The sequence below is a fragment of the Lysinibacillus sp. FSL K6-3209 genome, from assembly GCF_037976175.1.
Classification (GTDB): domain Bacteria; phylum Bacillota; class Bacilli; order Bacillales_A; family Planococcaceae; genus Lysinibacillus; species Lysinibacillus sphaericus_D.
In genome coordinates this window covers 1,668,675-1,726,345 of record NZ_CP150264.1, presented here as the reverse complement: position 1 = coordinate 1,726,345, position 57,671 = coordinate 1,668,675, and the positions used below count along the sequence as shown (strand labels likewise).

Sequence of the window (57,671 nt, the reverse complement as noted above, 5' to 3'; positions counted from 1 at the left end):
GTCAGAAAGGCATCTGGATGAAATTCTCCATTTGAACCATCGACAATCCCTGCCTGATACAATTTCGTAATAGCTTCATAATATGGATGACTCGGCAAAACATCCTTAAATGGTACCGTCTCACGTATTGGTTCTAGCTCAAAAGCACGTGCAAACATAACGGCAATATGCTGACGTTTAATGTAATCATTCGGACGAAATGTTTTATCTGGATAGCCAGTAATAATTCCTTTTCTCGTCATGTCCTGAATCATCTCCCATGCCCAATGCGTTTTCGGAACATCAGAGAAAATAATTTCTTGCTCGATCTCTGGTTTTGATGGCTCAGTTTGTGGCGTTTCCACAGGATTACTTGGTTCCTTTGATGGCGTTTCTGGATTCTCTGGTACAGACGGCGTTGTTGGTGTCGAAGATTGACCATCGCTACCAGATGAACTATTTACAAACCATTTTGCATAGAGCGTTGTATCTTTTGTCACCACATCTATCAGGAAGTCCCATTGTGTTGTCAAAGTATCGCTCTTATACCAACCAGCAAACGTATAACCTGTTTTCGTTGGCGCTGTTGGGACTGTTGCTTTTTCGCCATATGTTGTAGGGATTGGGGCTACCGCAGTACCACCATTTGTGTTAAAGGTCACCGTATAGCTTTTTGCGTCCCATTTCCCATACAGTGTTGTATCCTCTGTCACTGTTTCGGTCGCAAAATCCCACTTAGAAGTCATCGTTGCATCCTTATACCAGCCAACAAATGTATAACCTGTTTTCGTTGGCGCTGTTGGGGCGGTTGCTTTTTCGCCATATGTTGTAGGGATTGGGGCTACCGCAGTGCCGCCATTTGTGTTAAATGTCACCGTATAGCTTTTTGCTTCCCATTTCCCATACAGCGTTGCATCCTCTGTTACTGTTTCGGTCGCAAAATCCCACTCGGTAGTCAACGGTGCATCCTTATACCAGCCAGCAAATGTATAACCTGTTTTCGTTGGCGCTGTTGGGGCGGTTGCTTTTTCGCCATATGTTGTAGGGATTGGGGCTACCGCAGTGCCGCCATTCGTGTTAAATGTCAGCGTATAACTATTTGCGTCCCATTTTCCATACAGCGTTGTATTCTCTGTCACTGTTTCGGTCGCAAAATCCCACTCGGTAGTCAACGTTGCATCCTTGTACCAGCCAGCAAATGTATAACCTGCTTTCGTTGGCGCTGTTGGGGCAATGATTTTGTCGCCATAAGAAATGGTTAAGTCTATTACTGGACTTCCACCATTGACATCAAAGCTGACCGTAAATGGTTTTGGCAATAATGTAACGGCTGAACTTGTTATTTGACCTAGTCCTGTTGCGTCAAATGATAACTGTGCGCCAGAAACATTCGCTGCATTCACTGACCTTAAATCGGAAAAGCTGACGATTCCCGCATTTGCTTTCGCTGTTAGCGTCCCCGTTAACATCCATGCGCCTGCGTCTTTTTTCGCCACGGTTATAACTTTTGTATAATCGTTGACACTTATATTTTCATAAGCATCATAAAGCGTCACTACAGGTTGTTGACTAAATATCCCTCCATTTATTGTGGGAGCTTTAAGATCTGTCGTTACCTTCATGCTAGCTGCACTTCCCGCAACTGGCGTAATCGTTAACGAATTTGTAGTAGCGGTGCTTACACCTGACACTATAAATCCGATTGACTGTGTCGTTGCTGCATTCAATTTCAAACTCACTGTAGCTACTCCGTTCGTGAAGCCTAAAGCGACTAATTGACTTGATGAAGTCAATGGTTGTCCATTTAAGTGACCAATTGAACCATTTGGTGCTTGATTGTAGCCAAAAATAGTAACATTTTTTATGCCATTAAATGTTGTATCTATATCTCCTAATGCATTTTTTACAGATAACGTAATCATATTATCGGAACCTACTGTTGGCGTATTGGATGCCACCGTAGCGTCCACTGTTTGTGCAGGTTTTGGAGTGAATTGTACACTAGTCGTGGCAGCAATGGCATTGCCATTAACAGTTGCACTGATTGTACTCGTACCAGCAGTACTAGGAGCAGTTAGAGTCGCTGTATAGGTACCATTGTTATGATTTGTGACAGTACCAATTGTCCCTAGTGTTGACAATATAGCTACTGTCGCTCCACCAGTTGTAACATCATTTCCTTGCGCATCTTTCAACTTCACGGTTACAGTCGTCTGGCTTGTTCCGTCCGCGAGCAGCGAATTATCATTAACAGTAACGGTGCTCTTTGCTAATGATGGTGGACCTGAGACAAATTGCACGCTAGCCGTTGTTGGTATCGCGCTACCACCGACACTTGCACTGATGCTACCAGTACCGATTGTCGTTGGAGCAGTTAGAGTTGCCGTATAGGTACCATTGTTATGATCTGTCACAGCACTAACCGTTCCTAATGATGACGCAATCGTTACAGCCTCTCCACCAGTAGTAATATTATGTCCTTGTGCATCTTTTAACTGGATAGTGACAGTCGTCTGGCTTGTCCCATCCGCTACAAGGCTAATATTATTGATTGTCACTTGACTCTCTGTTGGGGATAGTGCGTAATCAGGAATCATATACGTTTTGAAAGTGAAATCCATTCCAATTGCTGGGGCGTACCCTCTTAAATACGCATCATTGTGACTTGTAAACCACCCAAAACCAGCACTGCCACCGTTTTCAGTAGAAACAACCATTCGATACATCGTTTCCCTCGTCAAATATGGTAATATGCTTGAAAAATCAACCGATGTCCAACCCGAGCCGAATGATGCTAATTGTGCAGAGCCAAGGGGTGTCGATAAATCCCCCTCCTTATAAATACTTACTTTTAATGCCCCAGGAGAACTCATGCTATCAAATATGCATATATCAATCTTGCTTAGTTGCCCAGAATAGAAAGGCGTAAATGTTTGATAGCGTGGATAATCTGAATTAACCCAAACATTACCAGAATAACTCGTCTGCTCTTGATCCAAAACATCAGAAGTAGCGGCTTTAGCACTTCCCCCAAAAAATAGAACTATACTTATTGTAACTACTACAAGTAATACAACCGATAGCCGAAATTGCTTTTGATTGTTCATCCGTGTCCCCCACTCTTTAACCTAAAATTGCCAGTTAAATATTTATCTTTTTTCTACTTTTTAATAATACTGATTTATGGCCTAATAGAAAATATTTTTTTCAGATTCGCGCTCAATTTTTTTGATTTTTTTTATTATTGTTAAAATTGTAAAACTACACAAATTATGATGCTAGCATTTATTAACAGCGTAAAAAAACACGCTACAAAGAATTTCATCCCTCTTTGTAGCGTGTGCTATTTTATAAACTAATAATTTCCGCTTAGCAATTGAAGCAGTTTAATAACTTTACTTTTTGAATTAATGATAGATTCTTGCGGACCGATACAGGATGGGCAACCGGATTTACAAGGGCATGCTGTAATATGATGCTGTACCTTTGTCACTAAATCCTCCCATAAATCATACACTTTTTCACTTAAACCAATTCCACCTGGATATTTATCGTAAACAAAAAACGTTGGTTGGTCATTGTGCGTTGCTTTTACTTGGGGCACAACCGCGACATCACTACTATCGCATTGAATAAATAATGGTATAAAGGCATTCATCGCATAGGCTACACCCATCATTGCATCTGTCAGCTCTTCTTCAGTCCACTTTTGCGGCGACGAAAACGAGAGCCAAGAAGAACTGGTATGCATTTCATCAGGTGGTAGATGAATCGGGCCAGAGCCAATATTATCATGTGTACCAAAGCGAATTTTCTTAAAGATGGTAGCTTGTGCGACTAATCCTACATCGCCGAAGCTAATAGTCCCACCTTGATAGTTGCGACTTCGATCTTCTTCAAGTACTTTCATCTCAACTGCTAAATTCGCGTCTGTGTAATAATCAACATCTACTTCTCGCACAAAAGCTTTTTTTTCTTCCCAATCAAGTTTTTCTACTTGATATTGAATGCCCTGATGCAAATAGATTGCTTCTTCATGTAATAATGTCATAGCACTATGGCGATCCATTTCCCCAATGACTTTCGTACGAGCAGGTACTGTCATATCAATAATTACAACATTTTCTTGAGATGCTGAACGGAGGCTTATATCATGTGCAGGAAACCGATCACTCATCCAATGCCATTTTTCACTCGTTTTAAAAATAACACCTTCTTCTGCTAAATAGTCGAGCAGTTCTTGTATGTCATATTCTCCGTACGTATCGCTTGTTGTAAAAGGTAACTCAAACGCCGCACATTTAAGATGATCCATTAAAATCAACATATTTTCAGGGTATATCCGTGCCTCCTCGGGGTCGCTCCCTAGTAAAAAGAGTGGATGATCTACCACATATTGATCTAGTGCCGTAGACTGTGCAACATAAATAATAAGCGCCTCGTCTTGACGTCGGCCAGCACGACCCGCTTGTTGCCATGCACTTGCGATATTTCCCGGGTAGCCCGTCATAATACATGCCTGTAATTGACCAATATCCACCCCTAGCTCCAGCGCATTTGTACTAACTACGGTTTGAATCGTACCATCACGAAGCCCACGTTCTATAACACGTCGCTCTGAAGGTAAATAGCCCCCTCGATAGCCACGCACAGATTCGTCTTGTAGCTTATTGCGCGTCAGTTCTTTCAAATACGTCACAATCATTTCAACACGCACACGACTTTTAGCAAAAATAATCGTTTGAATGCCAGCTATATAAAGTCTTTTGGCAAGATCACTTACCTCTAAAACCGCACTACGCCGAACGCCAAACGTTTTATGGATAATCGGTGGATTGTAAAAGAGAAATGTTTTTTTACCAACCGGAGCACCTGAATCAGCAATTAAAGTGTGGGTATCATTTGTTAAATTTTCAGCTAATTCTTTTGGATTTTTTATCGTTGCTGACGTACAAATAAAAACAGGTTTACTACCGTAAAATTCACAGATACGTTTCAACCTGCGAATTACATGTGCCACATGTGAACCAAATACACCTTTATATGTATGTAATTCATCAATAACGATATACTGCAAATTTTCAAAGAGCGATACCCACTTTGTATGATGCGGTAGTATACCTGAATGTAGCATATCTGGATTGGTCATCACAATATGCCCTGCTTTCCGCACCTTTTGCCGAATGCCAGGAGCCGTATCACCGTCATACGTATAGCTTAATATGTCCTCTCCACTCTGTTCAATCAGTTCATTTAAATCATTTTTTTGATCCTGTGCTAACGCTTTCGTTGGAAATAGATAAATTGCTCGTGCATTGCGGTCTTCTAAAATTTTTTGTAATACAGGTAAATGATAGCAGTAAGATTTCCCAGATGCTGTCGGTGTTACAGCAGTAAAGGATTTACGACTCGATGCCAAATCAAACGCTTCCCGTTGATGTGTATACAATTGTGTAATTCCTCGGGCATGTAATGCCTTAACAAGTGCAGGATGTAAATTCTCTGGGAAAGGCGCGTTTTTAGCATCGCGGCCTTCTAAAGTGTGCCAATGAATGATCCGCTCTTTTAATTCGTCATCATAGCGCCATTCATTTAACAATGCACTAATTGTCCGTTTTTTCGATAACATTATGTTGCGCCTCCTTCACTAAGCGATAAAAATTATTTAACGTATAGGAAGTAGAATGCGTTGCATCTAAAAAGCGTTTTTTACTTGTTTCTTTATAAAAAGATTGCACAACAAATTGCTCCATTGATTCAACCGCTGAAGCAATTTGTCCTATATGCATATATTTCGGTCTGTTTTTTTCAATCCAAGCAGTCGCCTCTTGCTGCCACTCTTTCAGCAGTTGATGGATGACATCCGCATGCGGCTTGACCTCTGCAAAAAAATCTGGTGTCCGATCCTCCTCGCGCATTTGCCAAAAGCGTGCAACACATTTTTCACATTCATCTATTAATATGGAAGTTTGCTGTATTAATAACAATTTCGCACCTCATCTCTTTCATTGTACCTTTAGCTAATGATTGTGTGATTATCATGTCCAACCAATAATTTACTGTGTCAAATGTAGATAAAACATAAGTTCAGGTTCATATGCCTTATTCTTATCTTTACGACATACTCAAACTACCTGAAAGCGTCTTGTCGTCATTCTTAACACTCGCTAAAAGCATTAAATGATTGCATCTAATGAATCATTTTTATAGGTATGAGGTTAGTGTACCAAAGTCTATCATTTTTCACTACTAATAGGCGAACAAGCATTCTTTACTTGCCAGTTCTTTTCTGCTAAGCTTACTTTCTGGCTAACAGATTTGAGCTGCATAAAAAATTGCAGGCTATGTGCATTATTTTCTAATGACACCCTCGTGATAAGTAATTGATTGACCAGATCCAACTGTGCAACTAATTGTCCTAATTTGTTCAATACAACGCCTCCTTTTATCTTTACTTATGTATTCCTCGCATGTATAAAATAACCTTCATGCGTGACAAAAAAAGCGTAAGTTAGCTGAAAGAAGAAGTATTTCGATAAATTTTTAATAAATGCTACCTATGAGTAGCATTCGTAAATGTGCTGATAAAAGACTCTATTTCAACGAATCTAGCAATAAACGAAAGCATTACTATGACAATTTCTATGACGAATGCAGTTGTTTCCTTGGCGAATTTTCTACTTTAAACAGCGAATCATGCCACGGATTAGCAATTGTCATCTAACTTTAGAGCAATGTGCTGACTGTGATGAAGTTCTACAAAAATCATGGTAAACTATTGTGTATAATAGCAGTATTATAGAGGGTGAGCTAAGTGACAATTCGTTATCCAAATGGGAAAATCTATACCCCTGCACAAGCTATTCAAAAAGCAGAAAAAAAGGGGAGAAAGAAGGACTTCTCCTATAGTAATCGTGGGAAAACGCTTGAAGATGAAATTAATGAAGCAAACGACTATTATTTAGAAAGGCAACTTGCGATTATTCATAAGAAACCTGTTCCCGTACAAATCGTCAAAGTAGAGTATCCATCACGAAGTGCTGCCGTTATTCGTGAAGCTTATTTCCGAACGCCCTCTACAACTGACTACAATGGTGTTTGGAATGGGCATTATATTGATTTTGATGCAAAGGAGACCGCCTCGAAGACGAGCTTTCCACTAAAAAATATACACACACATCAAATGAAACATATGCAGCAAGTGAAGGAACAAAATGGTGTGGCATTTATTATCGTTCGTTTTTCAGCTTTTGAGCGGTATTTTTTAGTGCCATACGAAGTTTTACAAAAGGCCTGGCATGCAATGAACAATGGTGAACGTAAATCGATTCCCTTTTCAACCATAGAAAAGGAAGCTTATGAAATTCCAACAAGCTATTATCCACGTATCGATTATTTACCTGTTCTCCAACAGTTTATTGAAGCAACAAGTCATGGCTCTGAAAGTGAGGAGATAAAAAAATGAGTGAACGTCGTCAAACACGCGGGGAGCATCAAAAAGCTCTCGCTCAAAAAAATAAAAAGAAAGCGCCGAAAGCAGCGAAATCTTCGCCTAAAGCTTGGTTCAAGCGTATTGTTCTAACAATACTTATTATAGGGCTTGTTGGCTTAGTCGGCGGGGCAGGTGTATTTGCCTATTATGCAAGTACAGCTCCAGAACTTGATGAAGATTTATTGAAGGACCCCGTTTCCTCTGAATTTTATGATAAAAACGGTGAAATTTTTGCCACAATCGGTGCGGAAAATCGAAAATACGTAAAATACGAAGATATTCCAGAAGATATGATTAACGCCATTCTAGCAACAGAAGACGTTCGCTTTTTTAAACATCATGGGATGGACTTTTATCGTCTTGGTGGTGCAATACTTGCCAACTTCCGTGATGGTTTTGGGGCACAAGGGGCTTCAACATTAACACAGCAAGTTGTCAAAAATTCATTTTTACAAAATGAGAAAAAATTAAAACGTAAAGCACAAGAAGCATGGCTTGCTTTCCAACTTGAACGCAAATATTCAAAAGAAGAAATATTTGAAATGTACTTTAATAAAATGTTGATGTCCGGCCGTATTTATGGCTTTGGGACAGCAGCTCAATATTTCTATGGTAAAGAGTTAAAAGATTTATCATTGGATGAAGAAGCGCTACTAGCTGGCTTAGTTCAACGTCCAAACGCTTACAATCCATTAAAAAATCCAGAGCTGGCAGAGAAACGCCGAAATACAGTTTTGGGCTTAATGTACCAGCATGGAAAAATTACTAAAGCTGAAATGGAAGAAGCGAAAAAAGTTGATGTGCAAGCAGGTCTTTCAGACGATGCTACACGCCAATCATTTGCTGGTTCTAAATACGATGCCTTCCTAGATATCGTCATTAATGAGCTAGAAAATAATGGCGATGGTTCTGCTATGGCTGAAGGTATTAAAGTTTACACAACACTCGATCCGAATGCACAGCAAATTGTCGAAAACATCATGAACGACGATAGCAATTTCCCAACAGAGAAAATTGAATCGGGCGTTGCTGTTGTTGATACAAAAACGGGTCAAATTCAAGCAGTTGGCGGTGGACGAAATTACGGCAACCGTACATTTAACTATGCAGATGACTTAAAGGTTAACCACCCTGGGTCAACAATGAAGCCATTACTTGATTACGGTCCAGCAATTGAATATTTAAAATGGTCAACAGGTAAAACACTTGTCGATGATCCAATGAAATATACAGGTACAAACCAAACGATTACAAACTGGGATGGGAAGTATTTAGGTGCTATGACAGCACGTAAAGCGTTATATGCTTCTCGAAATGTGCCAGCTGTTAAAACGTTTAAAGAAGTTGGCGCTGACAAAGCGAAAGAATTTATCGGACGCTTAGGAATTAAAGCAGAAAATGCTTACGAGGCAGATGCAATTGGTGGTGGTGACATTACAATGTCCCCTATTCAAATGGCAGCATCTTATGCGGCATTTGGGAATAACGGTGTATACACTGATCCTTATGCCATAACGAAAATTGTTTACCGCGACGGCAAATCAACGAAAGACTATACACCAAAATCTACAGTTGCTATGGAAGATTACACGGCTTATATGGTCACAGATATGTTACGTGATGTAGTCAGCAATAAACCAGATGCATCAGGTACAGCCGCGAATGTTTCAGGCTTAGATATTGCTGGTAAAACAGGTACAACTAACTATTCAAATGATGAATTTAATAAATATAATTTACCAGATACGAGTGTGCCAGATTCATGGTTTGCTGGTTACACTACTAATTACTCAATCGCTATTTGGAGTGGTTACGAAAAACGTTCAGATCCAATCACAACATGGGATGAACGCCGTTTACCACAACATTTATTTAAAAATATTATGAAAGACCTTTCTGCGAACATTGAAACTGCACGTTTCAAAAAACCAAGCTCGGTTGTAGAAGCGACGATTGAAGTAGGCTCTAGCCCATTGAAACTAGCTAGTGATTATACTCCAAGTGAATTGCGCCAAACAGAACTATTTGTTCGTGGTACAGAACCTACAGAGGTTTCAAATGAGTATGAAGCACCTGAACTTTCTACACCTTACAATGTAAGTGCAAGTTTAGATTTAGCAGGTCAATCTATTAATATTGGCTGGGAACATGATGCCATTCTTGACCCAGAAACAGATGAACCAATGGCTACTACTTTTGAAGTATCTGCTACACGTGAAGGTGGCGAAACGGTAGTGCTTGGTACTACTGACAATAAAGGTTTAACTGTTAGCAACACATTAGAAGATGGGAAATACACGATTTCTGTCGTAGCGATTGTAGATGGTACACGCAGTGAACCAGGAACGACATCTTTCGAGATTTCGAGCATGCCTGATGAGGATTTAGGTACCGAAGATCCAGATAATCCAGATATTGAACAACCTACACCGCCTGATCAAGGCAATGGTGAGGACAATGGCAATCCTAACGGCAATGGCAACAACGGCAATAATGGCAATAACAACAACGGTGGTAATAGCGGCAATAACGGTAACAATGGAAATACTGGCAATGGCACTGACAACAATGGCAATAATGCTGGTAGCCAACCTCCTGTAACGCCAACTGACCCCGTAGTGCCAAACGAAGATAACGATAGTGAACAATAGTTAATCTAAACATAACAGGAGTAGAAAATGAAATATTTTCTACTCCTGTTTTTATATTAATAAAAAAGGTTGTCCGTAAGTTCAATCACTTACCGGACAACCTTTTATCTAACATGTATTCTTTAGCGTTTGGTCGCCTGTAAGCGCAAACGTGCTGTTCGTTTTTTCGTTTCTTTAAATAATTCATCTATTTGACGATAACACGCATATTGACCTGGTTTCGTTTTAATAAAAGTTAAACGTTCCACTCCATTTATGGGCATAACTTCTTCACCTGCTTCGTAAACTAAACGTTCAAACAATCGTATAGCCTCTTCCATAAGTCCTTTTGCTTCCCCATTACGTGCCTGATGGGCTGCATGTATTTGCGCTTCTAGCAATGTCCACTCTGTAAACCATTCATCAATTTTTTCTTTTGTGATTGCATCAATATTCATGCTTTGGTCACCAGTCCTTTTTTTAAACGCTTTTGTCCTTCACGACAATCACCTAATAACGGACATGTTGAGCATCCTGGATTTTGTGCCTTGCAATGATAGCGGCCGAAGAAAATTAGCTGATGATGGGTTTTCGACCACTTGTCCATCGGTGTTTTTTTCATAATCGTTTCTTCCACCTCAAGAACAGAGTCTTTCCAACGACATAAGCCTAATCGTTTAGATACGCGCTCTACATGTGTATCGACTGCAAGCGCTGGTATATCAAAGGCTACGGATAGTACAACATTCGCTGTTTTACGACCTACACCTGGCAAGGTAACAAGTTCCTCACGACTTGCAGGAATTTGCCCCGCGTACTCAGTCAAAAGTCGCTCACATAAAAGTTGAATATTTTTTGCTTTATTTCGATAAAGACCAATAGAACGAATATCCTGTTGTAGCTCCTCTAAGGACACCGCTAAATAATCTTCAGGTGTTTTATATTTTTGAAACAACGTTTTTGTTACTTTATTAACAAGTACATCCGTACATTGTGCAGATAATAACGTGGCGATTGTCAGCTCGAACGGGTTGTCATGCACAAGTTCACAATGTGCATTAGGAAACATGCGGTCCATTTCAGCTAGACAATGCTCCCACTGCTTTTTTGTTAACATTCCCTAAAATCCCCCTATTCTCTTTCTTCTAACCAGTTATAAAATGGTACTTTATTTGTCGACTGCGTTTCTTGCTGTAACGTGCGGGATTGCGGTCTATTCAAGTTTTGCTTTTCACGGAACTGTTCGCCTTGCTTATGTGCAGCCTGTGGTGTGGTTATATTTTTCTTTTTCCACTCCAACAAAATCCGATCGATATAGCGAATGCTTAGTTTTCCAGCAAACACAGCCTCTTTTAACGCTTCTTTAATAAGTGAAGGACTGTGCCTATCCTCATCTAACCAAGAACCAATTTTTTCTAGCTCTAAAGGAGATAAAAGACGCCCCATTTCTTCTTCAAATAAACGGAATATCTCGCCCTCTTCTTGCTGAAGCGTAGCTGCTGATTTTTGTTGCTCTTTCAATTCTATAATCTGCAAGATACGTTCCCAAAGAGGATACACCGAATATTTTTCGTACAGCTTGCCAGTTGTTTTATCAACGTCACGAGTAATCTCAAGGAAGCCTTTTTGCATTAGTCTTTGTAAACGCGATGTAATTTCATTACTAGGCATTGTGAGACGATTCATTAAGTCTGTTGGTGTCGGAAAATCATTTCCTTCAACATGAAAGGCAAGTAAATGCAAGACGATAAGCGCCTCATCATCCTCAATATTTAACTCCTTATAAAACTGAAAAAAGAGCTGAGGAATGTGTATCGTTCTCTGCTCGGTCCATGTACGGAGTCGATTATTTTTTGTATTCATGTAGACATGACTCCTTTTTTCTAAGTAAGTAGAAAAGCCGCGTAGAAATTTCACTACGCGACTTTGCAATTGTTTTTGTTTATTACTAACCGATTATGGATATAAGCGGTTTAATAAACGTGGGAATGGGATCGTTTCACGAATATGCTCTGTCCCAGAAATCCAAGCAACTGTTCGTTCTAACCCTAGACCGAATCCAGAATGCGGTACGGATCCTTGCTTACGAAGTTCTAAATACCATGCATAAGCATCTAATGATAAGTTATGTTCTTCAAGACGAGATTTTAATAATTCGTAGTCATGAATACGCTCTGAACCACCGATAATTTCACCGTAACCTTCAGGTGCAATTAAGTCAGCACATAACACAACATCATCACGATCAGGATGTGGTTGCATGTAGAATGGTTTGATGCCTGTTGGATAACACGTAATGAATACTGGTTTGTCAAATGAATTGGCAATAGCAGTTTCATGTGGTGCACCGAAGTCATCTCCCCATTCAATATCATCAAAACCTTGTTCATGTAATAGTTTAATGGCATCGTCGTATGAAATACGAGGGAATGGCGCTTTGATATTTTGAAGTGTAGAAGTATCACGGCCAAGTCGCTCTAATTCTAGCGTACAGTTTGCCAGAACAGACTGTACAATATGCTCCACATATTGTTCTTGTACTTCTAAATTTTCTTCAAATTCCACAAAAGCCATTTCCGGTTCAATCATCCAAAATTCGATAAGGTGACGACGTGTTTTAGATTTCTCCGCACGGAACGTCGGACCGAAAGAGAAAACTTTCCCTAACGCCATTGCAGCTGCTTCCATATAAAGCTGACCAGATTGAGATAAATACGCATCTTCATCAAAATATTTAGTGTGGAATAGCTCTGAAGTCCCTTCAGGCGCTGAACCCGTTAAAATTGGTGGATCCATTTTCGTAAAACCATTATTGTTGAAAAACTCGTAAGTGGCACGAATAATTTCATTACGAATTTTCATCACCGCATGTTGCTTACGAGAACGTAACCATAGGTGGCGGTTATCCATTAAAAATTCAGGGCCATGCTCTTTAGGCGTAATTGGGAAATCAGTCGCTGCATGTAACACTTCAATGCCTGTAACTGCTAGTTCACAGCCAAAACTTGAACGCTCGTCGGCTTTCACCTCGCCAATCACATACATCGACGTTTCTTGCGTCATACCTTTTGCAATCGCAAAAATTTCTTCGCCTACTTCTTCTTTCACCACAACACCTTGCACAAAACCTGAACCATCGCGCAGTTGTAAGAAAGCAATTTTACCACTTGAACGTTTGTTAGCTAACCAAGCACCTAACTTGACTGTTTCACCGATATGCTGTGGCATATCTTGAATCATAATTTTTTTCATAGAAATCCTCCAAAGTTGGTTAGAAGGATTAGTCTTGCCATTTTGATTTTACGAATGCATCAATACGACGGACTGCCTCTTCTAATAATTCTAAAGATGTAGCATAAGATAATCGCATTGTAGTTGGTGCACCAAAGCCAGAGCCCGGAATCACTGCTACGTTTGCTTCAGTTAAAATATCCGCAGCAAATGCATCTACTGAATCATAACCAGTATGAGCCATCGCTTCTGCTACATCTGGTAATAAGTAAAATGCGCCTTGCGGTTTTAATACATTGAAGCCAGGAATTGCACTAATTTGTGGATAAATTTTTTCAAGACGAGATTCAAATGCTTGGCGCATTTCTTCTACAGTGTCTTGTGATCCATTATATGCTTCCACTGTTGCATACTGTGCAGTTGTTGTCGCGTTTGAAGTAGAGTGTGAAGCAAGGTCAGTCATTGGTTTAATAATGTCTGCATCACCTGCTGCATACCCGATACGCCAGCCTGTCATAGAGTGAGATTTAGCTACACCATTAACTACAATTGTACGTGCTTTCAATGCATCTGAAAGTTGTGCAATTGAATAATGCTCAATACCATTGTATACAAGCTTCTCATAAATTTCATCTGACACGATTAAAATATCTTTTTCTTCTGCAACAGCCGCAAGTTCTGCTAGCTCATCACGAGAATAAATCATACCAGATGGATTGCTTGGCGAGTTAATGATGACTGCTTTTGTTTTATCTGTAACAGCTGCGCGTAATTGATCAGCAGTAATTTTATAACCTTGTTCACGTGTTCCTTCAACATATACAGGCACGCCACCCGCTAGTTTCACTTGCTCTGGATACGATACCCAATAAGGAATAGGGATGATTACTTCATCGCCTTCATTTAAAATAACTTGGAATAACGTGTAAAGAATATGCTTTGCCCCAACACCTACGATAACCTCGTTCGGTTTATATGTAAGATTGTTGTCGCGTTGAAGTTTGTCGATAATGGCTTTCTTTAAAACTGGAAGACCGCCGGCAGGTGTATATTTTGTTAAACCTTTTTCCATAGAGTTAATAGCCGCATCTAGAATATTGCGTGGTGTGTTAAAGTCTGGCTCACCAGCACCTAGACCAATTACATCAATACCTTGCTCTTTTAATTCTTTTGCTTTTGCAGTAATTGCTAATGTTGAAGATGGTGTTAAAGTTTTCACTCGGTTTGCTAATAATTTTTTCATTCGGGATCTACTCCTCTTATAAATTCTTAATGCGCTTCCACCAGTCGCCGTCCTTAAACAAAATATAGACATAGTTGAGTTTATCTTGATCGTTCAGGTATGTAATTTCCCAAACAGCTCCAGCCTCCTCATAGCCTAATTTCATATGAAGAACCTTTTGTACATTTCCTTCTTTTTTAAAAACCGATAATGCTTGCTTTTCCGTAATACCATCTTTCAAAAATACTTCCTGAATGGAATCCTCTTCTAGATTCGTTGGAACAAAGACAGCCTTTTTGTCACCGTATTCGTCTACCCCGAATACAGTAACATACGAATTTTTGCCATTATATGTGTAGGACTCCGTGACAATTGCTAGGGCTTTGGCATCAAGCGCCAACTGTTCAGCCTTTTCTTCAATTGAACTAAACGGAGCCTCGGCTTTCCAGAGTACTAAAATACTAATGACAAGTGATAAGGAAACCATAAAGACTGAAATGAAAATCAACCAGTTTTTCATATATTCACCTTATGTTTCACACCTAGCTTTTTGTTTGCTAAGAATGCCTGATATTTTTGCGTGTCGATCACTGCGCACACTTTCATTTTGCTTACCATTTTTGCCAACCTGCTTTCTTTCCTCATACCACAACATTATACACCAAAATCCCGTTGTCGTGTTTGCTAATTTCATTTATTGTACGTTGATAAACCAACGTTTTCAAATGATTAGAGCATCTATTTTCATTTTTTTCTCTTTCATGAAAATAGACAGCCTTTTCCCGTCAAAAGTTCCTATTCTTTTTCACAAAAAGAAAGATTCTTTTTGAGGGAAATCTCTTTTTTCTATATTAAAAAGGACCATTATTGAAAACAAATTTATCCCACTGCCTCGTATTGACAGTGGGAATGATGAAAATAGATTTTTACTAAAATTTACAATGCTACTAAATCTGCAAATTTTTTTTATTGCGCACTAATAACATAGTTGGCGCGCCCGTTATTTTTGGCTTTGTACAAGTTGCGATCTGCTTGCTTAAAAAGCTTTATATATTCATAATTTTTTTGGTCATTCAAACAGGCACCTAAACTAACTTTTAGTGGATAGCTATCATATTCATGTTCTAATTTTAAAGTTAACATGAAGGCATGCAATTCTTTTATACTATCATTTAAAAACAACATACTCTCATGTCGAAGACAAATAATAAATTCATCTCCACCATAACGTATAATCACCGCTTCTTGATTATGCAAAAAATCTTTTAACCCCGTAGCAAGTAGTTGCAACACCATATCGCCAAATAAGTGGCCATATTGATCATTGTATGCTTTAAAATAATCAATATCGAGTACAATTACACCGACATATTGCTGGCATGCCTGTGCCTCATTTAACCAATCATTCAGTTCTATATCAAGAAAATGGCGATTTAGGACACCTGTTAACGGATCAAATAGCGCCCTTTTTTCCAGTGACTCTTTTTGTCGATTAAATTCTAGATTCATCACCTGTTGAAGCAGATTATCTGCACTCATTTTTTCTGATAGCTCTATATAGGCGCGTTGCACATCAAAGATTTCATTACGATAATCCAATTGATAAAGTACGTTTAACAGCATGCGCATCACTTTCTTCGTAACGGGCTTATCACCATAGGATTGCGCTAATTCTATCGCTTGCTTGTAATAGTCTACCGCTTCTTCAAGTCGATGTTGATGCTCGTATAAAAAACCAAAGCCAAACAATGCGGCTACCTTTTCTCGTTTATGATTTTGAATAATTTCAGAATTCAATGTCTGATTCAACAAAGCTTGAGCAGTAACAAAATCGCCCTCTAAAATGTACACATCCGCCATATTATTATGAATGCGAATCTCTTGTAATTTCGCTAATTCAGGAAGTGTCTTCGCAAGCTCCTCATTATAATTTCTTGCAATAAAAGCCGCTTCAAGAGCCTCCATATAACAGCCGTTTTCAACTTCTAAATAGCATAGATTGCTATAGCAACGTACAAGCATTTTAATATCTTTTAGCTGTGTAGCATATTCAATAGACTTTTTTGTCATTTCCACCGTTTTTTCTCTGAAACCAACCAAATCATAGATTAAGGACATGACCAGATTGTAATTCATAAAGTCCTTTTTCGTGCCGTACTTTTGGCAGCACTCCCCATATTCTTGGATATGACGTACCATGCTTAATGTATCACCTAAAGCATGGTGAATTAATATCTTTTGGAAGAATAAATCTAGTCCATGCCTATGATTATCATTTTCTACTGCTACTAAAAGTCCCTGTTCAGCAAGCGTTAAAGCTTCTGTCAAACGCCCTTTCGTCCGCATTTCCAGGATTGTTTTGTTTAATTGTTCTAATGTTAACTCCAATTCATCACCACTTCTCTATGCTCGGATTTTCCCTTATCCATCACACCTTAATGTAGCAGTTAGCCTATTCATTAATTATAAGCGAAGTCCTATACACTCGTCCGTCATTTCTATCATATCCCATAAATTACTAAACATATCGAATGATGAATGTTTTGTCAAAGAGCGTATAGTAATTGCCCGTCCTTTATGCTAGTAAGCCATAATAAGCAAAGGATTGCTCGTTCATCAGCAACCCTTACGCTATCAACTAAAAACGCTGCTTTCGTTTTATGTCTAGTAAATAGATGACTTATTGGCTACTCATTAGCAGATTGCATGAATTTTTGAAATTTAATATTTTTTATATATTAGCACAAATACTTCCATTATTGTCCTCGTTTCTTATTGTTTTTACCCATATGATGAAGTTAAGTTTGTAAAAATATAAGGGACGTGATGTTTTGAATAAAAAAATCAATCCTGCTGACCCAACAACAATTCCCAAATTTGTAGATGTTTTACCGAAACCGATTACCGCAAAACCAAAATTCAGTAGCAGACATCCGAAGAAAGATTATTATGAGTTGCAGATGATGGAAGCGGAGCATAGTTTTCATAAAAACTTTCCAAAATCCACGATTTGGGGATATAACGGGTTTTATCCAGGACCGACCATTGAGGCTTCAAAGGATAAAACAATCTATGTCAAATATAAAAATCAATTGCCGACCAAGCATTTTTTGCCAGTCGATTTCACTCTTCATGCAGCTAATGACTCCCAAGAGGTACGAACAGTAACCCACCTTCACGGTGCCAATGTAGATTGGGAAAGCGATGGACATCCTGAAGCTTGGTATACAAGGGACTATACGTATACAGGTCCTAAATTTAATAAAGAAATACATGAATATACGAACCATCAAGCAGGTACAACTTTGTGGTATCATGATCACGCAATGGCTTTAACGCGCCTAAATGTTTACGCTGGACTTGCAGGTTTTTACCTGCTTCGAGACTCTATAGAAGAACGTTCAAACTTACCATGTGGCGATTATGAATATCCGTTATTAATTGCTGATAAATCCTTTAATGAAGATGGCTCACTATTCTATCCTGAAGGTCCTCCATTCCCAGTGCCTGTGAATCCATCCATTACACCTGGATTTGTTGGGAATACAATCGTTGTTAATGGTAAGGTATGGCCTTATTTGAATGTGGAACCTCGCAAATATCGTTTTCGTTTGTTAAACGGTTCAAATCGAAGAGGCTACGTTATAAGCCTATCCAACGAGCAGCCAATGATTCAGCTTGGCACAGATGGTGGCTTTTTAACTGCCCCAAATAAAATTTACTCGGTTGAATTATTGCCAGCTGAGCGAACAGATGTCATCATTGACTTTTCAACATGTGAAGGTCAAGAAATCACTTTAATGAACGGTGATACCGATTTTTTTGATGAGCATACTAGCGTCATTATGAAGTTTAACGTAAATTGCCCACTTCGATGTGCGGATACGAGTGAAGTGCCTGTAAGACTTGCAATGTCAATGGATTTACATCCTCATCATGCACACATCGAACGCAACTTACCGTTAAGTGCTACTACAGATGACTTCGGAAGACCTATGTTGTTATTAAATGACCGTATGTACCATGACCCTGCTACCGAAAAGCCTGCGCTTGATAGTATAGAAGTTTGGAATTTTATTAATGCTACGCCGTTTATACATCCTATTCATCTTCATTTAATCCAATTTAAAATTCTTGAACGACGACCATTTGACGTGGAACTCTATCAAAATGAAGGAAGGCTAGCATTTACTGGTCCTGCCGAAGAACCGCGTGACTACGAACGAGGTTGGAAAGATACCGTCAAAGCTGATGCAGGGAAGGTCACAAAAATTATTATGCACTGGAAAGACCATATCGGAAATTACATGTGGCATTGCCATTTCCTTGAACATGAGGATCATGATATGATGCGACCTATTCTCGTAATGAAAGATGTGCATCCCGTATCGGAGCCCCATGTTGAAATAGCGCATGTTACAGAAAGCCATAGCACCACAGCAACAACCATTTCAAATCATTCTGACACCACTACCCCATTGTTGAATAATGCTCAAAGTATTACAACAACGACTGAGCCAACACAGCACGCATCTATAATGGCTACCGTTACGAAGGAAACAGCGACTCATGTTGCAACTCATACACAAAATGTCTCACAGTTTGTACCGCAACCTATTTATCCGTCAAAAACAAGCCAAACACAACCCCATACTGCAAATAGATGGCGTAGAAGACGGTCATAGTACCCTACTCCAGCCCATATAATGCCAAATAAAAACGAGGTATTTGACATAAACTTGTCAAATACCTCAATTGGTAAAATAGATATTAACTACCTCACTCATCATTTTTCATTTTGCTCCAATTGGATGACGAGCTATGAATAAGTCTAATCGTAAAATGTTTAAAATGGGTAATATAAATTCCATTATTGTAAATAATCATCGGTTTTTCATTTCCATTTATAGTATACTAAAAATCTAGATAAGGAGGTGAACAGAGTAGATTAAGATAAAATACATATTCTTCACTACCTATCTAGCATTTGAAGAAAACAAAAAAGCGACGACAGCCATCCAAGCCAAAACGTCGCAAGTAGTCATTAGATGGAGATGAAAGCCTCCATTATACTTAGTATTTTATCGAAACCACTAATATATGCGAACGACACTCTTACGAATATTTAACATTGTTATCATCTAAGCACTAACCATTTTAATACCACGAACAACAGACTTTAATAATTTAACGACGTCAGACTATGTTTTTTTAGCGCTGTATGTCTTGATTATTATTCTTTTCATTATTAACACCATATTAGAAGTAATCAATAAACGACGTGATATTAATGAGTAATATCCCTAACGCAGATAATCCGTTATTCATAGATATGGATATAGCTGAAGCATCCGAATTATGTGGAGACTTTAGCACAGAGTAAAAAATAATACGCGTGCATTTTAACCAACAAGTCACATCAAATTTGATGTGACTTAATTGTTTGTCTTCTTTATCCATGATTAATAATTTCTTCTTTATCGAAGTGAGTAATAATAATTACTGTAAAATAATATGGATTCAACAAATAACTTTAAAAAATTATCTCACTTATCATTGCGCTCCAATTGGATGACGGGCAATAATAAGTCTAATTGCGAAAAATCTTCTCCTCGGTACCACTCGAAAATTGAGCGGGTAGGCACCCAGCTATGATGAAAAGCATATTGTAATAATTTGTGATAACCTTCTTTGATTTTTGTAGGATTTTCTTTAAATGGTAATGCTAAGCAAATACAAGCCGGCATATGTTCGATAAAATCAACACCCTTTAATCCATTTAGATTGGAATCTGCTGTCACTCCAAAACCAATTTGTACTTTTATCAAATCTTGTCCTGATAGGTAGTTTACATAATAACTTTTAATGCGTATATTGTTCTGCTTTAATTTATTCGCTCTTTTTGCAAAATGCTCTCCAAACTTCCCTGTTGTCGATTGTTCAATGAACCAAATAATTTTTTCATCTTGTTTATCGATAAGATAAATATCTTCTTGAATTGAATCACTTTCTAAAAAACGTAAACTGATATCTATTAGATCACGTTTTTCCTTAATAGAATGAATCCAATTTTTCATCATGGTTTGACGAGCTATTTCATCATTTTCCTGTAAATAATGTTGAATATCCTGTAGAGGGACATCTGCTATTCGCAAAGAGGTAATTAATTTGACTGTAGCAATTTGATGCTGCGCATATACACGATAGCCATTCTCTCTTCGTTCTACTGGCAATAATAAATTTTTCGATTCATAAAAACGTAACGTGCTTTTTGCAATTCCAGTTCTATTTGAAAATTCTTGAATCGTCATATCATTTAGCAAAGTCATCTCACTCCTTCGCTTTAACAGTAAACCTTAAAGCTACTTGAAGGTCAAGAAAATTTTCAGAATTGTTTGGGTGACTGGCACTGCCTAAAATACTGATAGATTTTTTCTAACTTTTTTTGTTGCCCTCCCTTTTTACTTTCCATATTTCCAAATTCAAAAAACTTCACCTTTTTAATTCCTACAAAATTAAACAATGCTTTTCGCATTAACACTTTATGCGCATTATTCAACCAAAAGAGCGGATAATTTGTCGGACCTTTCATTGTGGACACACAGACAACAGACTTCCCTTTTAACAGTCCTTCTGGAAACAAGCCTTTTTTATCTCTATAAGCAAAATTAGAGGCAAATAGTTGATCGATATACCCTAAAAGCATTGCGGGCGGTCTTCCCCACCAAATTGGATAGATAAAAACAATCTGATCTGCCCATGTAAGTTGTTCTCTATATTTCTCTAAGTTAGGCTCGCGATACATATCACGTCTTCGTTTATGTTCGTGAAAATGTAAAATTGGATCAAATTTTTCCTCATATAAATCTAACACTTGTAATTCGGTTATGTACGGATTTTCATTACAGCCTTTAAGGACTTGCTGTAAAAAAGCATAATTCAAACTTTGATGATTTGGATACGTATAAATGACTAACGTGTTCATAACATCCCCCATTACTTATCATTTGATAAGTAAATAATAGCGGACATTTTTTTAGTTGTCAAATGATAATTGTTTTAAGATAAGTTCTTTGATATCTTGTCAGTAAGAGGTGAGATATTTGGACAAGAATGCATTATTTAATCAATTTGTTACGTTTACCGCAGCCGTCCACCAAGTAACAAGTGACTTAACACAAAACATTAATACGGATGCTATTACGCCTGTTCAATACAAAATTTTAGAGTATTTAAAAGTAAGCCAACCTGTTACGATTACCGAAATTAGTGAATGTCATCATATGTCGTTACCCAATACAAGTCGCGAGCTCAAGAAACTTCAAGAAAAAAATTTAATTGAAAAAATAAGTGATATAGCGGATCGTCGTAAATTTTTTGTACGTCTATCAGCAGATGGTGAACAAATGATGCATGAAGCGTTTGCCCGTATCGAAGAACGCTTTCAACAGCTCATTCAACATGTTCCAGAAGAAGATTTAGAGGAAATCAAACACGCTTTGGATATTTTGCAACAGAAGGTTTTTAAACAAGAAGATAGGCTTTAATATACGTGTGACCTCAAATGCAAACTGATTTGAGGTCACTTTTTTCAAGATTTTTAATTAGTTTAGCGATATAAATTAATAACCCAATAATTGTTAGTGGTATCGAAAGTGCAACTAATGTAGCGGTAACTGCAAATATATCTCCTACAAGTATTTTTGGCATTATTAAAATTCTCCTATTTTAAATTTTTGTAATGTCAAAGAATAAAAAACTTTGACTTTGTTCTACATTAATGATTTTATCGTTGCGATTACTGGTCTTCTATATGTTTTATTTTTTATCTACATAACCTTATCACACTGACAACGATAAATAATTCTTGATTTTAATGTAGGAAGGTATGTAGCCCTTTCACATGATTTATAATTCGGTAAACTACATTTTTAACAGAGGAGGTCAGAATTCCTTTTATTTACGAAAAAGAGTACACCAAAACAAATTTTATTTTTTAAATCCCTACTCTCATTAATAATTAATAATACGAATTCCATCCCAAACCAGTTCTATTATTACCCACATAGAATGATAGACTTCTATTAAAGGAACCTATTTCAAAAATCATGTTAAATTGTGCTGATAATCGAGCTTCATCGTGCCAAGAAGTATTTACGGGTTTAAGTATTCGAAGAGATGGATTGGCATAACTACCCGTTACTGTCCAAACATTGTAGTTTCCAACCCAAGTAATTGAATCATATCCAAAACGATTTAGATAGTAGTTAACATAATAGGACATCCCATAAAAAGGGGTATTATTACTAACCTTTACTGACTTACACTCTGTTCTAACTGTTGTTGTTTGACAACGACCTCCGCTAATACTAGCAAATGGAGTTATTCTTCCTAGTAGCTTTAATTCAGTAATTTGCATTTGGGCTCTAGGGCCATCTGGAAATTCATAAGTTGTTGTAGTAGTGTCACCTTCAACGATAGTATTTGAGCTTACAGCATCCTTAAAACTCATTAAATCTGCATCAGCTAGTTCTCCTTTTTTATACTTTTCGATCAATTGGTTAGCAGTTTTTTCATCGCTTCCCATTTTTAGTTAGTTTGCTTTGATGGTCATTAATTCATGCTCAGAAAGGGCTGGTTCTTTCGTTTGATTTGCATCTAATGGCATAGCTTTTACATGATTAGTTCCAAATCCAATCCCTGAAAGACCAAGAATAACAACTGATGTTAAAAGAATTGAACGAAATTTCATAGTACAGACCTCCCTATATTTATATGTTTTATAATACTTTTATCTTATCAAAGTATAAAAATATACAAAAGTTAAAAATAAATAATAATTAAAAAATTCAAAAAACTTTCATATTATTTAAATATAGAATATCTGGTTATTAACAATGGTATGCAACTATCGGTTTAACATAATTTTTTACACCATTGGAACGGCAAAATAAGCGCACTATGTAGACTAGTTATAAATAATCCCTAATATTCGTCACCCAATGACACTTTCCTTAATAGTCTAAAGATGTATAAAGGAGGTGACTCATGTGGGAGCAGTTTTTGATAAAATTTGGCTTGAACAGCATTTGGCTTCCCTTCCCTTATGGCAACAGACGGCATTTCAAGATTTTGCTTCAATGGTTGCAAATGATGCAAATGCATTCCCTTGTATTCCTGCGCGCACAGGGTTTATTTCAAATCAACTCCGCTATAGTTTCGTTGGCGATCCCCGAGAGTTACAATCAGCTAAAGATTTGGCAAATTGCTTAAAGGAGTATGGTGACTGTGCTCGATCTGCTGGGAAATATACTTCGCACGCCATTTTCTTTGAGACGCCAAAAGATATGCTTGAAAATTATGATGTAGAAGATTACAGAGCTTTATTTTGGAGCGTGCTAAATCATGTAACTGCCTTTGACGAAAAAGAATGGCCTAGTGAAATCCCCGTAAATCCGTCTAATCATACATGGGAATTTTGTTTTAATGGGGAGCCTTATTTTGTCTTTTGCGCAACACCTGCCCATCAATTGCGTAAAAGCCGCCAGTTTTCAACTTTACTGATGGCCTTTCAGCCACGCTGGGTCTTTGAAGATATAAATGACACGACCGTGCTAGGCCAACAACTAAAAAAGTTAATACGAAAGCGTATCGAACAATATGATGCTATTCCAGAACACCCTGACTTAAAATGGTATGGGCAAAAAGATAATTTTGAATGGAAGCAATACTTTTTAAGTGATGATGAACATAGCCCTGCCCAATGTCCGTTTGTAAGAGGAAATTTATCATTCACTTTGCCACAACAACGAAAAAATTAAACGGAGCGATGGTGGCTCCGTTTTTTCATAACAAATAAAGTTGCCAGTGCAATGATGACTAGGAACAGTAAGCTTATGTAAAAACCGAGTCTGCTTGTTTTTTCACCTAACGTGCCAGAAACAGTTACCGCAATTAGCAGCATCCCAACCATATTTTTTACATGTTGCCACTTCGTTAATGTCATAAGTTTTGCATAGGTTACTAAAATAAAAAGCCAATTATAAATTAACATTAATCCCGCTGCTGTTATTAAGTATTCAAAAATCTTTTCTGGAGTTAGGAAGCCGATTGTAATGGTGATAATTAAGCCACCCATAAGGAACAGAAAGGCTGGTAACGGTACTTTCATTTTTCCTTTTTTCGCTAATAACGCTGGTGCATCATGATCTTCAGCTAAAGCCGTTAAAATAGTGACAACAGCATACAAGGATGCAACCATTGTAGAAAATCCCGCGATAATTAAAATACCGGTTATTATATCTGCAACAAATGGGATATTAAAATTTGCAAGGGCAGTAATAAACGGGCTTTCGTCTATTGTGAATGATGCCCAATATACTAATGCAAGGGCACAGACTAGTGCAATTACGTAAATCGTAGTAAGGATGACAATCATTACTTTTCCGGCTTTTGGTGCCTGCTGGGGATCTTTTAAATCGATTACGAGAAGCCCCATCACCTCTATGCCACCAAAAGCAAAAAATGCATAGAGTAAACCAAGCCAAACGCCCTTTACTCCTTCCGAAAAGAAGCCTTGAAAGTTTGCTATAATACCATCTACTTGTTTTGGCTCACTATTCATCCCCTTTATCATTAGGATAGCGGCAACTACAATAAACATTACAACAGCAGCGGCTTTCATTGCCCCAAATACATTTTGAAATTTTTCAAAGCCCTTCATGCCCGTCAGTATAATGAGCAAGCCAAGTGCACCAAAACCTGCTGCGGTGATCCATAGTGGTATGCTAGGAAACCAAAAACGCGTGAAAATACCTAATGCCATTAATTGGCTCCCCATAATTAATAGTTCAGAAATTAAATAGACCCAACCATTACTAAAACCTGCCCAATTGCCAAAAGCTTGTTTTGCATACGTACGAAATGATCCTTTGTCAGGATTGGCAACAGACATATGCACGAGCGCATCATAGACAATGTACGTACCAATGGCTGCTAAAATAAATGGAATTAAAACAGCAGGTCCACTCTTTGCAATGGCCATGCTTGTTCCGAGAAAAAAACCTGTCCCTAACGTACACCCTACACCTAACAGGGACAACTGCCACCAAGCCATTTGGCCTTTGCTTGTTTTTGACTCCATAGAAATCACCTCTATACCTATTTTCGCACCAATGGTAATGTCATACAGCGAATACCACCACCGCCTTTTTCAAGCTCTGTCACGTCAATTTCCACAATATTTTTCTTTTGTAATTTTGGATGCTTTTTAAAATGCTGTTTCGTCGCTTTTTTACTGACTAACAATGTTTCGGGATTGAGATTTAAAAAATTGATATCAGGAATGGTATTATATGTTTCTAACCAATACAACTCAAACCCATGACGATTGAAAAATTGTTCGGTCATATCAAAACGAGTCGAACTTGGTGTAATTACTTGAATAGGAAAATAACGCATAAAACTTTTCGCTATTACGACATCGTTGTTGGCAATATTACAATTCATATCCAAATGCAGTGTATCCGAGCTTCGAGGCAAATCAATAATGCCTATTTCAGAGAAACCTGCTTCAAAAATACTGTTTTTTATCTGCTCTACACCTTGCCTTGTCGTTCTTACACCTATATTAATAAGTACAGCATCACGATTTAACACCATCACATCTCCAAACTCTAATACATAGCTACTTTCCTTAGCGGGCATAAAGTGTTGCGGAAACCATTTCTGAAGTAATGTGTGTGCATGTCCATATTCAGGTCGTCTAATCGAGCTACCCGCTGCACCTGGTAATATTCGGTTACCAAATACACATGCCAGGTCACGCACAAAATAACGATTTAGAAGTTGTTCGCTAAGGTGCTGCGCATCTGCTAATAGATGTGTTGCGTAATCTATTACGTGCACGCCTGCCTGTTGTATAGTCTCTGTCAACTCCATAAAACTTTCCATTGCTTGGGTATGTGAAACAGCCGCACTCCATTGTACATTTTCTGCCATTTTTAAATCGGGTACATCCAATTTGGAAGGCGCACAAAGCATAACCGCAGAAAGCTCTCCGTGCTCCGACCAACAGCTTGGTTGAAATGACATCATGATGGTAATTCCCCCTCTTCGTCGCGATTATTGTTAGCCTTACCAGCAACTTAAAGATTATACGATGCAGCCCTACAAGAAAACACACCATAAATAACGGTGTGTCTGAAAGCGTAAAGAAACTCATAGAATGAAACTGTTTCTGGATTTCCACTACGTTAGATTTATTGTTACCTCAAAAACATTTGGCATACGAGTTGATTGGACTGGAAGGCGCAACACTCCTGCAGGAACTGAAAATCCATATTTACGGCATTGTCGCAAATATTAGTTGAAGCCGTGCCTGAGGATAGGGAGTGCTCAGAACGGAATTCAACGATATGTTATTACGTAAAATACTCTAGTTTCGCATTGGGGAAAAATTTTTTCATATAACTATAAAGATGTTCTTTTATGTCTTCCTCTTCTTCTTTTTGATAAATATATTTACCAATCCCATATTTCCCCCACTTGTATCTTCTCGCAGTTTCATCCAATTCTAATTTTGTCATCGGATAGTTTTTTTCTATTACTTTTTTCGCAGGCTTTGTAAAGCGATGTTGAATAAATTCAAAGGTAATATCATCCCTTACATCATGGGGCAATTCCGCATCTAGACGCTCAAACATATGATAATAGCCTTCCTCCCAACCTTCGTGCAGGTAAATGGGCGCGACAATAAAGCCTAGTGGATAGCCTGCTCTCGCTACTTTTCCAGCCGCTTCAATGCGCTTATCTAAAGGTGATGTGCCTGGCTCAAAGTTTTTAATCACATAGTCCGCATTCACACTAAAACGAAATCTTGTCTTGCCATTATGTTTGGCATCTAATAAATGGTCCACATAATGGAATTTCGTTACAAATCGCAGTAAACCAAACTCACTTTGTCCAAAATGCTCAATCGCTCTTTTTAATGTATGTGTTAAGTGATCAATTCCAACAATATCTGATGTACACGATGCTTCAAAGCGCGTAATTTCAGGTGCTCGTTCTGCCATATAGTTGTCTGCAGCTTCAAGTATTTCCTCAACATTGACATATGTGCGAATATAAGGTTTGCTACCCATCGTTGTTTGCAAATAACAATAATGACAATGCCCCATACATCCAGTGGCAAAAGGAATAGCATATTCTGCTGACGGTTTAGATGTATCAAATTTTAATGTTTTTCGAATACCCACGACGAGCGTTGACTTGGCAATCCGATACTTTTGCAAATCATTGTCTCCAGGAAGATTGCGCACCTGATTATGAGATGTAGTATAACGAATTTCTACGCCCATTTGTTCAAACTTCTCTTTTAGTTCTTGTCCAAGCGGATAGTCGAGCGCATCAGGTTCAAAATAAACGAGCTGAGGTGTAAATGGTTTTCGCATCCTCTACCTCCATCAATGAAAATATTGATGATACGCTTGCTCCGCATCCATCTCACTTGAAAAAATAACAAAGTCATTCGTTAACGGATAGTAAGTTTCAAAAAGAAATAACGCCAATTCATTTGGATTTTCTGGATTGTTAACAACTGCCGCTTCCTGTATATTTGCGACATCTTGAATATGTGGATTGCGGTAAAAGATATAAACAATATCCCCTGCATTATATGATTGCTGTTGCATTTCTTCATCCTCCTTTAGTCATTTCTATTAGTTTGGCTAAAGAAAGTGAAATTATGTTGTGTATTGAAATCGTATTTTCACCTAGCTATTTACTTGATGGAATTATTTCAAAATAGCAAATTCCAAGGCAGATCTTCTTATAATTAGATAAGTAATTATTTCCTTTTTCTACTCTATTCTTTTTATCAATTTCCTTTAACAAGCAGCGTTTACTTCATATCCCTAAGTACCAGTTAGTGCAAGATGTAAAACTGACCACTATTTTTTTTGCAAAATTGATACTTTTAAATAGGCCAAGCCTTTGCTAATGTTATCCTAGCATGCAGCATTGATTTACGAAGTAAGGTTTTGCGCAACTATTCTTTGATATTGAAAAAGCAAATAAGGAAGGTTTACAACTATGCAAAAATCAATAAGCTATTCACATTCACGCACTTTTGATCTCATTCTATCAGCCATGTTAATTGCACTTGTGTTTGTAGCAACACTCACATTGAATATTAAACTACCTATTAAAGCAAATGGTGGATTGGTTCATCTTGGTACAGGTATGCTCTTTATCGCATCTATTCTTTTCGGTCCTAAAAAAGGTGCCATTGCAGGTGCAATAGGCATGGGTTTATTTGACGTTGTATCTGGTTGGACATTGTGGGCACCTATTACAATCGTCGCTCGTGGCTTACAAGGCTATATCGTAGGGAAAATCGCTTGGTCGAACGGTCGCAAAGGAAACAGCATTGCCTTTAATGTTCTAGCTATGATTATTTCTGTTCCATTTATGGTAGCCGTTTATTACGTTGGGGAAGGTATTTTATATGCCAATTGGGTTGCACCATTGACTTCTATTCCTGGAGACTTAGTTCAAAATGTTTTAGGAATGATTGTGGCAATTCCGGTTTGTATTCTCTTAAGAAAAACACCGATTTTCAACAAATAAATATTCGTAGTTCTTTGAGTTGTTCTCGCTGTTAAATCAGCGAGAATTTTTTATTTGCGATACACGCCTGTTCCCTTTACAAATAAAAACACACTCGCTCGCGCGAATGTGTTTTTTCTATTTGGATAAATCTATTTTTTTATTTAATAAGTAAATGGTTACGCCACCAACAGTCATGGATAATAATTCTCCGACGCCAACCGTAAACCATGTCGCCCAAAATGGTAGATCATACAGTATCGTTAACTGGCCTGCAACAGTAAACATCGATAGTGCAAAAATCACTGCTGTGATGACCATTTTCCAACTATCCTGCTTCATATTTTTAGTTACCATTCGGCAAAGAATTAATACTAGAAATGTTGCAATTCCGCCGATAGGCACATCAAGAATCCAAGTCGGTGACATAAAATTTGCTAGTACAACACCTAGGGTTACTGCTACTACATACCGCTTATTGTACAGCGCCAAATAATTGAACATCTCCGACAAACGTAGCTGCACTGCTCCAAAGCTAATCACTGATAACAATACAGTTACAGCCACATACAAGGCTGCAACAAGTGCTACTTTTGTAAGTTCCCTTACAGAAGTACGCGATGAATCTTTTACAATAGATGTATTCAATTTACATTCTCCTTTGTAAAATAGCATGCTGCTATTTTAGTAATAACTACGACCAAAGGAAGAGAGCATGATGCCCTAACTGAAGTGCCGTAGTGTAAGCTTATTTTTGCTTACTTGCGTATTATAGCAGAAGAATGATTCATTGACCAATACTATTTCGTTATCCATCCACCGTCAATTGGTACCACAGCTCCATGTATATAATCCGCGGCATGACTCGCCAAAAAAAGCGTTAAATTCGCCACTTCGCTTGGTTGTGCCCAGCGACCAGCAGGTGTCTCGTTGGCAACCCATTTTGCCATTTCACCATCGCCTTCAAAATCAGCTTTGGTCATAGCTGTTTGAATAGCTCCTGGTGCAATAGCATTCGCACGTATCCCCTCGCGACAATAATCTAAATCTAACTGTTTCGTATAGCCCACAATGGCATGCTTGGATGCTGTATAAGCCGCACCCCCACCTCCTGCAATCAGCCCTGCAATAGATGCCATATTAACGATGATGCCCGATTTCCGTTGTAACATATGAGGTAAAATTGTATTCGTTACAAAAAAAGTACCCTTTACATTTGTATTCATAATTTTGTCCCAAAGCACCTCATCGGTATCTAGTGTTTTGGCAAAACCATCTAAAACACCTGCCGTATTTAGTAGTATATCTACACTCCTAAAGCTTGCCATTACTGCTTGAAAAGCGTGCTCTACATCACTTTTCTTGCAGACACTTCCTAGCGTATATGCAAAGCGCTCTGGGTATAGCTGGTGTAATTGCTCTAACCCCCGCTCTTCTACATCCAAACCAAAAACATGAGCACCGTTTTCTAAAAAAGCAATAGCTTGTGCTTGGCCAATACCTGACGCAGCACCTGTAATAAACACTGTTTTACCATGATATTCTTCAAACTTCATATAATCTCTCCTTTTAAAAAAGTAATCTACTACTAAAAATACTGAAAGAAGAGACATTTTTTAAAGTCCTTCAAGTCGCAATCTGCATGCAATGCGCCAGCTCTTATAAACTATACCGCCTAAAAGCTTAACCTTTATATCAAAAAAATAGCATACTAAGAATCACTTAGCATACTATTATAACCTTTGAAACGACACTGAATTTAGTTTACGATTTTCCAATCTTCTGCCAATAAATCACATACTGTTGGTGTAAACATCGTGTAACCCTCGCCACGCACATTAATTAAAAAATAGGGGTTCAAATTCTCGCCGTCGTGCTCGCTTTGACCTACAAGCTTGACATATAATTCAGCACCGCTCCATCCTTCACGAATCACTTTCTCGCCCGCCTTTAAACGCGGTAATACTTCTTCAAACGTCATCTATACTCATCCTTTATTTTTCATTTCTACTATGCCATACGAAAAAAGTATACTGGATATTTATTTTGTTTACAACAGCAGCCAGTTCATTTATAATTTTCATTCTAACTACTTTTTTGTTAGATTAGTTCCTTCTTTAAGAATATATTGGAAATTTGGAAGCAACAGCAATATTAAATAGGAAGAGCTTCACTACTTTTGCTCAACAAAACAACTCATTCCCTAGCCAATGTAAAAAGAACCTTCAATCCAAAATGGATTGAAGGTTCATAAATTGATTAGTTTTTGTTTAGACCTAGAGCCTCTGCTGTTGAAGTATGAACTTCTTCAAGCAGCGCTGGATTTTGTAATAAAGAGATACCGTAAGATGGAATCATTTCTTTTAGTTTTGGCTCCCACTCTTTAGCTTGTTGAGGGAAACATTTTTGAATAACTTGCAACATAACGTGAACGGCAGTAGATGCACCTGGTGAAGCACCTAATAATGCAGCGATTGATCCATCAGCAGCACTTACTACTTCGGTACCAAATTGTAATGTTCCTTTACCGCCAGCTTCAGTATCTTTGATAACTTGTACACGTTGACCTGCAACGACAATATCCCAGTCCTCACTTTTAGCAGTTGGGATAAACTCACGTAACTCTTCCATACGTTGATCTTTTGATAATAACAGTTGTTGGATTAAATATTTTGTTAAGGACATTTCTTTAACCCCTGCCGCTAATAATGTTGTAATATTATGCGGTTTTACAGAAGCAAATAAGTCCATATTTGAACCTGTTTTTAAGAATTTTGGTGAGAAACCAGCAAATGGTCCAAATAGTAATGATTTTTTGTTATCGATAAAGCGAGTGTCTAAATGTGGAACAGACATTGGTGGTGCACCAACTGCAGCTTTACCGTATACTTTTGCATGATGTTGTTCAACCACTTCTTGGTTTTTACATACCATAAATAATCCACTAATTGGGAATCCACCAATGTGTTTTCCTTCAGGAATGCCTGATTTTTGTAATAATTCAAGACTTCCTCCGCCAGCGCCAAGGAAGACGAATTTTGCTGTATGGTATTCCATTTTACAGCCATCTTTATCATGAACTTTTAATTCCCATAAACCGTCTTTCGTACGTTTAATGCTTTCGACACTATGGTTGTAGTTGATATCTACATCTTTCGCTTTTAGGTGGTCAAATAAAATACGTGTTAAAGCACCGAAGTTAACGTCTGTACCAGTGTCAATTTTTGTTGCAGCAATGGCCTCATTTGCTGGGCGGTCTTCCATAATAAGTGGAATCCATTCTTTCAGTTTTTCTGGATTATCAGAGAATTCCATCCCTTTGAAAAGAGGATTATTTGACATTGTTTCATAACGTTTTCTTAAATACTCAACGTTTTTTTCACCTCTTACCATACTCATATGTGGTAATGGCATAATAAAATCTTGCGGATTTTGGATCAGCTTGTTCTTTACAAGATATGACCAAAACTGCATCGAAACCTGGAACTGTTCATTGACATTAATTGCTTTGCTAATATCAATAGTACCGTCTGGTTTTTCAGAAGTGTAGTTAAGCTCGCATAGTGCTGCATGCCCTGTTCCTGCATTATTCCATTCATTAGAGCTTTCTTCACCGGCGTTTGAAAGTTTTTCAAACACAGTAATATTCCAGTCCGGTGCTAATTCTTTGAGCATTGTCCCCAAAGTCGCACTCATAATTCCGGCACCAATTAAGATGACGTCTGATTTAGTTACTCTGTTACTCATTTTTACCATCCTTATATTTTAAGATTTGCAGAAATGATGTAGGTGTAAACTAGTCACACACCTTTTCTGTATCAACTATAAACTTACAATAGTCTATCACAACTATTTAAAGAATAAAATATCTACTACAATATTATAGTAATAAACTAATCAAAAAGTAGTAAAAAGTGCGAAGTCCGCTCATTATGTCCTTTGTACACATTAAAACAAAGACCTTCCCCCTGTTTTCAAGAGTATGGTGCATTGGTCTGCCGTTACATATCAAATCGGAAAAATGCATCGCCTGAAAGATGTTTATGTTGTATAAAGTCAACTGATTGAATTTTAGTATGCTACTACTAAAATAATTTATCCATCATTTTTTAATGAAAGATATTTTTTAACTTCACTCATACTAAAAGCACTAGAACTTTTAGTCTAAAAGCTCGTAATCGACTCTATTTTACATGATTTGCTAACATTCACAAGGTACCTTCAAACTAATTTTCGCTTTTTCGACGGGATATTACAACATTTTTACTCCAATTATGTAAAAGGCCAAAAGACACACTTCTTTCAACAAACGAAACAATTCACTTCCAATCATCTTCAATAATACAAGCTCAACGACTTTTTTCTCATTTAGCCATGTTTTACAAATCGAATGATTGTCCACCTGTCTCAATAGTTACTGTATACGCTTCCATTAAATCTATCAAGACATAAACCTTGGTTTTATTCATTTCCTCTTGTTTAAGGAAATACTAAACGACTTACAAATATTTTTCTTTATATTGTTATATAACACAATCAAGTTTACCATACAACGACAAAAATTATTAGAATATTTTATTTTTTAAATAATATATACATCAAGTAATTTATTTTCCCCCATATATTTATTGCTAGAAACAGTCTAACCAAAAGGGCAGGTCACTCAATTGTAAGTGACCTGCCCTTTTGGCATTCAAAATATAAATGATTATAAGTTTAAATGTATATTCATTCAACTTTTATATATCGTAAGCCATCTAAAATACTACAGCGTACTTCCTCTCTAGAGCGCAAGAAAAAACGCCAATCCACGGATTAACGTTTTCTATAAATAGGCATCGCACTTTTTCATCGCTAGAATAGATTGCCACAAACAATTATAAGAGTACATATTAGTCTGACAGCACAATGACATTTTCTGCAACCTGCTTTTGGTCAGTAGAATTGGGTATTTCATGTAAATCAAAGGAGACTTTTTGACCTTGTTTCAAAAAGCGAAATGCAGTTGGAAATCTCTCCTTATCGGGTAAAATCGAACTAAAATGAACAAAAACATGATTGTCTTCCTCACCATTAAGCATAATACGTCCATAGCCTTTTTCGTCTTTATACCATTTGACAATTCCTTCTTGTTTCATCTCTATCCTCCAAAATTATTTTTGTGACGTCCCTAAGGTTGCTAAATCGGCTAATGTTAGCTGTTTTACAATTTCATAGCCATTGCCCACACCTTTGGGCTTAATAATAACGGTTCCCATGCTTGAAATTTCACCTATGGGAGTCCCTTTCGGAAAACTGTGCGCAATAATTACTTGATTAGTTCCAAGTGGTGGTTTTACTTCTAAATGTTGTTTGGCATCCTTTAAAATTTGTTGTTGTTCAGTTGTGGAAAAGGTTTCTGCTAATTTAGTAATTATAAACCAAAACGGGTCAATTTGTAGATACATTGTTGGGAAGGCAAGCTGTGCCGTTTCAATTGTTCGACAAAATGGACTTGTTATTATAGGTGAACTAATTGGAATTTGCCAATAACGTAGCATTTGTCCATAGTAAACGGCTTCTTGCCGTCCGTAATCAGATAAATTTCTTTGTGTATAACAGTTTCGAAAATTAACATATGGCTGATCTTCACCAACAGTTGCTTCTCCATGTCTAACATATAAAATCAATCCACCTGCTCTTAGTAAATCAAGGATTGGTTTTTCCAAATGGTTTTTATCCTCCTAACCTGCCCGCTTAGATTTACTGTTAATGTATGACTTATATTAGCTAATACATGCTATTCAAATACAAACGCATTTACTTATCAACAAAAGCCTCCTACGCTAATAAGTAGGAAGCTTAAGTTATTATACTATCCAGTTAAAAAGTGGCTTTACTTCACGCGAAGATTAGCCGTAAAAGAGATAGCAACTGCCCATTTACTTTAAAGGAATGATTACAATCGCCGTTGTCTCAAATTCCCCTGTTGATTGGATAGAAATGTTGCCGTTGTATTTTTTCACAACTTCTTTCACAATAAACAAGCCTTGACCTCTAATTTTTCCTAGTTCAGCTTTTTTCGTTGTAAACCCTTGCTTAAAGATTTGATCTGGGTCCGTAATGGTTGGTCCTGTATTAACAATTTCAAATACATACTTCATTTCATCCGCATGACAACAAATTTTCATTTTGCGGTCACTTTCAGGCAATTCAATTGTCGCATCAATCGCATTATCAATTAAATTTGATAATAATTTAATGATATCAGTCGTTTTTATTTTATCGAAAGTATCCTGCGAAACTGATATATCCATCTCAATATTATGATTTTGAGCAGCTAACTTTTTAGTTTGCAATAAAATGGATAGCCCCGGATGGTTAATATTTAATTTCAATGACTTTATTTCCTGTACCTCTTTAGATAATGATGATAAATACTGTTTCGCTTGATCTGGCTCTCCCAATTGTAAAAGCCCATGCAACACTTGAATATGATTGGTAAAGTCATGTCTTAAGGACGATACAGAGGTAATTAACGCTTTTATTTCAGTTTGGTAGGTATCTTCTGTTACCTCTACTTCTTTTGTCACTTCTTTTTGATACCATCTCTGTAAAAAGAAAAACGATGCAATAACGATCAATATAAATATTCCATTATAAATAAACAAGAATAAATTATTTTCTAATACTTTGCCTTTGATACCATTAAGTTTGTCTGCGCTTATATCAATCCCTAGATAGCCAATAATTTGACCTTTGTCATTCTTAATTGGAGCGCCTACAGAAAGATAGTCTCCGTGTTGAGGGTCATTAATGACATTCGTAACATATGTCAACCCTTGATAAGCTAGTTTGATTTGCTTTTCAGGAACAGTACAAACTTGCCCAATATCAAAGCCTACTGTGAGATGATTGGGAACACCAGCAATCATCGTTTTTGATACTTTAGGATTATCAATTTCTAAAGTATAGACATTTAAGGCCCCTAATTTTTCTCTTGCATCATTTAAGTATCTTCTTATTTCCCAATAAGTTGCATTTTTCACAGGATTATTTGCAAATTGTTGATACAACTTAACATCAATTGATGATGCGATGGAAATAGCCGCTTCTAGGCTCTGGTTAGCGATGGATTCTTCCACCGTCTTTTTCATTTTCACATATGAAGTGAGCACATTTAAACTTGTGAACAATGACAATAAGACAGTCGCTAATACTAATATTAGTTTAATTTTACGATTTTTCATACAAACTGGTACTTCCTCATCTATTGTATTCATTATTTAACGATGTGTAATTACTCCTAGAACAAATTAGTATTTATATAAATAACAATAATATTATACTATAGTAATTTTCGTTTTTTCATGTATATTTTTTAAAGTATGTTGAAAACAATACTTTTATCCAAGTTTATTTTTTCAATTTAGTATTTTTATACAAAAAACGGAATATTTTTTTATTCTTTCGAAAAGCGAAATAGCTACAAAACGAAAGGAGAATAGCCCAACAAATGTTACGCCATTCCCCTATTTATTCTATTAAATTATAAACCAAGCCTAACAAATTAGATAGCCTGAATTATGTTTCCTTTTATGGTTTTCGAAAGAATAGGTTTACCTTCGATAAATTGTTGGAGGGAAAATGATTGTGGCTCACAATTTTCACCTATTCCAACAACTATCTCTAATTGCTTTGGTGAGTATATAACTGTATGGAGCGTACCAAAGTATTCTTGATATTGTTTAACAAATAACGGAGAATCTCCGTTATTGAAATGATGATATACAGACATTGTCGTACGCGCATCTGCTACATAGCGATTTATATAGTTTTTTCGTTGTTTTGAACCTTTAATACAAGCTTTATTTCTTCCTGTCAATTGTTGTGATTCAAAATGATTTGTGCAAATAAGTGGATGTTCCACATAATTCACCCGCTTCATTGGCGTAGCCTCCACCACAATTGCTTTTCCACTTTGATCTGTCATCGAGTAATTGTAGCAATAGCGATGTGGAAGTTTGTTTATTAATACAGTAGCTTCTTCAATATTTCCACACTGTTCAAGTAATATTCTAACAATAGTAGTCGCCAAAAAGCCTTCGCCTGCCCATTCATTATTGACAAAATGCAGCCCTACTACAAGCCCTTTTTCATTCATTCCATCTAACCTACCAATGATTTGCTGGCTAAAACCTACACTAGCATACCCTTCAGACGGTTTAGAAAAAACGAGTCTTGCATCATACATAGCTGGACTGAAATCGTAATTTCTTACATACTTCCCATTGTGTACAAACGAGGTACATCCCATATTTGGAAATGTCATATTATAACCGCTATACATTTTAATAATGGTTTCACATGACTGTTCTAAGCCAAATGCCAAACCCTCCATCTCTTGCAAAAGATTGGGCGAACAATCTAGCAATAGCTCTTTTACCTGCTGTACATTACAAGCAGTAGATAAAGCTAGCAGCTGTTCCTTTTGCGCTAAATGCGCATATGTTGTTACTTCGTTACTTTGTTGGAAACCTATTTCATAGGCATCGCCCCTTAAAGCTACTACGGATACGATTAACTCTTGATATTTATTCATTGAAATACCTCCCATACTGCCAATTGTGACTTCTGTATCATCGTAATCCTTCAAGTAACTGGAAGGTCAAGGGAATTATAAAAGGAATAAAAAAAGAGGCTGGGACAAAACCCTCCTCTGAAAACTAATAAGCCGTTGAAATTTTACATAAAAAGAAGAACCACTTCTGATAAGATAAAAGTACACCACATACCAAATCTTTGAAAGAAGGGTTCTTATGTTCAAAAATTATAACATGAATCAATTAGTTTTGCCTTTAGATTTAGAAATGAAATTACAAAAGAATGACATTGCCTTCCATGTCCATCATTTAGTCGAAAGTATCCCGCCCGAAGCGTTTGAACCATTTCTTCGAAATGAGGGCTGTCCTGCCTATCATCCACGCATGATGCTTAAAATTATCTTATGTGCCTACACGCAATCCGTCTTCTCAGGGCGCCGAATGGAGGCGCTTTTAAAAGATAGTCTTCGGATGATGTGGCTAGCACAAGGGTATGAACCAACCTATCGCACAATCAACCGATTCCGTGTCCACCCAGAAGTCAAAGAGTTGATTCGACAATGCTTCGTTCAATTCCGCTGCCAGCTGGTACAGGAAGAATTAATTAATCAGGAAGCGATTTTTATTGATGGAACAAAAATTGAAGCGAATGCAAATAAATTTACATTCGTGTGGAAAAAGTCGATTGAGAAATATCATAACGGACTCATTGAAAAGTCCAACCAGCTATACAATGAGCTACTTGAAAAAGAAATCATACCCGAAATGGAACGGGAAATGAACAGGAATTAGCATTGGAAGACCTTGACCAAATGGTCAAAAAAGTAGATGAAGTGATTTCTGAATACGATCGAAAAATTGAGGACTCATCGGATGTGGCAGAGCGAAAGGCTTTAAGAAAGGAACGAAAATTCCCAAAGCAAACGCGCAAACAATTAATCGACTATATGGAACGCAAACTAAAATATCAAAGAGACTTCGAAATCTTTGACGGACGAAATAGTTACTCGAAAACAGACCCGGATGCGACATTTATGCGTATGAAAGATGACTATATGAAAAATGGTCAATTGAAGGCAGGTTATAACATACAAGTAGCAACAGAAGGTCAGTATGCGCTTGCCTACAGCATTTTTTCGAATCCAACGGATACACGTACATTAATCCCATTTTTGGATGAAATCGAACAACATTATTTGAAGTTACCAAAACATATCGTAGCAGATGCTGGATATGGAAGTGAACAAAATTATGATGATATCCTTGTGAACCGTAAGCGAGAAGCCTTAATCACATACAACATGTATGTAAAAGAACAGAGGAAACCGTATAAGCAAAACGAATTCAATACAGGGAACTGGGCTTATGATGAAGAAAATGATCGATATACTTGCCCAAACCAACAACAGCTTAAATTTAAATATCGTACCACGAAAACAGATAAGTATGAGTACACGCGTGAGTTTAAGGTATACGAATGTGAAGACTGTTCCGGCTGCCCCCTCCGTTCATTCTGTACAAAAGCAAAAGAAGGAACGAATCGAAAGTTAACAGTGAATGAGAAGTGGGAACAACAAAAAGAACATGTGAGAACAAAGCTTTCAGAAGAAAAAACGAGTACCATTTATCGTCAACGCAAAATTGACGTGGAACCTGTTTTTGGATTCTTGAAGGCTAATTTGCGTTTCACTCGATTTTCTGTACGAGGAAAATCGAAGGTTGATAACGAGATGGGTCTCGCATTAATGGCTGTGAATTTAAGAAAATTCACAGCCATTAGCTAAAAGCTATATGGAGACAACATAAAAAACAGAGAAATCCGAATTTGAATAAATTCAAATTCGGATTTCTCACTAATCGAAGCTAGTTATGTCCCAGCCTCCTTTAACGTGACCAAATCAGTAGAAAAGGTAAAGATAAATTATTTTGGTGAAATAAAGATATTGTCTTTATTTACATTGTCCAAAATAAACGATACTCATTATCTAAAGTTTTTTTCTTTCGATCTGAATGTTTTACAACACGTATCGGATGATTGAATGGCTGCTGCTTCTTCTGACATTGTATGCAACTCAAAGTCAGAAGCAAATTCCGCATCACGTTTGTTCGTATTACGTTTATCCATGTCGATTGCAATTTTTTCAGCTCCGCAATAATTACCTTTGGCATGGAACACACAATTTGATACTGCACAGCTAACTTGGACATTCGGCATAACTATCCACCCCTTGTGATTGGTCTAGAAAAGTATAGAGTGGAAAATCTAATCTATACTCTTCACTTTGTATTTTGTCCAATCGAAAGGTTTTTACAAGTAAAGCTTAAAAATAACTTCAACATAATCTGTGAAGACGATTTTAAGCACAGCACAAGCGATAGATGTAATTTGTTCTAATTTTTGCTCGATGTTCTTGTCTCATCTTGAGGATGTAAAAATTTTGGTCGTTTACTATATCCTTTTGGCGATAGACGTATTAAAGTTTTCTTGGTATCGGACCAGTTTAAATTGGCACCAATATTTAAGTACGGAACGCCTAATACACGAATATTCGCAAAGTAAATAAGAATGAAAAACAGGGACAAAAAGAAACCAAATAAACCAAAGAAAGCAGCCATTAAGATAACAAATAAACGGAAAATACTCATTGCAGTTACAAAGGATTGATTGACAAGAGTATAGGCTGCAATACTTGAGATAGCAATTACGACGATCATGGAAGGGCTCGTTATCCCTGCCTTGATTGCCGCATCTCCGATGATTAGTCCCCCTACAACACTCATGGTTCCGCTTAAAATAGACGGTAAGCGTAGATTTGCTTCACGAAATATTTCAAACATAAATAACATTAGCAATATCTCCAATACCGTAGGAAAAGGCAAACCAGTACGTGATTGGACAACCGTCGCCAAAAGTAATATAGGCATCTGTTCTTGATGATAGGTCGTTAGTGCTAGCCAAAAACCGGGTAAAAGCATACTTATTAATATACCTACGATTCGCAACAGTCGCTCTAATGCACCGACTATAGTTGGATAATCGTTATCCTCACCTGATTTAAAAAGTAAAAACATATTAGGCGGCGTAATGATTGCGTAAGATACACCATCGACAAAAAGAAGTATCCGTCCTCTGCTAAGCGCTTGTATTGCAAAATCTGGCCGACCTGTATAATCATGTCGTGGCAAAATTTTTGCGGTTTTTTCCACACTTTCCATCATTATATCGCCACTAAAGACAACGTCTGTATTAATTTTAATTAATTGCTTTTTTAATTCAGTAACCATTGCTTTGTCGGTTATATCACCAATGTACAGAACAGCCACTGTCGTTTTAGAGCGCTTTCCGACTTCTACTGTTTCCACGCATAGGGAATTTGTAGGCAAGCGCTTACGAATTAAGGCCACATTAATAAAGACATCTTCTATAAAATCATCTCTCGGCCCTTTTACCACTAGTTCTTGCTTTGTTTCTTCAGGATTTCGATTTGGTTTTTTAGCAATTTTACTTGAAAATAAAATTTTCTCCTCTTCAAAGTAAAGCAAAACAAACCCTGAATAGACACGCGTAATAACATCGTCCAAATTTGTTACTTTTTGAAGATTAGGAATGTGTAAATTGTTTTTTATTTGGTCCTCTAATAATTTTACAGAGCTATCTTCAAACAAAGATTGAACTCGATCGATAATGACCTTATTCAATAAAAACTGATCGACCATCGACTCACATGTAATAAAATAAACCTTATGTTGTTGAAAGGTAAAGGATTGAAAAATTACGTCAGCAGAGCGTTGAAATAATTCTTTCAACATTTTCAATTCGATTTCTTTTTCTATTGATTGAATATTCTCATCTCCTACTGAACCAAATTCAAACAAATTATTTTACTAAAATACTTATAAACATATATTTCCCAATGTCCAAAAAATTATGCAATAAATCTTACACCAGTGAGATAATTCATTAATTCTAAATATAGATATATCCTTTTAGCCAATCATTTTTTGTAAATTAGCCATTTCAATTGCGGACATTGCTGCGTCATAACCTTTATTGCCAGATTTTGTTCCAGCACGTTCAATCGCTTGTTCAATATTTTCCGTTGTGACAATCCCAAAAATAACTGGTACATTTGTCGAAAGCGATACGTTTGCAATGCCTTTAGCTGATTCGTTACACACATAATCATAATGTGTTGTAGAGCCACGAATAACTGTACCCAAACCTATAATGGCATCATATTTTTTCGTTTCAGCTAGTTGCTTTGCGATAAACGGTACTTCAAATGCACCTGGCACCCACGCAACATCTATTAAATCATCGTCTACACCATGACGCTTTAGCCCATCTAATGCACCACTTAATAATTTACTTGTTATAAATTCATTAAAACGACCAACAACCACCGCTATTTTTAAATCATTGCCAATTAATTGTGCTTCAAATGTTTTTCCCATCATTTCATTCTCCTCTTTTACATAGTAAGTGAATTTTCTATTTGCATATGTTGACGACGATATGTTGCTAATGCGTCAATCGAAATCATTTTTAATTTATGTTTTTGTGCATATTTGACTAACTCATCAAAGCGCAGCATTTCTCCATTATCGCCCATAATTTCACATATCACGCCAGCTTGTACACTGTTGCAAAGTTTTGCTAAATCGATAGTAGCCTCCGTATGTCCTCGGCGCTCTAATACCCCATTTTCTTTCGCAATTAGCGGAAAAACATGTCCAGGTCGACGAAAATCCGATGCTTGTGCATGTGACACTATCATTTTTTGAATCGTCAAAGCACGTTCAAAAGCACTAATGCCTGTTGTTGTCTCTTTATAGTCAATACTGACAGTAAACGCTGTTTGGTGATTATCGGTGTTATTTATGACCATTGGCTGTAACGCTAATTTTTGTGCGAGCTGCTGTGAAATAGGTGTACAAATAAGACCTCTTCCATATGTTGCCATGAAATTGATCGTTTCTGGTGACATAAACTCTGCAAGGGCCAGTAGATCTCCTTCATTTTCACGGTCTTCATCATCCACAACAACAATCATATTGCCCTGTTTTAAATCGGCAATTGCTTCTTCAATTGAATGTAGCAACATTGCCACCTCCTAATAGATTTGACTTTCAATGTATGTTTTTTTCTTTCTATAGCAGGTTAAAAACCATGCTTCGCTAAGTAATCTTTTGTAATGGTTGACGATTGCAGACCACCCTTTAACTGGTGAATAATGTATTTGCCTACTAAATCGGTTTCAATATTGACCAGTGCCCCAACATTTTTAACACCTAGTACGGTTTCTTTATATGTGTGTGGAATAAGCGATACTGTGACACTGTTTTTTTCAACATGAAAGAGCGTTAAACTCGTTCCATCAATTGTGATTGAACCTTTAGGAATACAATAGCTAGTTAAGTTCTCTGAAAGTTCGATATCAATATAGACCGCATTTGCCATTGGGCGTTTGCGTATAATTTTCCCTACACCATCTACATGACCTGAAACAAAATGACCACCAAATCGTCCATTGGCTGGCATTGCACGCTCTAAATTGACTGCATGACCAACAGTTAATTGCTGTAAATTCGTCGCTTTCACTGTTTCAGGCATTACATCCATTGTCAGCTCTTGGTCATTGTAATGAGTTACTGTCAAACAAACCCCATTAACGGCTATACTATCCCCGAGCTTCACATCCGCTACTATTTTGGGCGAAATCACTGTTATTTCCATACTTTGCCTATCGCTTTGCAAGGTTTTTACTGTGCCAATATCCTCAATAATACCTGTAAACATTTTTCCACCTACTTTCTCAAACCTATGTCGTAAACCTTTTGATAGTTATGTTAATCCCCCTTTCATTTTTTATGACCAAAACAAAGAAAAAACCCCTTTAGCATAAAAGGGGTTTGGGAGTACTAATACATAAGACGTCACGAAATAAACCTAGTGAATACAAAAATTTTCCACAGGCTGCCATCTTATTGTTCTTCTCCCATCCAGACTATCACTGTCGGTTTTGGATTTGCACCAAATCAGCTTGCGCTCACGGACTTTGAATTGCTTCATCACCGCCGATTGGGAATTTCACCCTACCCCGAAGAACAGATACCTATTCAATTTTTCCCTAAATAAAAAACTTCCCAACAGAAGCGATGGGAAGTTATATTTCATATAAGCGTAGCCAAATAGACCTTTTAAAGTCATACGAATTTAAAAAGCTTATACTTTCATCCTTCTCCCATCCAGACTGTAACTGTCGGTTTTGGATTTGCACCAAATCAGCTTGCGCTCACGGACTTTGAATTACTTCATCACCGCCGATTGGGAATTTCACCCTACCCTGAAGGATATATTATTTAGTTACTTCATACGATAACATTATTTTAATAGATTATCCACCTAAAATTTTTTAATGCACGCATGCTGATTACTTATTTTTGCCAAAAAAAGCTATACTCTATTAATTTTTATGGTATTTCTTCCTCGAAATCCAATAGTGCGAAATTGTTACAGTTAAAGTAATCCATATGAACGTTATCACCATATTTCCATATAGTTGTGAATCTATTGAACCTGTTATTAATACCATCATTGCCTGTTGACTCATGCCAGCAGGATTCACTAAATCAATTATTGGATGTAAACCACTAATGATTTTCAACAGTAACAAGCAAACGATACTAATTAAAGCTATAACGCCCTGTCCATTAAAAATAGTACTAATCATCGAAGTAAAAGAAATCATAAAAAGTACCCATACTAAGTAAAATCCAAGCGCTAATATCAGCGTAAAAAATGGAATATTACTAAACAAGAAATTTACATAAACGTAAGATACAAAATAGCCAAATGTCACACTAAGCGCTACAAATGAGAAATTAGAAAAAAGTTTTCCACCGATATAGGATCCTACCTTTACAGGTCTTGTTAATATAAAATCAAGCATCCCATTCGCTTTATCTGACTGAATTATACTCATTATGGCAATAACAATTACCATAATGCCCAGCTGATCAAACTGCGAGCCAAGAGTTGCCGCCATTACTTGTTCTCCATCCTGCTGCATGATTGCAGGATCAATCGTAATGCCTTGATTTCCACCGAGCGCTGCTAAAATTGAAGGTAAATAGTATGTAACTACTGGTTGTGTTGCGCCTAAAAACATAAAAACAAGAGGTAACCAAAGGATCTTAAACTCTCGAAACATTTGTACATACTCTTTTTTCGTTAAAATATATAAAGGTGTCATACACTCACCACCATTTTTAAAAAGATTTCTTCTAACGTCTCACTGCTTCCAACTTCAAATTTAACGATATCCATGTTGTTGTCCATTGCATCACGAATCAACCTATCTTTATTTTGCTGAATATTATCGAGGGTAATCTTCGCCTTCTTGCCTAATACTTCAACATTCTTAACATATGGGAGCTTTTCAATGATTTGCACCCAAAGCATATTATGTGATGCCAATTCAAGATGCACAACCGCTTGGTGATTGTTAGTTAATTTATCTAATGTCGTATCCTCAATTTTCTTACCTTGTTTCATAATGACAAAGCGTTCACATATTTCTTCCGCATCCCCTAAAATATGAGTAGATAATAGAATAGTCGTTTCATGTTTAATTTCTTGTATTAAATTTAAGACCTCTCTTCTGCCTATTGGATCTAATGCCGATACAGGCTCATCCATGACAATTAAAGATGGCTTATGTAACAGTGTTTGGGCAATGCCAAGCCTTTGCTTCATTCCCCCAGAAAATGTTTGAACTTTCTCATGTTGTTCATTTATAAGCCCAACTTTTGTTAAAATAGCTGGTACTTCCTTCACCAACTCTTGTTTTGTTATGCCAGATAACTGTCCCATAAAAAAGAGTGTTTCTGTAGCTGTCATCCAATGAAAGAAATCAGGATATTGTGGAAGGTAACCAATTTCTTTTTTCATGGTTTTAATTTTTTTCCCATCTAGAAGGACTTCTCCTTTTTCCGCATTTAAAATATCTGCAATAATTTTGATTAACGTAGACTTTCCAGCACCGTTAGGTCCAATTAGCCCTACACATTGTCCAGTTTCAACCACCATCGAGAAATTATTGACTGCTGTCTTTGCTTTAAATGTTTTAGTCACCTCTTTAATTTCTAACTTCATGATGTTTCGCTCCTTTTCGCCCAATAGTGAAATATAAAATTGGACCAATAGTATTAAAAAATAAAATAAGGATTGTCCATAACATAACATTTGTTCTTGCTTTTCGATGACGATACAAATCAATTAATGCAACAAGGATAAGGATGAAGCCAACCATCATAAACGGCCATATAACCTGTAATACAGCCAACCAATCAATGTCATTCAATTCATCTAACCCATAGTGAAGTTTCAATAAAAACGCTCCTCTCAACATTCATTATCATTACTAATAATGATAACATTAACACACATTTTTTGGAATTGCACTTGTTATTTTATTAAATGCTATGCTACAGTCAATATTATCTATAATGATAATATTATCGTTATAGATAATAACTTTTACATTAATTTTACTGCCAAAATTGTTAAAAGGAGAAAATCGCCTGAAAATGCACCCGATAAGAATTCAAACTAGTCAAACGCAAAAAGAAACTGCTACGATGCCTATTCCAAATTTGTTTATTTTAGGGGGAATACTATGCTACCTATTCAGATAGATACCAATAGCCCATTGCTATTATATATGCAGGTCGGCAATCAACTAATTGAACAGATTGCAAAAGGACATATTCAAGACAATGATATGCTTCCTTCCATTAGAAATATGGCGCAAGATATTGGAATCAATATACATACCGTTTCAAAAAGCTATCGTGAACTAGAGAAAAAAGCGATTATCAAGATGGAAAATCGCTTGAAAGCAACTGTTATCGCTCGTTCAAATCGACGGTTAGACGAAACCCAATTACATCATCTCGAACTTTCTATAAAAAATATGATAATGGAAGCTTATGTAATGGGTTATAGCAAGAAACAAATCAAACAATATATCACAAAAGTATTAGACCAAGTGCAATAATTTACCTCATACTGAAGAAGCGATGGTAAATAATCCTTTTCTCTCATAATATAAAATCAGATAGTATACTAATTCATTTCTTTTTTTCCGCATTCATGTCATCATGAACGAATGACTATATTGATTTAAGTATTATTAATGGTAAAGCCAAATACCCTTTAAGGAGAAAAATACAATGAAACATATAATATTTGATTTTGATGGCACACTTGCGGATTCCACGGCAGTGTTTGCATCTGTATGGAATACGATTGCTAAAAAACATGAATTCAAAGAAGTACAGTTAGAAGATATTGATGCACTAAAAAAATTATCGATTGCTGAACGAAGTAAATTATTTAACTTCCCGTTACACAAGCTACCTACTATACTCCCGCAATTTTATCGCTTATATCAGCAATCATTACAAGATGTTCATCTATTTCACGGTATGAAAGATGTCATACAGGAACTTGATAAGAAAGGATATACAATCGCCATTATTTCCTCCAACTCAAAAGATAATATTTTGGCGTTTTTACAAACTAATGGTATCGACCATGTCTCCGAAGTACTATGTTCGAGCCGGATTTTTGGTAAAGATAAAGTGATAAAAAAATATTTAAAACAAGCCAATTTAAAAACATCCGATGTTTTATATATTGGGGATGAGCAACGTGATATTGTCGCCTGCAAAAAAGTAGGTATTCCAATTATATGGGTTGGTTGGGGGTATGATGCTATTGAGATTGTTCAATCAGCAGAACCCGAATATAAAGTATTTACTCCTGCCGAAATACTAATTATTATGGAAGGTTTATGAACTACTTTCACCATTGCTTAGGCACTAAAAAAGACACTCTTTATAAGTGCCTTAAAATACAAGAGAAGTTGATTTTTGTTTAGTCTTACATCAACTTCTTTCTTATTGTGAGGGAAGCTTTGTTAAAATTTCTTGATATTTTTTTGCTGTCCTTATTTCCACTGTCAGAAAATCTTGTCCATAGGTTGCCTTTATTAAAAATGGTACATCACTGGTGTTTTGAAATCTAAAATCCAAGCTACCATAGGACACCGTTGCATCTCTACCCTTTGGAACATATCCTACATCTAATGAATGATGGTGTCGCTCCACAAATTTAATCGGGAGTTGATCGACTGCATTAAACAATGTTGAAGATGTTTGGCAAATCCCCCCACCAATGCCCATAACAAGCTTTTTATTAATAATTTCAGGTGCGGGCTGATAGCCATTCGCTTCATCTCTAGGGCCTACAACAGTATTAAACGAAAAAGTATCTCCGCTACCAACTATCACATTGTGAATGGCTTTTGCTGAAAGTTCAATATTTTTATTTCTTCTGATATCCGAAGCAGTGAAATATGTTGTATAAGAAGCAACTACAACATCCTCTAAATACGGTATGTCTTCAAAATAATAGCCACTTTCAGTAATATACAATGGCATTTCTACTGTACCACCCGTTACTGATGCTGCCATAATTTTTTCTACCAATTCACTTTCTTTTAAAATAACCAATGGACTACCTTTTATAATCCGACCATTGTCATCGACTTTATCAAGCATCATTCGCTTATCAAAACCAACTTTTGTTTCTGTGCCTCTCGCTAATTGTTGTGCCAATTGTTCAATGTTCTTTTTATACAAGACTGGGTCTGTTTCAAAGCCTAATTCTATGGGCGATACGATGTGGATGATTTCTTTAGATTGTGGATTAACAATTTCAACCACTACAGGACCTACTTCCTGCTCCTTGTCCTGCGTGTACATAACGGGTTGTTGCACGTCGTCTTTTTCAATTTGTTCATGCTTTATTTTATCCTGACAACCTGCTAAAGCCATTACACTGCCTAAACAAAATACAACCATCCATTTTTTCAAGTTTAAACACCTACCTCCAACTTACTTACAGCAACATCTTATTCGACTCGTTAGGATAGTGTGTTTCTTTTCTTAGATTTTTATTGGTGTATATCCAATTGAAAAATGTTTTTTTACACAGCTTAAGGAAAAAACACTCCCAAAAGTTTAGATACTTACTTTTGTGGAGTGCTTTTTTGAAAATAAGTTGTCATTATCACATAATACTTATGTAACTTTCTGGACAACAAGATAAAAAATAAATTTATCTAAACGTTAGTAATTCTTTAACTTAAGGGCGATAATTTTGATAAAATAAATTAGTAATTGTATACGGAACAATTAAAAAATAACACAGTATATTTACATATCTTTTGCAATATAAAAACCACCTTTCTACTATATTACTACAAAATAATATACGTGTATTTTATATCTACTTATTGTATATCTTCTACCAATTTCAATTCTAAGTTAGTAATACCATACTCTTTTATTTTTTTTTGAAAGTCATTAAGAATAAAAGGTCCTTCTACATATTCATCTTTAACATTTAAAATCCAGTAAAAATACTCTTCATTAGGGTAAGTCTGCTGTTTTGCAATTATGTAATCTTTATTCCAACCAACTTCTACAACTTTTGCAGGAATAACATTCTCATCCCACATTCCTTCACCATTCTTACTTTTAGGTGCAATCGTAATATTATGACTTGAAGTTCGCAAAAGCGAATAATTCCCAGATAAGTCAATACTATAATCTCCTAAACCGGCACAACCACTTATGAATAAACAAATCAGAATTACTATCCATCTTTTCATAATAACCTCCATCTCTAATAATATTATGAATACTTATAAATATTCCTTTTTTATGTAAAAACATAATTTTTTTCTATTAAAAAATCAATAATTTCTTAAAAATAATTCAAAAATAAATTTTTCATATAGGATAGTACATTATTTGGTCTTTTCTCACCCATCCCTAAAACGGAACATACGTTTGTTTATTTTCACTGTATTCTGTATAATAAAACAGAAATGGTGCTAAGAGGAGAAGTTTGGATGTATTAGGGATGATGTTTTAATGGCATTTGCAGTGGCTAGAAGGAACATTGCAAGTATGCCAAATTAGAATAGGCTATTTTGTAAGAAGCATGCTACACTGACTATCCGTAAAAAAATTTCACTTCACGGTTTCGTTTTTTGTTCTCCACTCCCCTGAATTACACTAAAACTAGAGAGTAGGTGCATAGATGATTCACTTAACAAACCGCCAGGCACGACAATTTCTGTTGTTGAAACATGAACTTTTGGACGACTATAAATTTAGCGGGAAACGGGGTGTATTGGATTTTACTCGACAGGTTGGCTGTATTCAGTACGACCCTATCGATGTTTGCGGAAAAAATGCCGAATTGGTGTTACAGTCCCGAATCAAAGAATTTACTAAAGAAATGCTCGCCGATTTGCTGTATGAAGAAAGAAGCCTTGTCGATTATCCCGACAAGAACCTCGCTATTATCCCTATTGAGGACTGGCCGTATTTTGAACGCTATAGGGAAGCCGCCCGACAACATGCTAAACGCTATCCCGAAATGGAAGCGTTGACAACGCTAGTACGGGCTCATATCCAAAATCATGGTGCACTAAGTTCGGATGATTTAAAATTGGATGGAGATTTCTCTTGGCAATCAGCCATTCACTGGAGTAGCGGAAACAATGCATCTCGCTCAGTACTGGAACAGATGTATTCAACGGGTGAGTTGATTATCCATCATAAAAAGGGCAGCCGTAAATATTACGATTTAGCCAAGAAGTACATACAGCCGAATCTGCTGACTGCATCAGAGCCCCTAGTTGATGAACTTGCGCATTATAAGTGGCGGGTACTACGTCGAATCGGCTCGGTCGGTCTCTTATGGAATCGTGCGTCAGATGCATGGTTGAATATTTGGGGGTTGAAAGCAGCACAACGCAAAGAGGTTTTTAGCCAGCTATTACAAGAAAATCACATTGTTGCCGTGGCCGTGGAGGAAATGAAGGATACGCTGTATTGCCTTGCGGAGGATTTACCGCTTATTGAAGCGGTTCTGCAAAATCCGGAACCAAAATGGCGTTGCGAGCTGATTGCGCCGCTCGATAATTTTCTTTGGGATAGAAAACTGATTACCGCATTGTTTAACTTTGATTATACGTGGGAGATTTACACACCTGCAAGCAAACGAAAATTCGGCTACTATGTGCTCCCCCTCGTATATGGAGAATGCTTCATTGGACGAGCTGAGATTATCGCGGAGAGAAAAACTAACACACTCGTTGTTAAAAACATCTGGTACGAGAACAGTGTGAAGCAAACAACTCAATTGCGTACAGCTTTGAACAATTGTCTCAAAAAATTTGCTCACTTCAACGGGTGTGAGACTATTTCGGTAGAGTCTTTGAATTGATATTTTCATAATTCTTTTTGTCATATAGGATGATATGTAATAGTTTATGCGCAGCCTTCTCATCGTCACAAATCGCAACTTTCATTATGGTCTCTCCCCTACTATTAGACTATATAATTGTTACAGAGTCGGATTTCCAAAGTAATAACAGCGGTTCTGATATTGATTATCAAGACCTAAGTTCGAAAAATATTAATAAATAAAAGGACATAACATATTTTATATGACTAATATGTTACGTCCCTTTTATTTCCTAACGCCCCCTTTAGTTGAAGAAGGAGAATTAAATTTTTAGCATCTTACATTTATTTACAATATATATATATTATCATAAATATCTAATAAAAAATCATCTCTTCTCTAAAAAATCTATAGAGGGGCGATGATTTTTATCAAATTTTTCACAAAAGCTTAGATATATCCCATGAGAAGAAGCCCTTCGTAAGGAGTGTCTATAAGTATTAAGAGTCCACAAACTTTATGGTGCTATCATAGCCCCTGCCATTGCTGATACCATAACAAAAGCATCATTAACAGTTGTAGTCATCGTAGTAGAATCTGTATAAAAACTGTCTAAAGCATCAATGAAGAACGCTTCTGACTCTAACAATGTATATCCATTACTTTTTAGGTTGTAAAAAATCGTTGAAATTTTAGCAGACTTCTCTGAATTGCTTAATGTAACCCACTCATAACCATCGTTTGATGATGAAACGACTTTTTCAGAGGAAGTTGTAGAAGGGGTGCTATCATCACTTTCGGATACTTTTTCTTCCTCAGCAAGCAATTCTTCTGCTGTCTTACCATTCATTGTGCCATTCCAAACTTCTTTTTCATCAAAATTATCTAAAAGAGCAACATCCGTGTCTTCTGTAATAACTTCACCAATAGCATGTATTTGAAAGTCATATAAAGCATCTATAGAATAAGTAAGATGATCGTTATCAGGTAATCCAACTTCCAACTCTGTAAACATAACGTGGATATCCAATAATTTGTTATAAACTTTCATTATGTAAGAATATTGCTCGCTTAGAGGCAAATCTAAAAAACTATCATTTGGGACTAAAGATAAAGTGCCATAATCCATCGAAGAAATATCTTCACCTTCCTTGAAAGACAAATGCTCTAAATTATTAATATAATCATTTAAGTCTTCGTCAGTATAATCCAAAGCCGACTTACACCCACTTATTAACACAACTAATAACATCAATACTAAAGAAAACTTCTGCATAGACATAACATCCTTCGTAATAATATTTAACCAAATTGTACCACTTAAATAAGATAATACAATATTTGGTTAGGTTTAAAATGTAATTTGCAGAAAAAAATAATACTTCATTACATTTGACTCATGTAAATTATGATACTATGTCAAATAATCTATGTATGAATTCAACCTCGTTTATGTATAATTATATTATCAAAAAAATCCATTCCTTTATTTATCTAAACTGCTTCTTTAAAAGAGCTGCCTAAGCAACTCAACGATCTTCACTAAAGCACCCGTTCGTATTATAAGGTCAGCCAGAGAAATCTGGTTGACTATTTTTTATTCAATTTATAGATTGATAGTAGCCGGGGTAGAACGTAAGCACCTGTGGGATTTGATCCCGACAACTAACATGTTCACCCTCTACTTGTTAACACATGATTAGGCTGGTTAGTTTAATTTCAATGATATGTTTTCAAGTGTTTATAACTAATTAGTTCACCACTTGTATTTATCACAACCTCATCTTCCCTATAACCATTATGAGCACCATAGTAAGGGGACACTTTCAACGTTATCTCATATAATCCACCAATTCCATATACTTGCTTTATTTTTAGGATTTCAGTTTCCCACGCAGCCCAAGAAAGACCTTCTTTAGGTGCATTTTTGTCATTCTTATAAATTTCAGTAATTGCTTTATCTACTGGATTTCAATTACTACTTATAAGTGCCATTTTAACCGTTTCGCATAATTCCGTATCAGCTTCATTTATTGTTTTTGAATATACTGTTGTATTAGCTAAAGATATTCCAACCAAAAGCATAAGTAAGATTTTTTTCATATAAAGTCACCTCATTTTAGTTTCCCAAGAACTAAAATGATTTATTCAACAATCCTGCCCCGTTAGTTGAATAAGAAGGCGAGAATAAAGTTCTCCCTCATTCACAATATCTTTCAAATGCAAAGTGAAATATAATTTTTTAAAATTAGTTTCCACTACTTTTTACGAATAGTCAAAAATATTAACGCTCGGTCTAAAGACTTCACTACAACTCCAGCTGTGGGCTACGCCCTCTACCAAAATAAACATACATTCCTTTTTATTGTATACATACAATACGATATTTCCACCATCTAATTAACGAATATAATATGCATAGAAAAAGAGGATATATGCTCATATATTGAACATGATATCCTCATATTAGTTTAGTCTATATAAAATGATTCAAAACTGCCGTTTAGGTCTATAGCTATTTGCTACATTTTAAAATTAATTCATATCATCACGAAGTGCATCGACGATATTTTCCTTTTTAATCATGCGAAGTGCGTACATTGTTGTAATAAATATAACAAGGAATACCCCCAGTACGCTAATGCCCATACTGCTCCAAGGGAATGTGAATGCGACTTCCGCTCCACCGATAAACATCCCTTTATAGATAAGCCAAGCCAAGATACCTGAAATAGGGAGACCAATTAGTAATGTTTGGAACCCATAAAGTACACATTCAAAGCGCATCATCTTATTGAAATCACGATTGGACATACCAACTGAGCGAAGCATTGCAAGCTCTCGTCGACGTAATCGAATATTCGTAGAAATTGTGTTGAACACATTGGCGATTGCAATAAGTGACATCATTATGACGAAAACAATGGTGAACAAATCAATGATAAAGATGATATTGCGGTTTTGGTCAAATATTTCATTGGCATTGTATATCGAATATTCGTATGAGGTTTCTTCCGATTCGATTATTTTTTTCATTTCATCAACTGACTGCGACGCATCCTTTGATAGGAACGTTAAGCCCCAATCCATCGGAACATCAGCTAGTGCCCATGTATCCATTAATTGATATGGTGCAACAATCATAAACGTGTACGGTCTTACTTCAGACGGTAGCTTTGGTAATGGATCGACAGGATACGTATCGACAAATGTAATCGCTACATTTCGCCCTTCGTTTAAGATTGTGCCAGTATTTGCGTTTGGTGTAATAACTAAATTCATCGACTGTTTTGTAAACATATCTAGTATGTTATCTTTTTCCGAGGCAGTAGCCGTTTTATTTTTCATTTTAGCAACGGCAATGACTTTTGCATTCTCCCCTGTATATTCCGCTATATCTAAACCTTGACTTTTAATAAAATCTAGGTAAACACTATCCTCTAAAAACTGCATGTCTAGCGGTACATCAATCGTCTTATCATGCTCGACATAACCTGCTGCTTGACGGTAGTCTGCTGAGAAATCATGTAAGTTAATTTCACTTTTATATTCCATCATAGATTGATAAGAGCCTTTATAAACGCCAACTACGTTTTGTAGTTTGTCAAATAGCTGCAATGAATCGTTTTCTTTCATGTTCTCACTAAAAAACATAATATCGTAATCCGTATTGACAACAGATGACTCTGCAGCCTGTTGAAGCGTTGTTTTGAATGCGCTAGACGATACAAACATAACAACACTTAATGTAAGTGATAGGACGATACTACGATAGCGTCTTCTGTTTCGCTTAAAGTTTTTAAGCGCAAGTGTACGCTCTAAGCCGTAAATCCACTCCATCCATTTGGACGTATTAATTGCTTTTGATTCCACTTTAATTTCATTTGTTTGACGAATACAAGCCATAACAGGGGTGTTGGCAGCTTTGCGTGCTGGGATATAAGCTGAAATTAAAATGGTCACCAAACTAATGACTACTGCGGCAATGATTATAGGCATCGAAACTGTCAAAGTTAAAGGTACATTGTCATAGGCGATATTTCCGAAATTTTCCGACACAAGAGATAGGACACCCTTGATACTTGGGATGCCAACTAACACACCGATTGGTATACCAACAGCGCCAATACAAAGCCCTTCAAATAATACGGAATTTCGTAACTGTTTTGCCGTTGCACCTACTGACATCAAAATCCCATATTGTCGCATACGTTCGTTTAACGAAATGGAAAATGCATTATATATAAGGAAAACTGAACCAAGCATAATTAAGGCAACTAAAATGCCACCCATTGAGTAGAGTAGACGATTAAATGTTTTATCATTTGACAGACCCATAAATCGTAACACGTTGTCATTTGTAACAAATTGATGGTCAGTTGCGAATTCATCTGCATAATCATGCACTTTACGAGGACTTTTCATTTTAATAAAGGTACTAAAGCTACTCGCTTTTTTCATAGCATCAGTTGTTGTAATTAACGTATAACCAGGTGCCTTTACCTCTTCGAATCCAGGTCGTTTAAATGTCCCAACGACTGTGTAGTTTTTCTGACGCTCAGCTACAAAGCTTTCTGGATTAGTTGAAAGGTAAGGGTCATATTGTGAGAGCTGTTTATCATTGCTTATACGTCTTCCAACATTCAGTGCAAGGGTATTACCAACAGAAATCGCCACGCCCCCATTTTCCTTAAGGTGCGAAGGAATGAGAATTTCTGTGTCATTTTTTGGGTATCGACCAGAAGTAAGTGTTATTGGTAAATGGGCATAAGTGTCTTGGTCGAAGCCAGCAATAAATAAATACGGCTTGTTGACGTTTTTACCTTCCTCCAGTTTGGCATAACCAATGTTTTCAAAGGTAATGGTGTTGGCTATTCGATTATCTTCATTTTGTTGTTCGATAAATGTAGCGTCAACATCAGAAAATCCAACGTGCCAATCACCATATTTAATAATTGAGCCATTAATCATGTAGTTTTGCAGGGTGGTCGCAAAAGTCGTAACGCCTGTAATCATTGCGGCAGATAAAATAACGCCAATAATGGTCACAATCGTTCGCGTGCGGTTTTTTAGTAAGCTTTGCAAGGCGACTTTATTGAAAATATTCATTATCTTGCCACCCGTTTCTCATCTCGAATGACTTTGCCATCAGACATGGAAATAATCCGATCCGCTTGTAGAGCGATATTTTCATCATGCGTGACTACAATCAGCGTTTGCTGATATTTTTCGTGGCTGGATTTTAACAAACGCATAATTTCATGACCATTTTTGCTATCTAAACTACCCGTAGGTTCGTCAGCTAACATCACGGCAGGTGCGTTCATCAGTGCACGTCCAATCGCAACGCGTTGCTGCTGACCACCTGATAGTTGATTTGGTAAATGGTTTTTTCGCTCTTTGAGGCCAAGTAGGTCTAATAAGTCCATTAATCGTTCTTCATTCACATTGCGTCTATCCATCAAAATCGGTAATGTGATATTTTCTACGACATTCAACGTAGGAATAAGGTTATGAAATTGATAAATCAGACCAACTTCTCGACGTCGGAAAATTGCAAGTTTTTCATGATTTTGAGCATACACATCTTGTCCGTTCAAGTAAATTTTTCCGCTTGTCGGTACATCTACGCCAGCAATTGCATGTAGTAATGTCGATTTACCTGAACCAGATGAACCGATAATGGCAGTAAATTCCCCTTTTTCTATCGTAAGTGAAACATTGTCCAATGCTGTTACTTGATTTTCACCTTGCCCATATGTTTTGCATAAGTTTTCAATTTTTAAAAACTCCATTATGTGAGCCTCCTTTTGTGCTGTACCCTTATAATAGAATTTTTAACTTACATCTTCGTGACTTTAAAGTGAGAGATTCGTCACTTTGGGAAACGAATAGAAAAAATTGCCCCTCCTTGCGGATGATTTTTGGCACTAATAGTTCCCCCTTGGCGGGTAATAATGGTTTTGCAAAGCGCGAGGCCAATGCCATATCCTGTTGTGCTCGTATTTTTCCCACGGTAAAATCGTTCAAATAAGTAGGGTACATCTTCTTTTTTAAAACCTGGTCCACTATCATGTAAGGTAATTTCTGTAAACAGCATATTTTCCTCACAAGCAATTTGAATCGTCCCGTTATCGCCTGTACTTTCAATGCAATTTTTTAAAATATTTTGAATGGCCTCTGAAAGCCAACCGAAATCTCCATGAATAACTAGTCTGTCCGCTATATTCACTTGAGGCGTAATATTATGTAAATCCATCGACATAAGAAATGGATGAAACGAATCCTTTATTAAGGTTGCGACATCTAATGGTTCCATTTTGAAATTTACAATATCTGCATCTAAACGTGATAATTTCAACAGAGAGGTTAATAGCCAATCCATTTGTACAAATAATTTTTGTATATCCCATAGCAACGTTTTACGCTCATGTTCAGCTGGGTTGTTTTTCAGTAAAGATACAATCAAATTCGCTGAAGTTAGCGGTGTACGTAGTTGGTGTGCAATATCGGCTAGTGAATCAGCTAGATATATTTTCTCTTTTTTCAGTGCTTCATTTTGTTCCCGTATGCGAAGCGTCATTTTAGTGATTTC

The 57,671-nt window shown here is 36.8% G+C and carries 52 protein-coding genes, 2 pseudogenes and 2 riboswitches (2 of these 56 cut by a window edge); of the genes and pseudogenes, 10 read left to right on the top strand and 44 right to left on the bottom strand.

Annotated elements, in window-relative coordinates; all coding sequences use genetic code 11:
- From MHH88_RS08160 to MHH88_RS08145, 4 genes are all read right to left on the bottom strand, one after another.
- A protein-coding gene (locus tag MHH88_RS08160; RefSeq protein ID WP_339262340.1) for an InlB B-repeat-containing protein crosses the window boundary here: on the bottom strand, positions 1-3,086 show its 5' portion. Its footprint begins 220 nt before the window's first position; 3,086 of the gene's 3,306 nt are visible here — the first part of the coding sequence; its start codon is at positions 3,084-3,086; the stop codon falls past the left edge of the window.
- 248 nt (positions 3,087-3,334) lie between these two features.
- Positions 3,335-5,608 (bottom strand): DEAD/DEAH box helicase, encoded by a 2,274-nt coding sequence (locus MHH88_RS08155; protein ID WP_339262338.1) that lies wholly within the window; start codon positions 5,606-5,608, stop codon positions 3,335-3,337.
- Complete coding sequence (locus MHH88_RS08150; protein ID WP_103977025.1) at positions 5,583-5,966, bottom strand: YppE family protein; 384 nt, start codon at positions 5,964-5,966, stop codon at positions 5,583-5,585. The genes MHH88_RS08155 and MHH88_RS08150 overlap by 26 nt, the downstream gene beginning before the upstream one ends.
- A gap of 249 nt (positions 5,967-6,215) precedes the next feature.
- Positions 6,216-6,410, bottom strand: coding sequence for a hypothetical protein (locus MHH88_RS08145; RefSeq protein WP_024363367.1), 195 nt, complete (start codon positions 6,408-6,410; stop codon positions 6,216-6,218).
- 383 nt (positions 6,411-6,793) lie between these two features.
- Between MHH88_RS08145 and recU the strand changes: the two genes are divergently transcribed.
- Both recU and MHH88_RS08135 read left to right on the top strand, forming a co-directional pair.
- Positions 6,794-7,444: a Holliday junction resolvase RecU gene (recU, locus tag MHH88_RS08140; RefSeq protein ID WP_339262334.1), complete on the top strand. Its 651-nt coding sequence runs from the start codon at positions 6,794-6,796 to the stop codon at positions 7,442-7,444.
- The gene (locus tag MHH88_RS08135; RefSeq protein WP_339262333.1) at positions 7,441-10,122 is read left to right on the top strand and encodes a PBP1A family penicillin-binding protein; all 2,682 of its coding nucleotides are present in this window, start codon (positions 7,441-7,443) and stop codon (positions 10,120-10,122) included. The genes recU and MHH88_RS08135 overlap by 4 nt, the downstream gene beginning before the upstream one ends.
- Before the next feature lie 122 nt (positions 10,123-10,244).
- On the opposite strand, the gene MHH88_RS08130 is transcribed toward MHH88_RS08135, so the two are convergent.
- The 7 genes from MHH88_RS08130 to MHH88_RS08100 all read right to left on the bottom strand — a co-directional run bounded on the left by MHH88_RS08130 (position 10,245) and on the right by MHH88_RS08100 (position 16,942).
- On the bottom strand, positions 10,245-10,559 hold the full coding sequence (locus MHH88_RS08130; RefSeq protein WP_339262331.1) for a YpoC family protein: 315 nt from the start codon (positions 10,557-10,559) through the stop codon (positions 10,245-10,247).
- Positions 10,556-11,218: an endonuclease III gene (gene nth, locus MHH88_RS08125; RefSeq protein ID WP_069511588.1), complete on the bottom strand. Its 663-nt coding sequence runs from the start codon at positions 11,216-11,218 to the stop codon at positions 10,556-10,558. The genes MHH88_RS08130 and nth overlap by 4 nt, the downstream gene beginning before the upstream one ends.
- Positions 11,219-11,232: 14 nt before the next feature.
- Positions 11,233-11,964, bottom strand: a complete 732-nt coding sequence (locus tag MHH88_RS08120; RefSeq protein WP_103977026.1) for a DnaD domain-containing protein — start codon at positions 11,962-11,964, stop codon at positions 11,233-11,235.
- Between the two features lie 93 nt (positions 11,965-12,057).
- Entirely contained in the window at positions 12,058-13,353 is a 1,296-nt protein-coding gene (gene asnS, locus MHH88_RS08115; RefSeq protein WP_024363361.1) for an asparagine--tRNA ligase, read from the bottom strand.
- Positions 13,354-13,381: 28 nt separating this feature from the next.
- Positions 13,382-14,575 (bottom strand): pyridoxal phosphate-dependent aminotransferase, encoded by a 1,194-nt coding sequence (locus MHH88_RS08110; RefSeq protein WP_069511592.1) that lies wholly within the window; start codon positions 14,573-14,575, stop codon positions 13,382-13,384.
- 16 nt (positions 14,576-14,591) lie between these two features.
- Complete coding sequence (locus MHH88_RS08105) at positions 14,592-15,074, bottom strand: DUF5590 domain-containing protein (protein WP_069511594.1); 483 nt, start codon at positions 15,072-15,074, stop codon at positions 14,592-14,594.
- A gap of 446 nt (positions 15,075-15,520) precedes the next feature.
- Positions 15,521-16,942: a tetratricopeptide repeat-containing diguanylate cyclase gene (locus tag MHH88_RS08100; protein WP_339262326.1), complete on the bottom strand. Its 1,422-nt coding sequence runs from the start codon at positions 16,940-16,942 to the stop codon at positions 15,521-15,523.
- A gap of 443 nt (positions 16,943-17,385) precedes the next feature.
- On the opposite strand from MHH88_RS08100, the gene MHH88_RS08095 reads away from it, so the two are divergent.
- The gene (locus tag MHH88_RS08095) at positions 17,386-19,239 is read left to right on the top strand and encodes a multicopper oxidase (protein ID WP_339262324.1); all 1,854 of its coding nucleotides are present in this window, start codon (positions 17,386-17,388) and stop codon (positions 19,237-19,239) included.
- Between the two features lie 861 nt (positions 19,240-20,100).
- Here the strand turns inward: MHH88_RS08095 and MHH88_RS08090 are convergent.
- Both MHH88_RS08090 and MHH88_RS08085 read right to left on the bottom strand, forming a co-directional pair.
- Complete coding sequence (locus MHH88_RS08090; RefSeq protein WP_339262322.1) at positions 20,101-20,877, bottom strand: MerR family transcriptional regulator; 777 nt, start codon at positions 20,875-20,877, stop codon at positions 20,101-20,103.
- A 62-nt stretch (positions 20,878-20,939) separates the two neighbouring features.
- Positions 20,940-21,539 (bottom strand): NAD(P)H-dependent oxidoreductase, encoded by a 600-nt coding sequence (locus MHH88_RS08085; protein WP_339262320.1) that lies wholly within the window; start codon positions 21,537-21,539, stop codon positions 20,940-20,942.
- A gap of 118 nt (positions 21,540-21,657) precedes the next feature.
- On the opposite strand from MHH88_RS08085, the gene MHH88_RS08080 reads away from it, so the two are divergent.
- Positions 21,658-22,101: a MarR family transcriptional regulator gene (locus MHH88_RS08080; RefSeq protein WP_025219146.1), complete on the top strand. Its 444-nt coding sequence runs from the start codon at positions 21,658-21,660 to the stop codon at positions 22,099-22,101.
- 13 nt (positions 22,102-22,114) lie between these two features.
- Here MHH88_RS08080 and MHH88_RS08075 read toward each other — a convergent pair whose 3' ends face one another.
- From MHH88_RS08075 to MHH88_RS08065, 3 genes are all read right to left on the bottom strand, one after another.
- Positions 22,115-22,264: a hypothetical protein gene (locus MHH88_RS08075; RefSeq protein ID WP_339262317.1), complete on the bottom strand. Its 150-nt coding sequence runs from the start codon at positions 22,262-22,264 to the stop codon at positions 22,115-22,117.
- A gap of 310 nt (positions 22,265-22,574) precedes the next feature.
- On the bottom strand, positions 22,575-23,141 hold the full coding sequence (locus MHH88_RS08070) for a hypothetical protein (protein WP_339262315.1): 567 nt from the start codon (positions 23,139-23,141) through the stop codon (positions 22,575-22,577).
- A 6-nt stretch (positions 23,142-23,147) separates the two neighbouring features.
- Positions 23,148-23,306 (bottom strand): hypothetical protein, encoded by a 159-nt coding sequence (locus tag MHH88_RS08065; protein ID WP_339262313.1) that lies wholly within the window; start codon positions 23,304-23,306, stop codon positions 23,148-23,150.
- A 298-nt stretch (positions 23,307-23,604) separates the two neighbouring features.
- Between MHH88_RS08065 and MHH88_RS08060 the strand changes: the two genes are divergently transcribed.
- The gene (locus tag MHH88_RS08060; RefSeq protein ID WP_339262311.1) at positions 23,605-24,375 is read left to right on the top strand and encodes a YqcI/YcgG family protein; all 771 of its coding nucleotides are present in this window, start codon (positions 23,605-23,607) and stop codon (positions 24,373-24,375) included.
- On the opposite strand, the gene MHH88_RS08055 is transcribed toward MHH88_RS08060, so the two are convergent.
- The 4 genes from MHH88_RS08055 to MHH88_RS08040 form a co-directional block, all read right to left on the bottom strand.
- Entirely contained in the window at positions 24,372-25,697 is a 1,326-nt protein-coding gene (locus MHH88_RS08055; protein ID WP_339262309.1) for an amino acid permease, read from the bottom strand. The genes MHH88_RS08060 and MHH88_RS08055 overlap by 4 nt on opposite strands.
- Before the next feature lie 17 nt (positions 25,698-25,714).
- The gene (locus tag MHH88_RS08050; RefSeq protein WP_339262307.1) at positions 25,715-26,650 is read right to left on the bottom strand and encodes an arginine deiminase family protein; all 936 of its coding nucleotides are present in this window, start codon (positions 26,648-26,650) and stop codon (positions 25,715-25,717) included.
- Positions 26,651-26,976: 326 nt separating this feature from the next.
- Positions 26,977-28,005 carry a spore photoproduct lyase gene (gene splB, locus MHH88_RS08045; RefSeq protein ID WP_069511612.1) on the bottom strand — a complete coding sequence of 343 codons (1,029 nt, stop codon included), beginning with the start codon at positions 28,003-28,005 and terminating at the stop codon, positions 26,977-26,979.
- A gap of 12 nt (positions 28,006-28,017) precedes the next feature.
- Positions 28,018-28,245 (bottom strand): transcriptional regulator SplA domain-containing protein, encoded by a 228-nt coding sequence (locus MHH88_RS08040; RefSeq protein ID WP_069511614.1) that lies wholly within the window; start codon positions 28,243-28,245, stop codon positions 28,018-28,020.
- A gap of 400 nt (positions 28,246-28,645) precedes the next feature.
- Between MHH88_RS08040 and MHH88_RS08035 the strand changes: the two genes are divergently transcribed.
- Entirely contained in the window at positions 28,646-29,182 is a 537-nt protein-coding gene (locus MHH88_RS08035) for an ECF transporter S component (RefSeq protein WP_069511616.1), read from the top strand.
- A gap of 117 nt (positions 29,183-29,299) precedes the next feature.
- On the opposite strand, the gene MHH88_RS08030 is transcribed toward MHH88_RS08035, so the two are convergent.
- From MHH88_RS08030 to MHH88_RS07995, 8 genes are all read right to left on the bottom strand, one after another.
- Positions 29,300-29,809: a QueT transporter family protein gene (locus tag MHH88_RS08030; protein WP_339262305.1), complete on the bottom strand. Its 510-nt coding sequence runs from the start codon at positions 29,807-29,809 to the stop codon at positions 29,300-29,302.
- Between the two features lie 152 nt (positions 29,810-29,961).
- A complete protein-coding gene (locus MHH88_RS08025) occupies positions 29,962-30,717 on the bottom strand; it encodes a 3-oxoacyl-ACP reductase (RefSeq protein ID WP_339262304.1) in 756 nt (251 codons plus the stop codon).
- 203 nt (positions 30,718-30,920) lie between these two features.
- Entirely contained in the window at positions 30,921-31,142 is a 222-nt protein-coding gene (locus tag MHH88_RS08020; RefSeq protein ID WP_069511622.1) for a DUF2829 domain-containing protein, read from the bottom strand.
- A 278-nt stretch (positions 31,143-31,420) separates the two neighbouring features.
- Entirely contained in the window at positions 31,421-32,908 is a 1,488-nt protein-coding gene (locus tag MHH88_RS08015; protein ID WP_069511624.1) for a malate:quinone oxidoreductase, read from the bottom strand.
- 1,145 nt (positions 32,909-34,053) lie between these two features.
- Positions 34,054-34,299 carry a cold shock domain-containing protein gene (locus tag MHH88_RS08010; RefSeq protein WP_339262302.1) on the bottom strand — a complete coding sequence of 82 codons (246 nt, stop codon included), beginning with the start codon at positions 34,297-34,299 and terminating at the stop codon, positions 34,054-34,056.
- 15 nt (positions 34,300-34,314) lie between these two features.
- Positions 34,315-34,869, bottom strand: coding sequence for a histidine phosphatase family protein (locus MHH88_RS08005; RefSeq protein ID WP_339262301.1), 555 nt, complete (start codon positions 34,867-34,869; stop codon positions 34,315-34,317).
- 213 nt (positions 34,870-35,082) lie between these two features.
- Positions 35,083-36,423: a Spo0B domain-containing protein gene (locus tag MHH88_RS08000; protein ID WP_339262300.1), complete on the bottom strand. Its 1,341-nt coding sequence runs from the start codon at positions 36,421-36,423 to the stop codon at positions 35,083-35,085.
- A gap of 287 nt (positions 36,424-36,710) precedes the next feature.
- Positions 36,711-37,742, bottom strand: coding sequence for a C45 family peptidase (locus MHH88_RS07995; protein ID WP_339262299.1), 1,032 nt, complete (start codon positions 37,740-37,742; stop codon positions 36,711-36,713).
- A 217-nt stretch (positions 37,743-37,959) separates the two neighbouring features.
- Here MHH88_RS07995 and MHH88_RS07990 point away from each other — a divergent pair.
- A pseudogene (locus MHH88_RS07990) lies at positions 37,960-39,527 on the top strand (IS1182 family transposase).
- 197 nt (positions 39,528-39,724) lie between these two features.
- Here the strand turns inward: MHH88_RS07990 and MHH88_RS07985 are convergent.
- The 8 genes from MHH88_RS07985 to MHH88_RS07950 form a co-directional block, all read right to left on the bottom strand.
- On the bottom strand, positions 39,725-39,958 hold the full coding sequence (locus tag MHH88_RS07985; RefSeq protein WP_069511630.1) for a DUF1540 domain-containing protein: 234 nt from the start codon (positions 39,956-39,958) through the stop codon (positions 39,725-39,727).
- Between the two features lie 176 nt (positions 39,959-40,134).
- Positions 40,135-41,553, bottom strand: coding sequence for a spore germination protein (locus tag MHH88_RS07980; RefSeq protein ID WP_339263016.1), 1,419 nt, complete (start codon positions 41,551-41,553; stop codon positions 40,135-40,137).
- Positions 41,554-41,730: 177 nt separating this feature from the next.
- Positions 41,731-42,198 (bottom strand): 6,7-dimethyl-8-ribityllumazine synthase, encoded by a 468-nt coding sequence (gene ribE / locus MHH88_RS07975; RefSeq protein WP_069511635.1) that lies wholly within the window; start codon positions 42,196-42,198, stop codon positions 41,731-41,733.
- A 17-nt stretch (positions 42,199-42,215) separates the two neighbouring features.
- Positions 42,216-42,848, bottom strand: a complete 633-nt coding sequence (gene ribB, locus MHH88_RS07970; protein WP_339262296.1) for a 3,4-dihydroxy-2-butanone-4-phosphate synthase — start codon at positions 42,846-42,848, stop codon at positions 42,216-42,218.
- Between the two features lie 56 nt (positions 42,849-42,904).
- Positions 42,905-43,543, bottom strand: a complete 639-nt coding sequence (ribE, locus tag MHH88_RS07965; RefSeq protein WP_339262295.1) for a riboflavin synthase — start codon at positions 43,541-43,543, stop codon at positions 42,905-42,907.
- A gap of 187 nt (positions 43,544-43,730) precedes the next feature.
- Positions 43,731-43,856, bottom strand: a riboswitch (FMN riboswitch).
- A 120-nt stretch (positions 43,857-43,976) separates the two neighbouring features.
- Positions 43,977-44,102, bottom strand: a riboswitch (FMN riboswitch).
- 108 nt (positions 44,103-44,210) lie between these two features.
- On the bottom strand, positions 44,211-44,999 hold the full coding sequence (locus MHH88_RS07960) for a hypothetical protein (protein ID WP_339262294.1): 789 nt from the start codon (positions 44,997-44,999) through the stop codon (positions 44,211-44,213).
- On the bottom strand, positions 44,996-45,901 hold the full coding sequence (locus tag MHH88_RS07955) for an ABC transporter ATP-binding protein (RefSeq protein ID WP_339262292.1): 906 nt from the start codon (positions 45,899-45,901) through the stop codon (positions 44,996-44,998). The genes MHH88_RS07960 and MHH88_RS07955 overlap by 4 nt, the downstream gene beginning before the upstream one ends.
- Positions 45,885-46,136 (bottom strand): PLD nuclease N-terminal domain-containing protein, encoded by a 252-nt coding sequence (locus tag MHH88_RS07950; RefSeq protein ID WP_069511641.1) that lies wholly within the window; start codon positions 46,134-46,136, stop codon positions 45,885-45,887. The genes MHH88_RS07955 and MHH88_RS07950 overlap by 17 nt, the downstream gene beginning before the upstream one ends.
- Before the next feature lie 288 nt (positions 46,137-46,424).
- Between MHH88_RS07950 and MHH88_RS07945 the strand changes: the two genes are divergently transcribed.
- The gene (locus MHH88_RS07945; RefSeq protein WP_339262290.1) at positions 46,425-46,805 is read left to right on the top strand and encodes a GntR family transcriptional regulator; all 381 of its coding nucleotides are present in this window, start codon (positions 46,425-46,427) and stop codon (positions 46,803-46,805) included.
- A gap of 175 nt (positions 46,806-46,980) precedes the next feature.
- Positions 46,981-47,607, top strand: coding sequence for an HAD-IA family hydrolase (locus tag MHH88_RS07940; protein WP_339262288.1), 627 nt, complete (start codon positions 46,981-46,983; stop codon positions 47,605-47,607).
- Between the two features lie 102 nt (positions 47,608-47,709).
- On the opposite strand, the gene MHH88_RS07935 is transcribed toward MHH88_RS07940, so the two are convergent.
- Both MHH88_RS07935 and MHH88_RS07930 read right to left on the bottom strand, forming a co-directional pair.
- Positions 47,710-48,675, bottom strand: a complete 966-nt coding sequence (locus MHH88_RS07935) for a VanW family protein (RefSeq protein ID WP_339263013.1) — start codon at positions 48,673-48,675, stop codon at positions 47,710-47,712.
- A 431-nt stretch (positions 48,676-49,106) separates the two neighbouring features.
- Complete coding sequence (locus tag MHH88_RS07930) at positions 49,107-49,487, bottom strand: DUF3997 domain-containing protein (RefSeq protein WP_339262286.1); 381 nt, start codon at positions 49,485-49,487, stop codon at positions 49,107-49,109.
- 434 nt (positions 49,488-49,921) lie between these two features.
- On the opposite strand from MHH88_RS07930, the gene MHH88_RS07925 reads away from it, so the two are divergent.
- Complete coding sequence (locus MHH88_RS07925) at positions 49,922-51,115, top strand: crosslink repair DNA glycosylase YcaQ family protein (RefSeq protein ID WP_339262284.1); 1,194 nt, start codon at positions 49,922-49,924, stop codon at positions 51,113-51,115.
- A gap of 478 nt (positions 51,116-51,593) precedes the next feature.
- Here MHH88_RS07925 and MHH88_RS07920 read toward each other — a convergent pair whose 3' ends face one another.
- The 6 genes and pseudogenes from MHH88_RS07920 to MHH88_RS07895 form a co-directional block, all read right to left on the bottom strand.
- Positions 51,594-52,352, bottom strand: coding sequence for a hypothetical protein (locus tag MHH88_RS07920; RefSeq protein ID WP_339262283.1), 759 nt, complete (start codon positions 52,350-52,352; stop codon positions 51,594-51,596).
- A gap of 443 nt (positions 52,353-52,795) precedes the next feature.
- Positions 52,796-53,032 (bottom strand): annotated as a pseudogene (locus MHH88_RS07915) (DUF3888 domain-containing protein); the annotation flags it as partial.
- 15 nt (positions 53,033-53,047) lie between these two features.
- On the bottom strand, positions 53,048-53,179 hold the full coding sequence (locus MHH88_RS07910; protein WP_339262282.1) for a hypothetical protein: 132 nt from the start codon (positions 53,177-53,179) through the stop codon (positions 53,048-53,050).
- 432 nt (positions 53,180-53,611) lie between these two features.
- Positions 53,612-56,185, bottom strand: a complete 2,574-nt coding sequence (locus MHH88_RS07905) for an FtsX-like permease family protein (RefSeq protein ID WP_339262281.1) — start codon at positions 56,183-56,185, stop codon at positions 53,612-53,614.
- On the bottom strand, positions 56,185-56,871 hold the full coding sequence (locus MHH88_RS07900; RefSeq protein WP_069511655.1) for an ABC transporter ATP-binding protein: 687 nt from the start codon (positions 56,869-56,871) through the stop codon (positions 56,185-56,187). Before MHH88_RS07900 ends, MHH88_RS07905 begins: the two co-directional genes overlap by 1 nt.
- A gap of 80 nt (positions 56,872-56,951) precedes the next feature.
- A protein-coding gene (locus tag MHH88_RS07895; protein ID WP_339262280.1) for a HAMP domain-containing sensor histidine kinase crosses the window boundary here: on the bottom strand, positions 56,952-57,671 show its 3' portion. The gene runs 270 nt beyond the window's last position; 720 of the gene's 990 nt are visible here — the last part of the coding sequence; its start codon lies off the right edge, out of view — the gene reads right to left on this strand; its stop codon occupies positions 56,952-56,954.

Coding starts and splice junctions, on each gene's coding strand:
- MHH88_RS07925 (WP_339262284.1), top strand. CDS start 49,922: ATGATTCACTTAACAAACCGCCAGGCACGACAATTTCTGTTGTTGAAA.
- MHH88_RS07940 (WP_339262288.1), top strand. CDS start 46,981: ATGAAACATATAATATTTGATTTTGATGGCACACTTGCGGATTCCACG.
- MHH88_RS08070 (WP_339262315.1), bottom strand. CDS start 23,141: ATGGGAAGCGATGAAAAAACTGCTAACCAATTGATCGAAAAGTATAAA.
- MHH88_RS07900 (WP_069511655.1), bottom strand. CDS start 56,871: ATGGAGTTTTTAAAAATTGAAAACTTATGCAAAACATATGGGCAAGGT.
- ribB (WP_339262296.1), bottom strand. CDS start 42,848: ATGTTGCTACATTCAATTGAAGAAGCAATTGCCGATTTAAAACAGGGC.
- MHH88_RS08040 (WP_069511614.1), bottom strand. CDS start 28,245: ATGCAACAGCAATCATATAATGCAGGGGATATTGTTTATATCTTTTAC.
- MHH88_RS07955 (WP_339262292.1), bottom strand. CDS start 45,901: ATGAAGTTAGAAATTAAAGAGGTGACTAAAACATTTAAAGCAAAGACA.
- MHH88_RS08010 (WP_339262302.1), bottom strand. CDS start 34,299: ATGAAACAAGAAGGAATTGTCAAATGGTATAAAGACGAAAAAGGCTAT.
- ribE (WP_339262295.1), bottom strand. CDS start 43,543: ATGTTTACAGGTATTATTGAGGATATTGGCACAGTAAAAACCTTGCAA.
- MHH88_RS07920 (WP_339262283.1), bottom strand. CDS start 52,352: ATGCAGAAGTTTTCTTTAGTATTGATGTTATTAGTTGTGTTAATAAGT.
- MHH88_RS08105 (WP_069511594.1), bottom strand. CDS start 15,074: ATGAAAAACTGGTTGATTTTCATTTCAGTCTTTATGGTTTCCTTATCA.
- MHH88_RS08050 (WP_339262307.1), bottom strand. CDS start 26,650: ATGATGTCATTTCAACCAAGCTGTTGGTCGGAGCACGGAGAGCTTTCT.
- MHH88_RS08065 (WP_339262313.1), bottom strand. CDS start 23,306: ATGAAATTTCGTTCAATTCTTTTAACATCAGTTGTTATTCTTGGTCTT.
- MHH88_RS07905 (WP_339262281.1), bottom strand. CDS start 56,185: ATGAATATTTTCAATAAAGTCGCCTTGCAAAGCTTACTAAAAAACCGC.
- MHH88_RS08130 (WP_339262331.1), bottom strand. CDS start 10,559: ATGAATATTGATGCAATCACAAAAGAAAAAATTGATGAATGGTTTACA.
- MHH88_RS08155 (WP_339262338.1), bottom strand. CDS start 5,608: ATGTTATCGAAAAAACGGACAATTAGTGCATTGTTAAATGAATGGCGC.
- MHH88_RS07910 (WP_339262282.1), bottom strand. CDS start 53,179: ATGAAAAAAATCTTACTTATGCTTTTGGTTGGAATATCTTTAGCTAAT.
- MHH88_RS08085 (WP_339262320.1), bottom strand. CDS start 21,539: ATGAACACGTTAGTCATTTATACGTATCCAAATCATCAAAGTTTGAAT.
- MHH88_RS08055 (WP_339262309.1), bottom strand. CDS start 25,697: ATGGAGTCAAAAACAAGCAAAGGCCAAATGGCTTGGTGGCAGTTGTCC.
- MHH88_RS07980 (WP_339263016.1), bottom strand. CDS start 41,553: ATGTTGAAAGAATTATTTCAACGCTCTGCTGACGTAATTTTTCAATCC.
- asnS (WP_024363361.1), bottom strand. CDS start 13,353: ATGAAAAAAATTATGATTCAAGATATGCCACAGCATATCGGTGAAACA.
- ribE (WP_069511635.1), bottom strand. CDS start 42,198: ATGGGAAAAACATTTGAAGCACAATTAATTGGCAATGATTTAAAAATA.
- MHH88_RS08110 (WP_069511592.1), bottom strand. CDS start 14,575: ATGAAAAAATTATTAGCAAACCGAGTGAAAACTTTAACACCATCTTCA.
- nth (WP_069511588.1), bottom strand. CDS start 11,218: ATGTTAACAAAAAAGCAGTGGGAGCATTGTCTAGCTGAAATGGACCGC.
- MHH88_RS07995 (WP_339262299.1), bottom strand. CDS start 37,742: ATGAATAAATATCAAGAGTTAATCGTATCCGTAGTAGCTTTAAGGGGC.
- MHH88_RS07935 (WP_339263013.1), bottom strand. CDS start 48,675: ATGGTTGTATTTTGTTTAGGCAGTGTAATGGCTTTAGCAGGTTGTCAG.
- MHH88_RS07930 (WP_339262286.1), bottom strand. CDS start 49,487: ATGAAAAGATGGATAGTAATTCTGATTTGTTTATTCATAAGTGGTTGT.
- MHH88_RS08120 (WP_103977026.1), bottom strand. CDS start 11,964: ATGAATACAAAAAATAATCGACTCCGTACATGGACCGAGCAGAGAACG.
- MHH88_RS08015 (WP_069511624.1), bottom strand. CDS start 32,908: ATGAGTAACAGAGTAACTAAATCAGACGTCATCTTAATTGGTGCCGGA.
- MHH88_RS08025 (WP_339262304.1), bottom strand. CDS start 30,717: ATGAAGTTTGAAGAATATCATGGTAAAACAGTGTTTATTACAGGTGCT.
- MHH88_RS08135 (WP_339262333.1), top strand. CDS start 7,441: ATGAGTGAACGTCGTCAAACACGCGGGGAGCATCAAAAAGCTCTCGCT.
- MHH88_RS08000 (WP_339262300.1), bottom strand. CDS start 36,423: ATGAATACAATAGATGAGGAAGTACCAGTTTGTATGAAAAATCGTAAA.
- MHH88_RS07945 (WP_339262290.1), top strand. CDS start 46,425: ATGCTACCTATTCAGATAGATACCAATAGCCCATTGCTATTATATATG.
- MHH88_RS08020 (WP_069511622.1), bottom strand. CDS start 31,142: ATGACGTTTGAAGAAGTATTACCGCGTTTAAAGGCGGGCGAGAAAGTG.
- splB (WP_069511612.1), bottom strand. CDS start 28,005: ATGCGAAAACCATTTACACCTCAGCTCGTTTATTTTGAACCTGATGCG.
- MHH88_RS08035 (WP_069511616.1), top strand. CDS start 28,646: ATGCAAAAATCAATAAGCTATTCACATTCACGCACTTTTGATCTCATT.
- MHH88_RS08075 (WP_339262317.1), bottom strand. CDS start 22,264: ATGCCAAAAATACTTGTAGGAGATATATTTGCAGTTACCGCTACATTA.
- MHH88_RS07985 (WP_069511630.1), bottom strand. CDS start 39,958: ATGCCGAATGTCCAAGTTAGCTGTGCAGTATCAAATTGTGTGTTCCAT.
- MHH88_RS07960 (WP_339262294.1), bottom strand. CDS start 44,999: ATGACACCTTTATATATTTTAACGAAAAAAGAGTATGTACAAATGTTT.